Here is a 56,157-nt window from a genome sequence, read left to right as displayed (position 1 = left end):
GCGGAGGAGGCCGCGGACAACGAGGCCGGCGAGGGCGCCCGGAAGCAGGCCCTGAAGTAGGCACGAGGAACGCGGAGGGACGGTGACCCCATGGGTCTCCTGGATACGTTGAAGGCCAAGCTCGCCCCGGCCAAGGACAAGGTCTCCCACCTCGCCCAGGAGCACGGGGGGAAGGTCGAGCACGGCCTGGAGAAGGCCGCCAGGAAGGTCGACGAGAAGACCAAGGGCAAGTACAGCGACAAGATCGAGTCCGGCACCGGGAAGGCGAAGCACGCCATCGACCGCCTCGCCCACAAGGACGAGGGCCCGGCCGGCCCCGCCGGTCCGACCCCACCGCCGGCCGCCTGACCCGGTTCACCCTCCTCCACGCGACGGCGGACGGCCGCGGAGCTCGAGCGCCGCGGCCGTCCGCCGTCGTGCGCCGCTGGGGCGTGTCTTCCGGACCTTGCCGGCGTCCCGACGCCCGGCCCGATCCGAAAACAGGCCCTAGCTCCAGGCCGCGACGAAGTAACCGACTCCGTAGGGCGCGTTCTCGTAGAGCAGTCGCCCCGCGAGACCGGCACCCTCGGCGGCGCCCGCGAGCACCTGCCAGGGCGCCCGTCCGGCGGCCTTCAGCTCGTACGCGAGCTCCGCGTCCAGGGCCAGCAGCGCGGCCGGGTCGGCCTCGCCCAGGGCCCGGGCGACGGCCGCGTCGAAGGCCTCGGCGCGCTCGTCCAGGTAGCCGGGTGCCTTGACCGTGCGGCAGGCACTGCCGTCGCCCATCACCAGCAGGGCGACGCGGTCCGCCGACCCGGCGATCTCACGGCCGGCCGCGGCGCAGCGCTCGGCCTCCGACGACTCGCCGACGCCCAGTCCCTCGATCGGTGCGTCCGCCCAGTCGGTGTGCTCCAGGAGCGAGGCCGCGACGGCCAGCGAGGCGGGCAGCGGCCGGTCACCGCCGGGCCCGACGCCGAGCCGTACGGTCAGGTCGACGCCGAACCCCGCGAAGGAGCCGGCCGAACCCGCCGGGTGGACGCCCCGGCCGTCCTCGGCCGCGGGCCCCACGACGACCAGCCGGTCGGGCCGGGACGCGGCGAGCACGCCGAGCGCGTCGGAACACGCCGTGCGCGCGTCGTCGAGCTCGGACGCGGCCCCGGCCGCGACGGCGGGCACGAGGAGCGGAGGGCAGGGACAGACGGCGGCGGCGACAAGCATGATCCGCAGCCTACTGCGGCGGCGCACCGGACGGGCCGGAGGCGCGTCACCGGTGGACCGCCCGCCCCAGGGCGCGGCGCTCCCCCGGATCCAGACCTGCGGCCCGGTCCTACGGCCCCGGTACGGCGACCTCAGCCCTGCGAGCTCACATTCCGGCGGGCCCAGCGGCACCGTGGTCCGGTGGTCCAGGAGTCCGTCGGTCCAGAGTCCGGTGGCTGCGGGATCCGGCGGTGCGCAGTCCGTGGTCCCGGAGTCCGCTGGTCCACCAGTCGGGAGCTCCAGCAGTCCGGGCTCCCGCAGTCCGGTGTTCCAGCAGTCCGAAGCTCCACCAGTCCGAAGCTCCAGCAGTCAGGAGCTCCACCAGTTCGGAGCTCCACCAGCCGGGAGCTCCATCAGTCCGAAGCTCCACCAGTCCGAAGCTCCACCAGTCCGAAGCTCCACCAGTCCGGAGCTCCACCAGCCGGGAGCTCCGCCAGTCCGAAGCTCCAGCAGTCCGGCGGCCCCGTAGGGCCGCCGGGCCGTCAGTGGCTGCCGCAGGCCGGCGCGTCCGCGACCGGGAGGGGCGCCGGGACGCCGATCTTGGGCAGGCCCAGCAGGACGCCCGCAGGCTTCGCTGCCGCGGCGGCGGTGCGCTTCTCCCAGGCGTCGCCCGCGCGAGTGCGGCGGACGGCGGTGGTCGGGCCCTCGGCGAGGAGGTGGTGCGGGGCGGCGTAGGTGATCTCGACGGTCACGACGTCACCCGGGCGCACGTGCTCGTCCGGCTTGGTGAAGTGGACGAGACGGTTGTCGGGGGCGCGGCCGGACAGACGGTGGGTCTCGCCGTCCTTGCGGCCCTCGCCCTCCGCGACCATGACCTCCAGGGTGCGGCCGACCTGCTTCTTGTTCTCCTCCCACGAGATCTCCTCCTGGAGGGCGACCAGACGCTCGTAGCGCGCCTGCACGACCTCCTTCGGGATCTGGCCCTCCATCGTGGCCGCGGGAGTGCCGGGGCGCTTGGAGTACTGGAAGGTGAAGGCGTTCGCGAAGCGGGCCTCGCGCACCACGTGCATGGTCTGCTCGAAGTCCTCCTCGGTCTCGCCGGGGAAGCCCACGATGATGTCGGTGGAGATGGCGGCGTGCGGGATCGCGGCGCGCACCTTCTCGATGATCCCGAGGAAGCGCTCCTGCCGGTACGAGCGGCGCATCGCCTTCAGGACCGTGTCCGAGCCGGACTGCAGCGGCATGTGCAGCTGCGGCATCACGTTCGGAGTCTCGGCCATCGCGGCGATCACGTCGTCCGTGAAGTCGCGCGGGTGCGGCGAAGTGAAGCGGACCCGCTCCAGGCCCTCGATCTCGCCGCAGGCGCGCAGCAGCTTGCTGAAGGCCTCGCGGTCGCCGAGGTCGGAGCCGTACGCGTTGACGTTCTGGCCGAGCAGCGTGATCTCGGAGACGCCCTCGCCGACCAGCGCCTCGATCTCGGCGAGGATGTCGCCGGGACGGCGGTCCTCCTCCTTGCCGCGCAGCGCCGGGACGATGCAGAAGGTACAGGTGTTGTTGCAGCCGACGGAGATCGAGACCCAGGCGGCGTACGCGGACTCGCGTCGGGTCGGCAGCGTCGACGGGAAGGCCTCCAGGGACTCCGCGATCTCGACCTGCGCCTCCTCCTGGACGCGGGCGCGCTCCAGCAGCACCGGCAGCTTGCCGATGTTGTGGGTGCCGAAGACCACGTCGACCCAGGGGGCCCTCTTGACGATGGTGTCGCGGTCCTTCTGCGCCAGACAGCCGCCGACGGCGATCTGCATGCCGGGCCGGGCGGCCTTCTTCGGCGCGAGGTGGCCGAGGTTGCCGTACAGCTTGTTGTCGGCGTTCTCGCGGACCGCGCAGGTGTTGAAGACCACGACGTCGGCCTCGCCGTCGGAGCCCTCGGGGGCACGGACGTAGCCGGCGTCCTCCAGGAGACCGGACAGCCGCTCGGAGTCGTGGACGTTCATCTGGCACCCGTAGGTGCGTACTTCGTAGGTTCGCGTCACGCCCTGCTCGGCCACGGCTCCGGTCCCGTCTTTGCTGCTGGTCACCTGACAAGGGTAAGGGGGGTTGGGGGCTGCCCCGCTACGGCCGACGGCCGCTCGCCTCCAGCACGGCCGTGAGCTGGGCGGCGAGGCCGCCGGCGGCAGGGCGGACGGCTCCCGCGAACGCCGCCGAGCCGACCGTGAAGGCGTCGGCTCCGGCCTCGGCCAGGGCGTGGATCTGGGCGGGAGTGGTCAGCGAGCCCGCGACGACGAGCCGGCCCGTGGTCGCCGCACGGGCGGCGCGGACCAGGTCGAGCGGGTCGGCCTCGGTGGCGCGGTGGGCGAGCAGGTCGACGCCCGCGCAGCCGGCGGCCTCCGCGTGGCGGCAGTCCGCCGCGATACGAGCCGGGGAGCCGGCCAGCCGGGTCGGATGGCCCTGGGGCTCGCCGACGAAGGGCAGGTAGCGGACGGGCGTGCCGGCGAGCAGGGCCAGTGTCTCCTCGATCCAGGTGCCGCCCATCAGCCAGTCGACGCCGAGGTCGACGGCCGCCCGTACGGAGTCGAGGGCCTCGTCGCGACCGGTGGCGACGACCTCCAGGTGGCTGGTGGCGCCGAGCTCCCTGATCTGCTCGTGGAGCCTGCGCAGGGTGGCGCCGTCGACGCCGACGTCTTTGAAGCCGATGTGCGTGATGCCGAGCTCGCGGACGGAGTCGAGGACGTGCAGGCAGTCCGTGACGGTCCGGTCGTCCCGGGTGAGCATGAAGACGAAGTCCATGGGAGTTCCCCTAGGCGTGGGCGGCCAGCTCGGCGGCGTGGCGCAGGGCGGTGAGCAGGCTGGTGTGGTCGGCGGTGCCGGTGCCCGCGAGGTCGAAGGCGGTGCCGTGGTCGACGCTGGTGCGGACGAAGGGCAGGCCGAGCGTGATGTTCACGCCGTGCTCGAGGCCCAGGTACTTCACCGGGATGAGTCCCTGGTCGTGGTACTGGGCGACGACGGCGTCGAACTCGCCCGCCCGGGCCCGCATGAAGACGGTGTCGGCGGGCCAGGGCCCGCTCGCGTCGATGCCCTCGGCCCGTGCGGCGCGCACGGCGGGCGCGATGACGTCGAGGTCCTCGCGGCCGAAGAGGCCGTTCTCGCCGGCGTGCGGGTTGAGGCCGGCGACGGCGATCCGGGGCGGGGTGGCGCCGCCGCTCCGGCGCAGGGCGTGGTCGGTGAGCCGGATGACGTCGAGCTCGCGGGCGACGGTGAGCGCGTCGACGGCGTCGCGCAGCGACTGGTGGACGGTGACGAGGGTGACCCGCAGCTCGTCGTTGGCCATCATCATCGCGTAGCGCTCGGTGCCGGACAGCTCGGCCAGGATCTCGGTGTGCCCGGGGTGCGGGACCCCGGCGAGGCGCAGCGCCTCCTTGTTGACGGGTGCGGTGGTCAGCGCCCGTACGTCTCCCGCGAGGGCGAGCTCGATGCCCTTGCGCACGTACGCGAAGGAGGCGGCCCCCGCGGTCGCGGCGACGGTGCCCAGGGCGAGGTCCTCCGGCAGGGCGGGGCCGACCGGGAGCACGTCCAGGACTCCGGGCGTCCGCCCGGCGCCGAGCGCGGCCGACACGGGGCGCACGCGCAGGGCCGCGCCGGTGGTGCGGCAGGCGCGGCGGAGGGCGCCGGGGTCGCCGATGACGAGGACGGGCGGGATGGCGGAGGCGGAGGCGGGAGTGGGGGAAGAGGCGGAGGCCGCGGCGGGAGCTGGGGCCGGGGCGGAGAGGCGCGGGTCGGCGCAGGCCTTGACCGTGATCTCGGGGCCGATGCCGTGCGGATCGCCCATGGTGACGGCGATCGGGCGGTCGGGCGAGACGCTGTCGGGCAAGGGGCGGTCGGGCCCGTCCCCGGGCCGGGGTGCGGCCCCGCGGCCGGTCACCGCGTGCCTCCCGCCGTGAGCAGGGTGTGGAGGCGTACGAGGGCCTCGTCGTCGCCGAAGCCGCCCGCCTTGACGAGGACGGGGAGCCGGGGCAGAGCCGGGGGCACGGACAGCGGCCCGGCTGGCGGCCCGGACAGCAGCCCGTCCGGCGGTCCGGACAGCGGCCCGGCTGGCGGCCCGGACTCGCCCGCGCTCACCACGTGTGGCGCGGCGGGCGCGTGGAGGGTGCCGCGGGCGATGCCGGGTTCGGGTTCGTCGTAGAGCTCGATGCCGTCGGCACCGAGCGCACCGAGGACGGCCGCGGCGGTCTCGCCTCCGGTGAGGACGAGTCCGTCGGCGCGGCCCTCGGCGACCGTGCGCCGCACCTCCTCGACGAGTCGGGCGAGCAGCGCGGCGGGATCGGTTCCGCGTTCCTCGGGGGTGTGGAGGACGGCGACGGGGCCGGTGGACCGCGCGCGCAGGGCGGTGAGTTGGCGGCGGCTCGCGGGGTTGGCGCTGCCGACGACGACCAAGGGGAGCCGCACCGGGGGGAGTTCGGGCGGTGCGGCGGCCGGGTCACGAGGGTGGCGGCGGGCCAGGGCGTCGGCGAGGCCCGGCGAGCCGACCCAGAGGACCTCCTCGGGGCGGGGCACGGCGGTCACGATCGCGTCCAGGTCGGCGTCGGTGACCGCCGAGCAGACCAGTACCCCGCCCTTCTCGACCGCCTCCGGCAGCCCTTCGGGTCCTACGAGGACGGCCTCCGGGAGGATCCGGGCGAGGTCGGCCGTGCGCACCGGGTGCGCCGGGTCGCGCGCGAACTCGCTTTCGTCGACCCGTACGCCCCGCACGTACTGGACGCCTCCGACCGTCGTACGGCCCTCGACGGGGAAGGCGGGCGCGACGATCGCGGCGCGGCGGCCCGATCCGGCGAGCGCGGCGCGCAGTTCGGCGGCCACGTGGCCGCGCAGGGTCGAGTCGACGGTCTTGATCAACAGGTCGGCGCCCGCGAAGGCGACGGCCGCCCTGCGCGTACGGGCGGCCGCCTCGGTCGCGTCGACGAGCCGGGTGCCGAGGTCGACGGCGGTGACGCCCTCCCCCGGCGGCGAGGCCGGCGCAGCGGCCGGCCGGTCGATGGGCAGGTCGGCCGGCGAGCCGGCGGCCGGACCGACGGACGAGCCGACAGGCCGGGCGGCGGACGGGTCGGCAGGCGAGTCGCAGAGGACCACGGCGCTGTGGCCGGTCCTGCGGAACGGGGCGGCGCCGTCGGCGGCGCTGGTGAGGTCGTCGGCGAGGACGGCGACGGTGGCGGGCGGCATGGGCGGCTGGTCCCTCGGGTCGCGGAGCGGGTCGGTGCGGATCGGCGGGTCGGTGCGGATCGGCGGGTCGGTGCGGATCGGCGGGTCGGTGCGGATCGGCGCGTGGACGCGTCCGGGCACGGACGCGGCACATCGGCGCTCAGCGCGCCTCCGTGCCACGCGCCTCCGCACCTCCGGTGACGCGATCAACACTGGCGCAGTCCGAAGCCCCAGGACAAACGATTCTTTCTCACTCCACCCGTGAGTAGATTTCACACATGACCCGGCCGGACCTGCCCCCGCTGAACACCCTGCTGCCCTTCGAGGCGACCGTGCGCCACGCGAGCATGACCCGGGCCGCGCGGGAACTCCACGTCACGCACGGTGCCGTGAGCCGGCAGGTGCAGAACCTGGAGAAGGCCCTCGGTACGCCGCTCTTCGAGCGTGGGCCGCGCTCTCTGCGGCCCACGCCGCAGGCCCGTCGGCTCGCCGCCGCCGTCCGGGAGGCCCTCGACGCGATCGAGCAGGCCGCCCGGGAGGTGTCCGGGCGGGAGCGGGGCGGCCCACTCGCCCTGTCCTGCGAACCGACGCTGCTGATGCGCTGGCTCATCCCGCGCCTGCCCGACCTCGCGGCACGGCACCCGGAGCTGACCGTCCACCTGTCCGCAGGCGGCGGGCCGCCCGCCTTCGCCCGTGACACCCTCGACGCGGCCGTTCGCCGGGACGACTTCCCGGTGCCGGAGGGCGTGAGCCGGGTGCCGCTCTTCGAGGAGTGGATCGGACCGGTGTGCCACCCTCAGCTCGCGGAGCAACTACTGGACGGCGGACCCGTCACCCGGCTGCACACCGCCACCCGGCCTTCCGCGTGGGACGACTGGCGCCGCCTGACGGGACGCGCCCCCACCGGGACCCCGAGGCCCTCGGAGACCGCGGGGCCCTCGGAGTCGTCGCATTCCTCCGAGCCCTCGCAGACCTCGGAGCCCTCGGAGCCCTCGCAGACGCCGGAGTCCCCGGAGTCCCCAGAGTTCCCGGAGTCCCCGGAGTCCCCGGAGCAGACCTTCGAGCACTTCTACCTCGCTCTGCAGGCGGCCGTGGCGGGCGTGGGCGTGGCCGTCGGTCCGTACGCGATGGTCCATGACGACCTCGTACGGGGCCAGTTGGCGGCCCCGTACGGGTTCGTCGCGGACGGGACGGGCTACGGGCTGCTCAGCCCGCGCCCGCCGGAGCGGGATCCGCGGGTCGCCGCGCTGCTCGGCTGGCTGCGGGAGCAGACGGCTTCCCTGACGCCGCCCGCGGGGAGCCGGTCCGGGCTCAGCTGAGCGGGACGGTGCGGATCTCCCGTACCGACCGGGACGCGGCGGGCGCGGCGGGCGCGGCCACCTTCAGGAGCCCCTTGTCGGAGGAGTAGGCGGCCGATCCGGCGTCGACCGGGGTGGTCGTCATGGGCCGGGCCGCGGCGCACCGCTGCTTCTCCGCCTCGGACATGGGGCCTGTGCGCTGGAGCAGCCGGTCGGGCACCCCGCGCGAGGGTCCGTCGATCACGGCGTGCAGCCGGTAGTCGTCCTTCTTGCTCAGGAACCAGCCCTCGACCCGCTCGCGGCTCGGCTGGAGCTCCACCCAGCTGACCTCACCCGGCTGGATCCGCTCGACGACCGTGCGCTGGTCGCTGCTGAACCACTGCCACGCGCGCTGCCAGCTCTTCTCGTACGCGAGGGAGAACTGACCGGCCGTCGGCCGCTCCTTGATCCGCTTCTCGTCCTCCGTGCGGTCGCCGGACGTGGGCAGTTTGGCCACGTCGTTGAGGGGGAGGCCGTCGGCGGCATAGGTCTGGGAGATGCTGTCGTGGCTCCGTTCCGAGAAGGAGACGACCCGGGTGTGCTCGAGGGAGTTGCGGGTGCAGTTGACGAAGGCCTCGCCCACGACCCGGGCGCGGTCGTAGTAGCGGAACGACATCCGCATGTCGGGGCGGAAGACACAGGCGTTCTCGCCGTTGCAGGCGGCGGCCGCGTTGTGCAGGGTCTTCTCGCGCTCGTTGCCCTTGTACGCCTCCGCCCGCCCGAGGTCGGTCTTGTCCACGGTCCTGTCGAGCGGAACCGGCACCTCGGTCGCGCGGATGCGGGCGAGCATCGGGGTGCAGGTCACATGGGTCTTGGAGTCGGTGACCTTGGAGGCGAAGGTGAGCAGCGGCTCGTTCTCGCCGGCCGTGAAGGTGTAGGTGCGCTTGGTCCAACGGCCGGGCCCGGGTTTGCCCTTGACGCGGTCGGGATCGCCGGCGGTGGTCACGAGCCGCGCGACACCGCCGGAGCCCTCGACGGTGTAGAGCTGGCCGTCGACGACGTCGGCGCCGTTGCACTCCTTCGAGACGGCCGGGCTGTCCTCGTAGCTCACCGTCACCTCGGCGCCCTTGCGGACCCCTCGCAGGCGCTGCCTGAGGGAGTTGCCCTCCTTTTCGAGGGCGACGCCGTGGGCGGTGTCGGTGCGGCCGGAGGCGGACGGGGAGTAGCGCTGGTTCCGGCCGTCCCAGAAGTCGAGGCCGACGGTGGTGGGGCCGTCGCCCTTCATGACGGGGTCGGCGAAGTCGCCGTTGAGGACGTCGACGGCCTGTGGGGCGGGAGCCTGGGCGGCGGGGGCCGTGGCAGGCACTTCGGCGGGGGCCGCGGCACCGGCCGCCGGCCAGGCCGCGAGGGCGGGGAGCAGGAGGCCTGTCGCGCCGACGGCGGCCAGGGTGCGCAGGGAGCGGGTCGGAGAGGAAGACATGGGGACGGACTCCTCGGTGGGGGGTGGTGCGTGCCAGGGGCGGGACGTCGTGGGGAGGTTGCTTCAGGAACCGGCGGGGCGCAGGACCTCGACCCGCTTGGGCGCGGCACCGGGGACGAGGGCGTCGCGGGCGGGCAGGGAGCGGGCACCCAGGGACCGGTGGGCCAGGGACCGGTCGGCCGCGGACCGGTCGGTCGGCGGCGGCCCCGGCTGCGGGTTGTTGCCGCCGCCCGTGTTGCCGGTGGGGCGGGTGCGGCCGCAGAGATTGGCTGGTGCGGCGTAGGTCTGGGCGACGAAGGTGCTGGAGTTGACCATGGAGGGACTGTCCACGGCGATTCCGGTGATCTGGGCACCCGTGTTGGCGATGAGACTGCCGACGACCCGCCGCATGGACGCGCTCGCCCCGAACACCAGCATGTCGTAGGCCTTGACCGTGGTCTTGTAGGTCGTCGCCTCGGTGTTGTCGACCGTCCACGACTTGGAGTACGTGGCCTTGAAGGCGGCCTCGAAGGCGAGTTTGGCCGCCATCGAGCCGGCCACCTTGCCACCGGCCGCGACGCTGGTCTTGGTGCCGTTCGTGGAGGTCGGGCCGTCCTTGAGGTTGGGCGTCTTGTGCTCGCTGGTGATGTCGTTGGTGAGGTTGGTGGTGACCTCGCCGGAGGCGGTGATGGTGCCTTCGGCGGTGATCTTGCCGGAGATCTCGCCGCCGATGTTGTCGGTGCTGGACGTGCGCAGGGTGACCGTGCGGTCGACGCTCATGTCGCTGTCCGTGCAGTTGACGACCGCGTTGCCGAGGGACCGCACGGCGGTCGCGAACTCACGCCCCTGCTTGGGGTCGATGGCGAAGCGGCAGGCATCGGCCTTGGTCTCGCAGTACTTCAGGATGTCGGCGATCTTCGCCGGACGGCCGTCGGCGGTGACGGCACGCGGGGTGGGCGGCTCCCCGGGGCCCTCCTCGGCGCCGACGGCGGGCGGGGCGAGGGGTACGGCGAGGCCGAGAGCCAGGAGGGGCAGGAACGCGAGCGCAGGACGGCGCGAGGGCATGGGGACATCCCTTCGGGACGGGAGCGGGGAGGAGGGAGACAGGAGGGACGGAAACCGCGGGGACGGAGACCGGGAGGGGGACGGAAACCGCGGGGACGGAAACCGCGGGGACGGAAACCGGGGGGGAGGAAAACCGGGGGAACCGGGAGGGAAGCAGAGGAGAGGAAGCAGGGGGCAGAGGGAGACAGCAGGGGGCAGAGGACGGCAGCAGCGCGGCGCGGCAGAGGCCCGGCAGCGACGGGGAGACGGGAGACCGCGAGGTCAGGAGCCGAGCAGCGAGCAGAGCTGGGACACCGGGAACGGGGACTGGCCCGGGTCGATCGATCCCTCGGGGAGCGAGGCCGGGAAGCCGGCGCAGGTGCTGGTGACGGCGGACTGGGCGTTGTCGCTCGGGTCCGGCTTGAAGCCGCCGATCGTGGTCGTCATGCCGGCCAGGCCCTCCTTCTCGCCGTTGCCCTGGGCGAGCTTGCCCATGCAGGTGCCGGAGTCCGCCGCGTCGGGCCTGCACTCCTCCAGGTCCTTGCCGACCTTCTTGATGTCCTTGTCGGCCTGGGCCGCCGACTCCTTGGTCTTCTTCTGCTGCTCGTCGATCTCCTTGGCCTCGTTGGCGTTGGCCTCGTTGTCCTTGCACTCCTGGTCGTCGGGCTTGCACTCCTCGGCGGGTACGGACGGGGCCGCGGCCCAGACGGCCGGCGCTCCGGTCAGGGTGAGCGCGGCGGCGAGTGCGGCGGCGGCGAGCACCCGCCGTACGGAGGCGGCTGCGGGCAGGGCGGATGGCATGACAACTCCCTGGGGACGGGGGTGAATTGAAGGTCGGGTGAAGGGCGCGGCAATCGCGGCGGGGACTCGTCACCAAGATCGCCGAGCGCATGCCGAAGCTAACCGGACCGGTCTCGACGCCCCGGCGCGACACACGGCGCGGCGCGGGCCCGGCACCCGGCTCACCACATCGGCGGAGCGCACCCGCGGTCGGCCGAACGGCCCGCCCGGCTGCCGGGCGGAGGCCGGGCGGCGGGCACCCTCTCGACACTCGTCCGGATGGTTCCGGGACCCCCGCGCGGGGCCCGCGCGCCGCCCCGGGCGGGGGCGCTCACCCTCCCGGGCGCCTCCGATCGGCGGCCTTGCGCCCCGGGGCGGCGGGCCCGGCGCACTCGACCCCGTTCCGGTGAAACCGGCACCCCGGTCTGTTTCCCGAACGGCCGTCGGGCATACGGGTGTTTCGGCCGTTCCGGCTCGCGCCCATGATCATTGTCGGTCAGTCTGCTCATGTGTCCGGCGGCCCGTTCCAGGCCGTCGGACCAGGTCCCGGGCACCCCATGCCCGTGGTCCGCCCTCCCGTACGTCCCCCACGAAGGAGAGCAGACCCATGTCCCGATCACGACGCGTTCCCCTGCGTCGCAGGCTCCGCTGGAGCCTCGCCGCCGTCACCGGGATCGCCGCCCTCGCCGCGCTCCCGGCGCTCGCTCCCGCCGCCCTCGCCAACGAGGGCAACCCGACGGTGCTGAGCTGGGGCGCCGGCCGCACCGGCCAGCTCGGCAACGGCACCCTCAACGACAGCCTGTCCCCCAGCTCGGTCACCAGCCTCTTCCGCGGTGACGTCGACCAGATGTCGGCGGGGGGCACCTCCTCTGCGGACTCGTTCACCCTCGCCCGTACCGACAAGACCGTGAAGTCCTGGGGCCACAACTCCTCGGGCCAGCTCGGCAACGGCGGCAACGACAACCAGACCGTCCCGACGACCGTGCCGCGCCTGACCAACGTCAAGGACGTCGCCGCGGGCGGCAAGCACGCCCTCGCCCTCGACACCAGCGGCCAGGTCTACTCCTGGGGCGACAACTCCTACGGCCAGCTCGGCAACAACCGCACCGGCGACAGCCGTACCGTCCCCGACCGCGTCCAGGGCATGCCGAAGGTCAAGCAGATCTCGGCGGGCTGCGACTTCAGCCTCGCACTCCTGGAGAACGGCAAGGTGTACGCCTGGGGCCGCGGCATCCACGGCCAGCTCGGCAACGGCAGCCGTGCCACCAGCTCCGTGCCCCGGCAGGTCAAGGACCTCACGGACGTCGTCGCGATCGACGCCGGCTGCCACCACGCGCTCGCGCTGACCGCCGACGACACGGTCAGGTCCTGGGGCTACAACCTCTACGGCCAGCTGGGCAACTCCAGCACCAAGTCGTCCACCGTACCGGTCGACGTCGACTGGCTGGAGGGCGTCTCCGAGATCGAGGCGGGAGCCTTCCACAACTACGTGAAGACCAGCGACAGTCACGTCTGGGGCTGGGGCAACAACCAGTACGGCCAGCTCCTGGAAGGCGACGAGGCCTTCGGCGACAACGTCTCGCGCACCAACCGCACGGCCCCCGTCGAGATCCCGCGCCTGGAGGGCGTCCAGCACCTCGCGGCGGGCGCGCGGCACGGCGTCGCGGTCACCGCGGACGAGGTGTTCGCGTGGGGCCACAACGGCGAGGGCCAGCTCGGCAACGGCACGACCGTGTCCCGGTTCGAGTCGGTGAAGATCCTCGACGAGGGATCGAAGGTGAAGGACGTGGCGGTCTCGCTGGGCGGCAACTCGACGTACGCGTACTGAGCGGGGTGCGTACCCGATGACGCACCTCCGCAGCGCGTACGGGCTCGGCGCCGCGGTCCTCGTCCTGCTGGGCCTCGCCGCCGCGCCCGCCGGTGCCGAGCCGAGCGATCCGTGGGTACGGGCCTGGGGCCTCAACAGCGCCGGCCAGCTCGGCAACGGCTCCACGCTCGACCAGCAGACGCCGTCGGCGGTCTCGGGCCTGTCCCGGGACGACGTGCGCGAGCTGGCCACCGGCGGCGGCAGCAACGACCGGAACAATGCCGTCGCCCTCCTCCAGGACGGCACCGGCCAGTCCTGGGGCGGCAACAACAAGGGCCAGCTCGGCGACGGCAGCACCGTCAAACGCACCACGCCCGTCCCGGTCCCGGCACTGACCGGCGTCTCCTCCCTCGCCGGCGGTTACGCCCTCTCCTTCGCCGTCCTCGACGACCAGTCCGTCCTCGCCTGGGGCGACAACGCGTCCGGTCAGCTCGGCGACGGCACCACCACCGCGTCCTCGTCCCCGGTCGTGGCACTCCCCCCGGGCAGCGGCACCGGCCGCGTACCCGCGCTCCTCCCCTGGAAGAGCAGTTACGCCTACTGAAACGAAAGGCACGCAGATGACCCCACCCCTGCGTCTCACCCTCCTCGCCGCCCTGTCCCTGGCGGCGCTCCCCCTGACCGCACCGCCCGCCCACGCCGGCACCGACCCGTGGGTCCGGGCCTGGGGCGACAACGCACAGGGCCAGCTCGGCAACGGCTCCACGCTCGCCCAGCAGACCCCGGCGGCCGTCATCGGCATCGCCCGTGACGACGTCCGCAGGCTCTCGGGCGGCGGGGGCGGCGCCGGCACCGCCGCCAACTCCTTCGCCGTCGCCCTGCTCAAGGACGGCACCGTGAAGGCCTGGGGCAGCAACGCCACCGGCCAGCTCGGCAACGGGACCACCACCGCCCAGAGCTTCCCGGCCACCGTCACCGGCCTGTCCGGCGTCAGCGCGGTCTCGGCCGGACTCAACCACGTCCTCGCGGTCAGGGGCGGCCGGATCCTCGCCTGGGGCAGCAACGCCTCGAAGCAGCTCGGCACCGGCCAGGACACCACCAATCCGTACAAGGCACCGATCCCCGTGCAGAGCCTGGACAAGGTGAAGGACGTCGGCGCGGGCTGCGACTTCAGCGTGGCGCTGCGCCAGGACGGCACCGTCTGGACCTGGGGCAAGGGTGACAACGGGCGGCTGGGCACCGGCAACAACACCACCCGCGAGACCCCGCAGAAGGTCCCGGACCTGGAGAACGTCGAGGCCATCTCCGTCGGCTGCGAACACGTCCTCGCGCTGACCGCCGACAACACCGTCAAGGCCTGGGGCAAGGGCGGTGAGGGCCAGCTCGGCGACGATCTGAAGGCCGACAGCAACAAGCCCGTGGACGTCGCCTACCTCGACGCCGTCGCCAAGGTCTTCACCGCCAACGCCACCAGCTTCGCCGTCCTCGACGACGGCAGCGTGGCGGGCTGGGGCAGGAACACCGAGCGGCAGCTCGGTGACGGCACGGCCTCCCACCGCACCACGCCGGTCGTCCTCGACCACCTCAAGGGCGTGCAGGACATCTCCGGGGGCGTCGACTTCACCCTCGCCGCGCTCGACGACGGTTCGGTGATCGGCTGGGGCGCCAACGCGGCGGCCCAGCTCGGTGACGGCACCACGACCGGGACGACCGGGACCGCGACGGTGACGGCGCTGCCGCCGGGCAGCGGGGTCTCGCACGTCTCGGCCACCACGACCGGAAAGTCCGGTTTCGCCTACTGACCGTAGCGACGCCGTGGCGACTCCGTAGCGATACGGGTCCTGGCCGGGGTCAGCCTGGCCAGGACCCTCCGCGAGCTGGCAGGATCGCGCCATGTTCGCCGCGATGTCCCGTTCTGCCCGCCGCCGCCTGCTCCAGGTCTCGGCGGCGCTCCTGGTGCTGGCCGGGGTTCTCGTCTGGTGGCTGGTTCCTTTCGGCACGAAGACGCCGAGCGGGCACATCACCTTCAGCACCGGCGTGCCCACGGGCGTCTACCAGCGGTACGGCGAGCTGCTCCAGGAGGCCCTGGCCCGCGATCTTCCCGAGGTCTCCATAACGCTGAAGAACAGCGAGGGCTCCCAGCAGAACCTGGCCAGGCTCGCGTCCGGCGAGGCCGATTTCACCGTGGCGACGGCGGATGCCGTGGCCCAGTACCAGCGGGACCGCAAGCCCGGCTTCGAGAAGCTGCGCGGCTGCGCCCGGCTCTACGACGACTACGTCCAGCTGATCGTCCCCAAAGGCTCGCCGGTGGAGACGGTGGCCGACCTCCGCGGGCGGCGCGTCGGCGTGGGCCAGCCCGGCTCGGGCGTGCGGCTGATCGCCGACCGGGTGCTCGCGGCGGCCGGCCTCACGCCGGACGTCGACATCGTCCCGGTCTCGGCCGGCATCGACACGATGCCGGGCCTCATGGAGCGGCGACAGCTCGACGCGTTCTTCTGGTCGGGCGGACTGCCCACACAGGCCGTGCAGGCCCTGTCCGAGCGGCTGCCGATCCGGCTGGTGCCGCTGGACGCCGCCCTGGTGGACAGCCTGCACGATGTCGGCGAGTCGACCCGTCACTACCGCTCGGCGACCATCCCGGGCGACGCGTACAGCCTCGCCCAGAGCGGCAACCCGGTGGACACCCTGGCGGTGGCGAACATCCTGGTCACCACGGACGAGGCCGATCCGGACCTGGTGGAGGGCTTCACCCGTACGGTGATCGCCAGCAGGGACGGGATCGGCAGCCAGGTGCACCCGGCACAGCTCGTGGACCTGCGGACGGCGATCTACACCGAGCCGGTGCCCCTGCACGAGGGCGCCCGGCGCTACTACCGCTCCGTGAAGCCGTAGGCGCGAGCCCGAACCGCAAGGCGGAGGGCGAAGGAAGAAGCCGCGCGCCCGGGGCCCGAGCCCCCAGGCAGCCTGCGGTCTCAAGCCTCAGGCCCGCAGACCTCAGGCCTCCTCAGGCCTCGGACCTCAGGCTTCAGGCCCCAGACCTCACGCCCGACGGGCAACGCCTCAGACCTCCGGCTCCAGGCCTCGCCGGCCGGCTCCGCCGCGACCGGTGGCGCATGCCGGGTGGCCGGAGCGGCGGCCCGCTCGGCCTCGCAGCCTCAGGCCTCGTCACCCGGCTCGCCGCCGGGTCCGCGGCCGGCCCTCGGGTCGTTGCGCGGCACGGCAACCGTCACCCGCAGGCCGTGGGGGGCGTTGCGGGTGAACGCGATGGTGCCGCCGCCCGCCGCGAGCAGGACGCGCGAGATGGACAGGCCGAGGCCGGAGCCCTTGACGTTCTGGTGCCGGTTGGAGCGCCAGAAGCGGTCGCCCACCCGCTCCAGCTCCTCGTCGGTGAGCCCGGGCCCGTGGTCGGCGACCGCTATCTCGACGGTCCGGCCGTCGGCGGCGAGCCGGACCGTGACGTCGACGTCCTCGCCTGCCGGGGTGAACTTCAGGGCGTTGTCGATCACCGCGTCGAGCGCGCTGGACAGTGCCACCGGGTCGGCCCAGGCCGTGACGGCCGCGGTGTCGGCGACCAGCGCCACGCCCTTGTCGTCGGCGACCGGCCGCCAGGAGGCGACCCGCTCGTCGGCCAGCGCGCCGATGTCGGTGAGCCGCAGGTCGGCGGCGGTGTGCTCGGCGAGCGCCAGGTCGAGCAGGTCGTCGAGGACCTGGGCGAGCCGCTTGCCCTCGGTGCGCACGGACGCGATCTCCTCGTTCCCCTCGGGAAGTTCGAGGGCGAGCAGCTCGATCCGCAGCAACAGCGCGGCGAGCGGGTTGCGCAGCTGGTGGGAGGCGTCGGCGACGAAGGCCCGCTGCTGGTCGAGGACGTCCTCGACGTGGTCGGCCATCTCGTTGAACGAGCGGGCCAGGCGGCGCAGTTCGGGCGGGCCGCCGGTGGCGGCGACCCGGGAGTTCATCCGTCCGGTGGCGATGTCGTGGGTGACGGCGTCGAGCACGCGGACGGGCCGCAGTACCCAGCCGGTGAGCCGGAAGGCGGCGCCGACGGCGAGCAGCATGGCGGCGGCCTCGCCGGCGAAGATCAGCAGCCAGTCGCGCAGGATGCGGGAGCGGAGCTGCCCGGTGGGCGAGTCGGTGACGACGACGGCGACGACGTCCCCGTCCCGGACGACCGGGGAGGCGATGGTGAGCCGGGCGTCGCCCTGCCAGGGCCAGACCTGCGGCGGGTCGTGGCTGCGGCGGCCGAGCAGGGCCTCGTTGAACGCGCGCCTGCCCTCGCCCTCGTACGGTACGACCCAGTCCTCGGGCGCGGTGGCCATGGCCCGGTTGTCGCGGTAGAAGATGCCGGCCCTGATCCCGTACACCTCGTGGTAGCTGGCGAGTTCGCCGCTGAGCGTGGAGCGGCGCTCGTCGGGGCCGAAGCGGCTCTCGCTGACGAACTGGGCGAGCGCCGCGAACCGGGCGGCGTCGTCGAGCCGGTCGACGACCACGCGCTGCTGCTCCGACGCGGCGGTGCTGGCGGCGAGCGGGAAGCCGAGGGCGAGCAGGACGCCGGCCATCAGGACGATGAGGAGCGGGAGGAGTCGGGTGCGCACGAGCGGGCGGGGTGGGGGTTACGCGGCGGGCGGGACCAGGCGGTAGCCGACTCCCCGCACGGTCTCGATCAGGGCGGGCATGCGCAACTTCGAGCGCAGGGAGGCGACATGGACCTCCAGGGTGCGGCCGGTGCCCTCCCAGTTGGTCTGCCAGACCTCGCTGATGATCTGCTCGCGGCGGAAGACCACGCCGGGGCGCTGGGCGAGCAGGGCGAGCAGGTCGAACTCCTTGCGGGTGAGCGGGACGGCGTCGCCGTCGACGCTGACCCGGCGGGTGGGCAGCTCGACGGTGACGGAGCCGAGCCGCAGGGTGCTGCCCTCGGCCGCGGTGCCCTGGTCCTCGCCGCCGGAGCTGCGCCGGCTGACCGCGTGGATCCGGGCGAGCAGCTCGCCGGTGTCGTAGGGCTTGACCACGTAGTCGTCGGCGCCGAGGTTGAGGCCGTGGATCCGGGAGCGCACGTCGGCGCGCGCGGTCACCATGATCACGGGAGTGCTGGTGAGCTTCCGGATGCGTCCGCAGACCTGGTAGCCGTCCTGGTCGGGCAGGCCGAGGTCGAGCAGGATCACCCCGTACGAGGGACGCTCGCCGTGGGCGGCGGGCAGCACGGCCTGCAGCGCCTCCTCGCCGTTGCGGGCGTGGGTGACGGTGAAGCCGTGCCGGGCGAGGATCGCGGAGAGCGCGGCGGCGACGTGGTCGTCGTCCTCGACGAGCAGCAGTCTCATGGGGCCCTCCTTCGTGATCTCGTACGGGCTCGTGGGGGTGGGGGTGCGGCGCGTGATGACTATCTGTGTACCAGGGCGTGAACAACGGGGCCATCCCGTTCACGCAGAGTGTCCGGATGCGACCGTATCGTTATGCTCAAACTTCGCTCAGATGTGGTGACGCCCCTCCGCCCCGATCTCTAGTGTCCTCCCCAACCGAGCAGGACGGAGCAAGAAGCCGATGAGCGGAGTGTCAGTGACCAAGGGTTCGGAGGACGCCGCGCAGGCCACGGACGACCTGGTCGTGCTGTCCGACGTGAACAAGCACTTCGGCGCGCTGCACGTGCTGCAGGACATCGACCTGACGATCCGCCGTGGCGAGGTCGTGGTGGTCATCGGGCCCTCCGGGTCCGGCAAGTCCACGCTGTGCCGCACCATCAACCGGCTGGAGACCATCGACTCCGGCAGCATCACGATCGACGGGAAGCCGCTGCCCCAGGAGGGCAGGGAGCTGGCGCGGCTGCGGTCCGACGTCGGCATGGTCTTCCAGTCCTTCAACCTCTTCGCGCACAAGACGGTGCTCGAGAACGTGATGCTGGGGCAGATCAAGGTCCGCCGGACGGACAAGAAGGCGGCGGAGTCCAGGGCCCGCGCGCTGCTGGACCGGGTCGGGGTGGGCACGCAGGCCGACAAGTACCCGGCGCAGCTCTCCGGCGGTCAGCAGCAGCGCGTCGCCATCGCCCGCGCCCTCGCGATGGACCCGAAGGTCATCCTGTTCGACGAGCCGACCTCGGCCCTCGACCCGGAGATGATCAACGAGGTCCTGGAGGTCATGCAGCAGCTGGCCAGGGACGGCATGACGATGGTGGTCGTCACGCACGAGATGGGCTTCGCCCGCTCGGCCGCGAACCGCGTCGTCTTCATGGCCGACGGGAAGATCGTCGAACAGGCCTCCCCCGACGAGTTCTTCAGCAACCCGCGCAGCGACCGCGCCAAGGACTTCCTGTCGAAGATCCTGCACCACTGAGGCGCCGCGCCCGGAACTCCGTAGTGACAGCGTGCGACTTGCTGCACACTGACGATCAACCAACCACGACCTGAGGGATGTTCACGATGAAGCTCCGCAAGACCGCGGCCGTGGCCGTCGCCGTGCTCGCACTGACCGCGACCGCCTGTGGTGGCAAGGAGGGCTCGGCCGGCGACAAGCCCGCCACGAAGCCCGGTGACGCCGCCGCCCCCAAGCTCCCCACGTACACCGTCGCGAGCGGCGTGTCCCTCGACTCGCCGACCTTCAAGAAGGCCAAGGAGCGCGGCAAGCTGGTCATCGGCTCCAAGGCCGACCAGCCGTACCTCGGCTTCGAGGACCAGGCGACGAAGAAGCGCTCCGGCTTCGACATCGAGATCGCCAAGATGATCGCCGCCGACCTGGGCTTCTCCGAGGACCAGATCGAGTGGAAGACGGTCGACTCCAAGCTCCGTGAGACCGCCATCTCCACCGGCCAGGTCGACTACTACGTGGGCACCTACACGATCAACGACAAGCGCAAGGCCCAGGTCGGCTTCGCGGGCCCGTACTACAAGGCCGGCGCCGACCTCCTGGTCCGCAAGGACGAGACCTCCATCACCGGCCCGCAGTCGGTGAAGGGCAAGAAGGTCTGCTCGATCACGGGCTCGACCCCGCTGCAGGAGATCAAGAAGCCGGAGTACGGCGCGGAGACCGTCGAGCTCGGCAAGTACTCCGACTGCGTCCAGCAGCTGCTCACCAAGCAGGTCGACGCCGTCACCACCGACGACTCCATCCTCAAGGGCTACGCCGCCGCCAACGCCGGCAAGCTCAAGGTCGTCGGCAAGCCGTTCACCGAGGAGCCGTACGGCGTCGGCATGAACAAGGACGACAAGGTCCTGCGCGACAAGGTGAACGACATCCTCGCCAAGTACGAGGGCGACGGCACCTACAAGAAGATCTACGAGGCCACCCTCGGCCTCTCGGGCTCCGGGTACGTCGCGCCGCCGGCGATCGTCCGCTACTGACGCCGCCCGAGCCCCCAGTCGTGAGCGCCCCGCACGCCCCGTGCGCCGCGGGGCGCCGCGCCCCCTGCCCGTACGCCTGCCGCACGTAAGCCTGCCGCACGCTCGCCCGCCGCCGACTGCCGACGCGGAGTCCTCATGAACGTACTGCTCGACCATTTCGCGGAGTTCCGCAACGGCTTCATAGGAACCGTGGAGATCACCGCCGTCAGCTCGGTCATCGCGCTGCTCCTCGGCATCGTCATCGCCGGCTTCCGGGTCTCCCCCGTCCCTCCGCTGCGGGCCTTCGGCACCGCGTGGGTGACGCTGCTGCGCAACACCCCGCTGACGCTGCTCTTCCTGGTCTTCGTCTTCGTCGTGCCGGAGATCCTCTTCCCGGGCATGAGCCCCTTCGTGCTCGCGTCGCTCGCGCTCGGCTTCTACACGTCCTCGTTCGTGTGCGAGGCCGTCCGTTCCGGCATCAGCACCGTGCCGCTGGGCCAGGCCGAGGCCGCCCGCTCGCTCGGTCTGACGTTCTCCCAGACGCTGCGCCTGATCGTGCTGCCGCAGGCGACCAGGACCGTGCTGCCGCCGCTGAGCTCGATCTTCATCGCCCTGACGAAGAACTCGGCCATCGCCGGTGCCTTCAGCGTCACCGAACTCTTCGGCTGGCAGACGCTGATGAGCGAGCAGGGCTACGCGATCATCCCGATCTTCCTCTGGGTCGCCGCCGCCTACCTGGTCATCACCTTCGCCATCAGCGGACTCTTCCGTCTCCTTGAGCGCAACCTGGAGGTCGCCCGATGAGCGCCAGCGTTCTCTTCGACGCCCCCGGCCCCAAGGCACGGATCCGCAACCGGATCTACGCCGTCGTCGGCACCCTCGTCATCCTCGCGCTGGTCGCGGTCAGCCTGATGCGGCTGGCCGACAAGGGCCATCTCGCGCCCGCGATGTGGGACATCTTCAACTACGCGGGCATCCGGCAGAACATCGCCGACGCGCTGCTCGCCACCCTGAAGGCCTTCGCCCTCGCGGCCGTCGGCTCCCTCGTGCTCGGTGTGCTGCTCGCCGTGGGCCGGCTCTCCGACCACAAGCCGGTCCGCTGGTTCGCCACCGCCTTCATCGAGGTCTTCCGTTCGATCCCGCTGCTCATCACGATCTTCGCGGTGTGGGTCGCCTTCCTGACCGACTACTCGATGTGGGCGCTCGCGCTCGGCCTGTCCGTCTACAACGGCTGCGTCCAGGCCGAGGTGCTGCGCGCCGGTGTCAACGCGGTGCCGCGCGGCCAGCGCGAGGCCGCCTACGCGCTCGGCATGACCAAGACCCAGGTGATGACCTCCGTCCTGCTGCCGCAGGCGGTCCGGGCGATGCTGCCGACGATCATCAGCCAGCTGGTGGTCACGCTCAAGGACACCTCGCTCGGCTTCGTGATCCTCTACCCCGAGCTGCTCTACTCGGCCCGGCTGATCGCCTCCAACACGCTGGTCAACGGCCAGTACCCGTACGTCTCCGTGATCGTGGTCTTCGGCGCCATCTACATCGCGCTGTGCCTCGCGCTCTCCGCCCTCGCCACCTGGATCGAGAAGCGGGGCCGCCGGGCGAAGACGGGCGTCAAGGTCGCCGACCCGAACGCGACGGTCGTCGTGCCCGCCCAGGCGGCCGCGGACTCCTCCGAAGGAGCGGTGGGCGGCCCGGTCGGCGGACCCGCGGACGGCCCTGGCATCACGAAGAACTGACGGCATGTGACATCATCCGGGGGCAGTGGCGACGCCGCTGCCCCCGTCACTTGACGCACGCACCCCCAGTGGGTTGCATACGTTCTGTGATCAAGCTCCGGGCCCGCGCCACACTCTGCTGTGCTTCCCGCATGACCGTACGGCCTTGCCCGCCTTCAGGAGTCGCGCCGTGGACCCGGTGATCATCGTGGGCGCGGGGCCGGTCGGCCTCGCGCTCTCCCTCGCCCTGGCCGCCCAGGACGTGCCCAGCGTCGTCCTCGACGAGGGCCCCGGCAAGGAGGAGCCGCGCCCCGCCCGCACCGCGGTGCTGCGGGCCGACATGGCCGCCCTCCTCGAACGGCTCGGCTGCGCCACGCTCCGTGACGAGGGGGTGCGCTGGGTCGGCTGGCGGTCGATGCGCCGCCGGCAGCAGACCCGGCACGTGCGGCTCGACCTCGGCCTCGGCGGCGCGCACGGCGAGGCGGACGGCGAGCCCGCCGGGCCCCCCGCCCCGCTGCACGTTCCGCAGCACGCCCTGGCCCGCGGGCTGCGCGACGCCATCGCCCGGCAGGACCTCGTCACCCTGGTCACCGAGTCCCGGGTCGACACCGTCGAGCAGGACGAGCACGGCGTCAGCGCCCACACCCGGGGCCCCGACGGCACCTGGTGGCGCGGCAGCCATCTGGTCGGCTGCGACGGCGCCCGCTCCACCGTCCGCAAGCTGCTCGGCGTCCGCTTCCCCGGCCGTACGGCGGTGGAACGGCACGCGGTCGCCGCACTGCGCACCGAACTGCCCTGGGCCGGCGAGGCCCTGCTGCACCGTCAGCCGGCGTGGCGGGGCGCGGGCGACGAGATCACGGCCCGGCCGCTGCCCGACGGGGTGTGGCGGATCGACTGGCTGCTGCCGCCGCGCGGCGATCTGGTCACGCCCGACGCGCTCGTCACCCGCATCCGCGACACCCTGGCCGGCTGGTGCGAGGGCACCACCCCGCCGTACGACCTCATCGACACCGGCGTCCACACCGTCCACCACCGGCTGGCCCGCCGCTGGCGGGTGGACCGGGTCTTCCTCGCGGGCGACGCGGCGCACCTGCTGGGCGCGGTGGGCACCCAGGGGCTCGACGAGGGGCTGCGGGACGTCGACAACCTGGCCTGGAAGCTGGCCCACGCCTGGCACCACCGCGATGTCTCACCGGCGCTGCTCGACAGCTACCAGAGCGAGCGGCGCTCGGCCGTCGCCTCACGGCTGCGCGCCGCCGACCAGTCGCTGCCCGTGCTGCGCGGCGGCGGAGGACTGCGGACCTATCTGCGGGGCGGCGGGCGCGGCCATGACGCCCTGCTCAGCGACGGGCACCTCGGCCGCGGCCCGCTGGGCGCGCCGCCCGCGTACCCGCACTCGCCACTGGCACCCGAGCCCGCCGAGGGCCGGATCCCGGTGGGCACGCCGGACGGCGCGCCGGTCGAGGACGTCCGGGTGACGGCGCCCGACGGCACGACCGTACGGCTGCGCGACCGGCTCGGGCAGGGCCGGCTGCTCGTACTGCTCGTGGCCCCCGGCACCGGGGTCTGGGACCGGCGGCACTGGGTGAGCGCGGGTGTGATGCCGCGGCTCGCCGAGGCCGTGGACGCCCTGCCGGCCCCTGCCGAACTCCTCGTGACGGAGGCCTATCCGGGCGCTCCCGCCCACGCGGTCCTCCTGGTCCGCCCCGACGGCCACCTGGCGGCCGCTTTCGCCGGGGTACGGCCGGAGGAGCTCTACGCGGCGGCGGACGCGGTACGGGGCGGAGCCCCGGCCGAGGAGGAGACGCCGGGGGCGGAGACGTCCGGCGGCGCCAGGAGCGGCGACCGCACGGCGGACGTCAACTGAGGTCGAGGAACCGGACGTCGAGGGCTTGACGTCGGGTGGAGTCCGATTGACCGCCGCAGACGCACGTGGTGTACTCCGGAGCGTGACCGACACCGACGTGCGCCTGTGGCGGAGGGTCCACATGGACCTGCTCCGCTACGCGGGCTGCATGTGTCGCCCGTCCTGCTGAATTCGCATCCCCTTTTCCTCTGCTGCGCGCGCCCGCCCGGTCGTGCGCGCTTTCGCGAACCTCAGGACGGTCCCTCGTGTCCCAGACACAGCACGCCCCCGCGCCCGTTTCCGGCTCTTCCGCTCCCACCGAGGCCGAGTTGCTGGACTTCGTCCGGCGCGCGGCCGCCGACGCGGCTCTCGTCCTCTCGCTCCCCCTCGATCCCGAGGGCCGCACCTGGGTGCGGCTCGACGGCCCGGGCGGCAGCGAGGCCTGGCTCATCGGCTGGCCGCCCGGTACCGGCACCGGCTGGCACGACCACGCCGAATCCCTGGGCGCCTTCGCCACAGCGCGCGGCACCCTGCGGGAGAACTCCCTCGCGGTACGGCTCCCCGCGGGTGGCTGGAAGAACCTGGAGCTGGCCGACGGAGTCGACCGCGGCCGCGAGCTCCCGGCCGGCAAGGGCCGCGCCTTCGGCCGCCACCACGTACACGAGGTGCTCAACGAGTCCCGCTCCGAGCACGCGATCTCGGTGCACGCCTACTATCCGCCGCTCCCGCTGATCCGGCGCTTCAGCCGCACGGGCGCGGTGCTCCGTCTCGAGCAGGTCGAGCGCCCGGAGGACTGGCAGTGAGCGACGCACCCATCGACGCGTCCCCCGACGCACCCGTCGACGCGCCCCTCGGTATCGACGAGCTGCTGGAGCGGGTGCGGGCCGGTATCGACCGGATCGACGCCCCCACCGCGTACGAGGCGTACGAGGCCGGCGACGCCCTCCTGGTCGACACGCGCTACGCGGCCCTGCGCGACCGGGACGGCCTGGTCCCGGGTGCGCTGGTCGTCGAGCGCAACGAGCTGGAGTGGCGGCTCGACCCGCTGGGCAGTCACCGGGTGCCCGAGGCCGACAGCCACGACCTGCGGATCGTCGTCTTCTGCAACGAGGGCTACGCGTCCTCCCTCGCGGTCGCGTCCCTGCGCCGGCTGGGCCTGCACCGCGCGACGGACCTGGTCGGCGGTTTCCAGGCGTGGAAGGCGGCGGGCCTTCCGGTCCTGCCGCCGACGGAGGCGGGCTCGGCAGGCACGACGGGCGAGGGCACGACGGGCAAGGGCCCGTCCGGCGCGTCGGGGCCCCCTGGGCCGCGATGGGACAGGCCTTAGAAGGGCTCCTCCAGGCCCTCGGTGTCCTCGCCCTCCTCCTCCAGGGCCCGGCGGACCACCCGCAGGGCCATGCCCTCCGGGTATCCCTTGCGGGCGAGCATGCCGGCGAGTCTGCGCAGCCGCCGGTCCCGCTCCAGGCCGCGGGTCGCGCGCAGCTTGCGGTCGACGAGCTCGCGGGCCCTGGCCTCCTCCTGGTCGGAGTCGAGCCGGTCGACCGCCTCCTGGATCAGGCCGGGCTCGACGCCCTTGGTCCGGAGCTCGCGGGCGAGGGCGCGGCGGGCGAGGCCCCGCCCGTGGTGGCGGGACTCGACCCAGGCCCCGGCGAAGGCGGCGTCGTCGATGAGTCCGACGTCCTCGAACCTCGACAGCACCTCGTCGGCGATCTCGTCGGGGATCTCCCGCTTGCGCAGGGCGTCGGCGAGCTGCTTGCGGGTGCGGGGGGTTCCGGTGAGCAGGCGCAGACAGATCGCCCGCGCCCGCTCAGCCGGATCCTGGGACGACAGCTCCTTCTCGGCCCTCGACGAGTCGGGGCTGTCGTCCGGCCATTCGGTGCGACCGGTCACCGGGTCAGCTCTTGGCCGTGGTGGCCTTGGTCGCCTTGGCGGCCTTGGCCGGGGCCGGGACGGACTTGCCCGCCTCGTCCGCGCCCGCCGCGTCCGTGCCGCTCGCCGCGTCCGCACCCGGCTCGGCCGAGGGCTCCTCGGGCCGGACGCCGACGCCCAGCTTCTCCTTGATCTTCTTCTCGATCTCGTTGGCGAGGTCGGGGTTGTCCTTCAGGAAGTTGCGGGCGTTCTCCTTGCCCTGGCCGAGCTGGTCGCCCTCGTAGGTGTACCAGGCACCGGCCTTGCGCACGAAGCCGTGCTCCACGCCCATGTCGATCAGGCCGCCCTCGCGGCTGATGCCCTGGCCGTAGAGGATGTCGAACTCGGCCTGCTTGAACGGGGGCGCGACCTTGTTCTTGACGACCTTGCAGCGGGTGCGGTTGCCGACCGCCTCGGTGCCGTCCTTCAGGGTCTCGATGCGGCGGATGTCGATGCGCACCGAGGCGTAGAACTTCAGGGCGCGGCCACCGGTCGTGGTCTCCGGCGAGCCGAACATGACGCCGATCTTCTCGCGGAGCTGGTTGATGAAGATCGCGGTGGTCTTGGACTGGTTCAGCGCGCTGGTGATCTTCCGCAGGGCCTGGCTCATCAGGCGGGCCTGGAGACCGACGTGGGAGTCACCCATCTCGCCCTCGATCTCCGCGCGCGGGACGAGCGCGGCGACGGAGTCGATGACGATGAGGTCGAGGGCGCCGGAGCGGACCAGCATGTCGACGATCTCGAGGGCCTGCTCACCGTTGTCCGGCTGGGACAGGATGAGGTTGTCGACGTCGACGCCCAGCTTGCGGGCGTACTCGGGGTCGAGGGCGTGCTCGGCGTCCACGAAGGCGACCTGGCCGCCGGCCTTCTGCGCGTTGGCCACGGCGTGCAGGGTCAGGGTCGTCTTGCCGGAGGACTCCGGTCCGTAGATCTCGACGACACGGCCGCGCGGCAGGCCGCCGACGCCGAGGGCGACGTCGAGGGCGGTCGACCCGGTCGGGATGACCTCGATCGGCTCCTTCGAGCGCTCTCCCATGCGCATGACGGCACCCTTGCCGAATTGCCGTTCAATCTGTGCGAGCGCGGCGTCGAGCGCCTTCTCGCGGTCGGTTCCTGCCATGGGTTCCACCCGGTTTGCTTGAGTCGATCGCTTCATGGGAAAGACGCTAACCCCTGCCACTGACAATGGGCCCCGACGTCCCCTCCAGCCTGTGGATAACTCGGCGACAAGCCCGTGTTCCCAAGGCCCTGGACTTCCATGAGAATGGATGTTCGATTTTCGTGTCAAGCGCACCACGCCGGTGCCGGGCGGGACGGCTCACCCCGGGCGACGGGCCCGTGCCTATCCTTCCGGCATGGCCCTCACCCTCCGTCCACGGGACGTGCGCGACGGCGTCGTGGCTCTGGTCGTGCTGCTCGTCGTGGCGGTCTGGACGCTGGTCGCGGCGCACTACGAGCCGGAGCCGGCCGGGCGCACGGCGATCGGCTGGGCGCTGATCCTGGTCGGGTGCGGGGCGCTGTGGTTCCGGCGCAGGCAGCCCGTGGCGGTGGCCGTCGTGACCCTCCTCGCCTGCGCCGTCTATTACCCGCTGTCCGCCCAGGACGGCCCGCTCCTGATCGCCTTCGCGCTCGCGCTGTACACCACCGCCGCCGAGGGGCGGTTCGCCGCCGCCGTCGCGCTGGCGGCCGTGACGCTGCTCGCCGTCGCCCTCGGCGAGATCCGTCAGCAGCCCGGGCACCGGCAGATCGACGACACCTCGCTCGCGATGATGGCCGGCTGGCTGATCAGCCTGGTCGCGGTCGGCCGCGCCCAGCGCAACCGGGTCGCCTATCTGCACGAGGTGGAGCAGCGCGCCCTCGCCGCCGAGCGGGAGCAGGAGGCGAGGGCCCGGCAGAGCGCCACCGAGGAGCGGCTGCGGATCGCCCGCGAGCTGCACGACATCCTCGGGCACAGCATCTCGCTGATCAACGTCCAGTCGGGCGCCGCGCTGCACCGGCTCGGCAAGAGGCCCGCCCCGGAGGCCGCCCTGGCCACGGCCGAGGAGGCGCTGCGGGCCGTACGCGACACCAGCAAGGAGGCGCTGCGCGAGCTGCGCGCCACGCTCGGGGTGCTGCGCCGGGCCGACGAGGCCGCCCCGACCGCACCGGCCTCCGGTCTCGCGCTGCTGCCCGAGCTGGTGGCGCGGGCCGGGAGCGCCGGCCTCGACGTCCGTACCCGGGTCGACGGCAGTCCCGTACCGCTGGCCCCGCCGGTCGACCTCGCGGCGTACCGGATCGTGCAGGAGTCGCTCACCAACGTGACCCGGCACGCCGGCGCGCGCTCGGTGCTCGTGACGCTCGACTGGGGCGCGGAGGAGCTGCGGCTGCGGATCGAGGACGACGGCCGGGGCACGCCGGACGACCGGCCTTCGGGCAGCGGCATCCGGGGCATGGCCGAGCGCGCCCGGGCCTTCGGCGGGGAGCTGACGGCCCGTAACATCCCCGGTGGATTCCGGGTCGACGCCCGGCTCCCGTTCACCCCCCTCGCCGACAAGGGAGATCCCGCATGATCCGCGTCGTGCTCGCCGACGACCAGACCCTGGTCCGGGCCGGCTTCCGGTCGATCCTGGCCGACGAGGACGACATCGAGGTGGTCGGCGAGGCGGCGGACGGCGAGCAGGCCGTGGCGCTCGCCCGCGAGCTGCGCCCGGACGTCGTCCTGATGGACATCCGGATGCCGGTGGTCGACGGCCTGGAGGCCACCCGCCGCATCACGGAGGACGACCGCCTCGAAGGGGTGCGGGTGGTCATCCTCACCACCTTCGACGTCGACGACTACGTGTACGGGGCGCTGCGCGCCGGCGCCAGCGGCTTCCTGGTGAAGGACACCGAGCCGACGGAACTGCTGCACGGGGTACGGGTGGTGGCCCGCGGCGACGCCCTGATCGCCCCGGCCGTCACCCGCCGGCTGATCGCCGAGTTCGCGGGCCGGGCGCGCCGCCCCGACCCGAGCCCCCGGCTCAACGCCCTCACCGAGCGGGAGCGCGAGGTCATGGGCCTGGTGGGCGCGGGGCTCTCCAACGACGAGATCGCCACCCGTCTGGTGCTCTCGCCCGCGACGGCGAAGACCCACGTGAGCCGGATCATGACCAAGCTGGACGTCCGGGACCGGGCGCAGCTGGTGATCCTCGCGTACGAGTCGGGGATGATCACCCCGGGCTGGCTGGCCTGACCCTTAGGGGTCAGGGAGCGGCGGGACGCAACCGTGGGGGTACGCGGACGGGGGCGGGCGCAACCGGGGCGTCAGGCCCGGTGTCCACCAGGGGCCGATGCCGCGGCCCTGACCGTACGCCGACGCTGACGGCGTGAATCCCGACGTACTCGATCTCGCGCGGCTCCAGTTCGCCCTCACCGCAGGCGGACACTTCCTCTTCGTCGCCCTCACGCTCGGTCTCGCGACGGTCGTTGCCGTGCTCCAGACGAAGGCCACCGTCTCCCGGAAGCCGCTGGACGCCCGCCTGGTCCGATTCTGGGGCCAGCTGTACGTGATCAATTACGCGGTGGGCATCGTCACCGGCATCGTGATGGAGTTCCAGTTCGGCATGAGCTGGAGCGGGCTCACCCACTACGCCGGGAACGTCTTCGGCGCCTCGCTCGCCGTCGAGACGATCGTGGCCTTCTTCGTGGAGTCGACCTTCCTGGGTCTGTGGATCTTCGGCTGGCACCGGCTGAACCGCTGGGCGCATCTCGCCGCGATCTGGGTCGTCACCCTCACCGCGTACCTCTCCGCCTACTGGATCCTGGTCTCCAACGGCTTCCTCAACCACCCCGTGGGACACCGCACCGAGAACGGGATCCTGGTCCTGGACGATCCCGTCGCCGTGCTCACCAACCCCTCCGCGCTGCTCGCGTTCGGGCACGTCGTGGCCGGGGCGCTGCTGACGGCCGGGTTCTTCATGGCGGGAGTGAGCGCCTACCACCTGTTCCGGCGAAGCCCGGAGTGGCGGCTCTTCGGGCGCAGCCTGCGGATCGGGGTCTTCGTCTCGTTCCCCGCGCTGGCGCTGGCGGCGGTCTTCGGCGGGCTGCAGTTCTCCACGCTGAGCACCTTCCAGCCGATGAAGTCGGCCGTGTTCGGCCAGAAGACCGCCGAGATCGCGCGGATCCAGGCCGACATGGTCGCCCGCTTCGGCCCCGGTGACTACGTGCCCTCGATCGGCTGGACCCGCGGCGCGGGGCTGGTGATGCTCATCTGCTTCGCCCTGATGATGTACCTCACCTTCGCCGGCCTGGTCCTCGCCTGCTTCAAGACCGTCGTCTTCCGCTTCCGGCTCTGGCACCTCGTCCTCATGGCCGCCGTGCCGCTGCCCTACCTCGCGATGATCAGCGGCTGGGTGTTCCGCGAGGCCGGCCGCCAGCCGTGGGTCGTGTACGGGCTCCTGAAGACCGAGGACGCGGTCTCCGGCCTCTCCCCCGGCCAGATGCGGCTCTCGCTGGCCGTGTTCACCACGCTCTTCGCCCTGCTCGCCGTCCTCAACGCCTGGCTGCTCGCCCGGCACGCGCGGCGCGGGCCCGTCGAATCCGGCGGTCTCGGCCACGACGACCGCGGGAGCGGACCCGGCGAGCCGGACCCGGCCGACGCCCTGCCCGCAGCCCGCTACTGACCCGCCACGCCACCGACCCGCGCCGTCCGGAGGAGCCGACCCACCGTGGACACCCTCGCCCTCGCCCTGCTCGCCCTCCTCGCCTCCGGCTGGTTCGTGCTCGCCGGCGCGGACGTCGGCACCGGCATGCTCCTCCCGTACCTCGGCCGCGGCCCCGGCGAGCGGCGGCTGGTGATCGCCTCCTTCGCGCCCTTCTTCCTGGGCAACGAGGTCTGGCTGATCGCCACCGCGGGCGTGCTCGCCGGCTGCTTCCCCGAGCTCGAAGGCACGCTGCTCACCGGCCAGTTCCCGGTGCTCGTCCCGCTCCTGGCGGGCTGGATCGTGCGGGACCTCGGGCTGTGGACGCGCGGCCGCGGGCCGGGGCGGCGCTGGCGGGCGCTGTGCGACGTGGCCGTGACGGCGGGCAGCTGGAGCCTGGCCCTCGCCGCCGGCTGGCTGCTCGCGGCCCTGCTGACCGGCCGCCCGTACGAACCGGCCGACGGGCCCGTCGCCGTCCTCACCGCCCTCGCGGTGGCCGCCCTGTTCGCCGCGCACGGGCTCGGCTTCGCCACCCTGCGCCTGACGGGAGTGCCGTACGAGCGCGCCCGGCGGCTCGTGGGGCGGGCCGGCCGCCCCTGGCACTCCTTCGCGCTCACCGCGGTGCTGCTCGGCGGACTCCCGCTCGCCGCCGGGAGCACCCTGACTCCCGGGTCCCACGCCGCCGACCCGGCGACGCTGCGGCTGCTCGTCCCTGTCCTGCTCGCCGTCACGGCGGGGATGGTCGCCGTGCAGGCGTGGATCTGGCGGCTGTTCCGCCACCGGGTGACGGGACCCTCCTACTTCTGACCGCCGCCGGCGGTCCCGTCCGGCTCCCCGGGCTCCTTCTTGTGGTGCAGCGCCTTCTGGAGGCGGGCGACGACGGCCTCTCCGTACCGCCGGTGGCCGTGCACGCGCGGGTCGTCGGTCACGTCGTAGCGCTTCACGTAGGCGCCCAGGAAGGCCTGGAGCGTGGCGACGGCGGGGATGGCGATCAGCGCGCCGACCGCACCGAGCAGCGCGGTGCCCGCGATGACCGAGCCGAAGGCCACGGCCGGGTGGATGTCGACGGTCTTGGAGGTCAGCTTGGGCTGCAGCACGTAGTTCTCGAACTGCTGGTAGACCACGACGAAGATCAGCACCCACAGCGCGTACCAGGGGTCCACGGTGAAGGCGATCAGCATCGGCAGGGCGCCCGCCAGATAGGTGCCGATGGTCGGGATGAACTGGGAGACCAGACCGACCCAGACGGCCAGCGCGGGCGCGTACGGCACGCCCAGGATCTCGAAGAGCACGAAGTGCGCCACTCCCGAGATCAGTGCCATCAGACCGCGCGAGTACAGGTAGCCGCCGGTCTTGTCGACGGCGATCTCCCAGGCCCGCAGCACCTCGGTCTGCTTCGCCGGCGGGAGGACCGAGCACAGCGAGCGGCGCAGGCGCGGGCCGTCGGCGGCGAAGTAGAACGAGAACAGGAAGATCGTCAGGAGCTTGAAGAGCCCGCCGAGGAGGGTGGCGGACACGTCCAGGACGCCGGCCGCGCTGTTCTGCACGTACTTCCGCAGCCAGCCGGAGCGCAGCACGCTGTCCTGCACCTCGACCCGGGACAGCTCGGTGTGGAAGTGCTGGTTGGCCCAGTTGATCAGCGAGTCGAGGTACTTGGGGAAGTTCTCGACCATGTCGACGATCTGGCCGGCGAGCATCGATCCGAGGAGGACGACGAAGCCGACGCCGGTGACGAGTACGGCGAAGAAGACGATGAAGGTGGCCAGGCCGCGGCGCATCCCGCGCGCCGCCATGCGCCCCACCGCCGGCTCGATGGCGAGGGCCAGGAAGAAGGCGAGCAGGATGTTGACGAGCAGCCCGACGAGCTGGTGGAAGGCCCAGCTGCCCAGCTGGAAACAGGCGTAGAGGGCGAGGGCCAGCACCAGGGCGCGGGGCAGCCACCGCGGCATCCGCGCCGCCGCGGCGGGGCCTGCGGCCGGAGCCGGGCCGGCGGGAGCGGGACCGGAGGCTCCCGGGTCGGCCGGAGCGGGGGTCGGCGTGGAGGACGTCTCGACGGTCGGCTGTGCGGACGGGGAGGTCACCAGGGCGCCGTTCGGCGCGGCCGGGGCCGCCGGGACGTCCGGCCCGGAGGGCGCCGTCCCACGGTCGTCCTTTTTGCCGCCGGTCTCACCGGCCGCACCGGTCTCACCGGCCTCATCCGTCTTGCCGGCCTCATCCGCCGTGGCCGCGTCGGCCGTCTTGCCGGCGTCGGCCGCCTTGCCCGCCTCATCCGTCCTGGCGGTCTCGTCGGTCTCGTGTGTCTCGTCGGACTCGTGTGTCTCGTCGGACTCGTGTGTCTCGTCGGTCTCGTCGTCGTGCGCGTCAGTCGGGGCCACCCCGCCAGTCTCGCGCACCGCGCGGACATTCCGACCAGGGCCCGTCACATCATCGTTTCTCGTCGGGCACGCCGACTGCCGTGCAGACCGCCCGCCACACGTCCTTGGCCTCCCAGCCCGCGTCGAGCGCCTGGTGCACCGTCCGCCCGCCGAGTTCCGTCATGACGTGGTCCCGGGCGAAGGACTCGACGTAGGACGTTCCGAAGTGCTCGGTCATCCGTTCCCAGAAAGTCGTCAACCGCATGACCCCAGTATCCCGCCCTCAAGGGTGCAGCCCGGTCCGTAGACCTTGTCAGACGCGCTGTCCGGCCTACGGTCGGACCATGGCCGGAAATCCTCCAGAAAACCCCGCTCCGCCCGCGTCGCCCCTCGCGCGGGCCGAGCACTTCGTCTGGCTGACTGCCCGCGTGCTCGAACAGCGCCGGTTCGCCTACCACTTCCTGCGCGGCGGCGCGGATCCCGTCGAGGCCGCGCTCACCGCGTACCTCAACGAGGACGGCGGCTACGGGCACGCCCTCGAACCCGATCTGCGCGGACCGGTCAGTCAGCCGCTGCACACCGCGCACGCGCTGCGCGTGCTCGACTCCATCGGCCGGTGCGGCGGCCTACGAGTCGAGCGGATCTGCCGCTATCTGACCGAGGTGTCGACCCACGACGGCGCGCTGCCCGCCGTCCACCCCTCGCAACGCGGCTACCCGGCGGCCCCGTTCGTCCCGGTCGTCGACGAGCCGCCGAGCGAGCTGCTCACCACCGGCCCGGTGGTCGGCCTGCTGCACCGCAACCAGGTCTGGCACGCCTGGCTGTTCCGGGCCACCGAGTTCTGCTGGGCGGCCGTGGACGCGCTGGAGAAGACCCATCCGTACGAGGTGCAGGCCGCCGTCGCCTTCCTCGACGGGGTCCCGGACCGCGCCCGTGCGCAGGCGGCGAGCGACCGGCTCGGGCGGCTCGTGCGCGAGCGGCGGCTCGTCGTGCTGGACCCGGACCGGGCGGCGGACCACCCGGTGCCCGACGGCTACGCGCCGGGCGAGCACCACTATCCGTACGACTACGCGCGCGTGCCGGACTCGCTGGCCCGCCGCTGGTTCACGGACGAGGAGATGAACCGCTCCCTGGACCACCTCGCGGCGACGCAGGAGGAGGACGGCGGCTGGCCCGTCACCTGGCGCCAGTGGGCGCCCGGCGCCGTGCTGGAGGCACGTCCGATCGTCACCGTGGAGGCCCTGCGGACGCTGCGCGCGCACGGCCGCCCGATCGGCTAGGGCCAGGACGTACGGGAAGCGGGCGCCGGTCCGCCGGACCGGGCGGGACCGGCGCCGAGGCTAAGCGGGATCCGGGCCGCGCGCGGCGCTGGCGCCTGGGCAAGGCGGCGTCAGCCGCCGAGGGCCCGGGCTGCGGCCGTGACCAGGACCGCCGCGCCCACGACCACCAGGAACGGGGCGCGCAGCAGCAGCGCGAGGGCCGCGGCGGCGAGCCCGGCGGCGCGGGCGTCGACAGTGAGGGCGCCCTGGCTGCTGAAGGTCTGCTGGGCGGTGAGGGCGGCGAGCAGGGCGACCGGGACGAGCGCGGCGAGCCGCCGGACGACGGGCCGCTCCAGGGTGTCGGCGGGGACGAGCAGGCCGAGCAGCTTCACCAGGTAGCACCCGGCGGCGGTCAGCGCGACGGCGATCCAGACGTTCATCGGGAGTCCTCCTCCGGGCGGCCGTCCGTCCGACGGCCGCCCGTGCGACGGCCGACCGTGCGACGGCCGCGGAACCAGAGCACGGCGGGCGCGGCGAGGGCCGCGGCGAGCACCGGTACGCCGGCCGGCAGCACGGGCAGGAGACCGAGGCCGAGCAGGACGGCGAGGGCGGCGGTGGCGCGCTCGGTGGTGCTCCTGAGCATGGGCGCGAGCAGCGCGAGGAAGACCGCGGGTCCCGCGGCGTCCAGGCCCCAGGCGGCGGTGTCGCCGATGGCCTCCGCGCCGAGGGCGCCGAGCAGGGTGGTGACGTTCCACAGCACGTACAGGGTCAGTCCGGTCACCGTGAAGCCGATGCGCGCGGACCGGCGGTCCGGCTGGGCGAGGGCGACGGCCGTGGTCTCGTCGATCACCCACTGCGCCGCGAACGGCCGGGCGAGCGGGCGCAGCGCGAGCAGCTGGGAAAGACGCAGTCCGTAGAAGGCGTTGCGGGTGCCGACGAAGAACGCCCCGGCGGCGGCCGTGAACGGGTTCCCGCCCGCGGCGAGGGCGCCCACCAGTGCGAACTGCGAGGCGCCGGTGAACACCAGCAGGCTCAGCGCGCAGGTCTGGAGCAGGCTGAGGCCGGAGCCCGCCGAGGTCACGCCGAAGGCGAAGCCGGAGAGTCCGACGGCGATGCCGACGCCGAGGGCGTCGCGCACGACGGAGGCGTCGCTCTTGGAGGCGGTTCCGTCACGGCGTACGTCCGGAGGTGCTGTCTGTTCTGCCACGTCAGGGACGGTACGGACGGAGGGCGGGCCCGGTCTTGTACGTTCTTGCGGCGGCCGCGCCGACGGCGGCCGCGTTGCCGGCCGCCGCCTTGCCGCGTTCCCAGCCGCTTCCCGGCCGCTTCCTAGCCGTCTTCCCGTGCGCGCAGGCCGCGCGCCCGCTGGTAGGCGCCCGGGGGCACGCCGACGCTGCGGGTGAAGTGCCGGTTGAGGTGCGGCTGGTCCGTGAAACCGACGGTGACCGCGGCCTCCGCCGGAGGCGTCCCCGCGCCCAGGAGGCGCCGGGCCCGCCGTACCCGGGCGTCGGTCAGCCAGGTGTGCGGCGGCATGCCGTACGCGGCGCGGAAGGCCCGCAGGAGGGCGAAGGGGCTGGTGCCGAGCTCGGCGGCGAGCCGTTCCAGGGTCGGCGGGTCGGCCATCCGCTCCTCGAGGACGGCACGCGCGCGTGCCGCGTTCCGCGCGCCGGCCGACAGCGGCGACAGCGGCCGGACCCGGCCGCCGTGGCTGCGCAGCATCCGCGCGGTGACCAGCCGCAGCAGGCTGTCGGCGGCGAGCGCGTTGCCCTCCTCGGCGGCCCGGTGCACGTCCACGACGAGCCGGGCCGCGTACGCGTCGTCGACGACGGGCTGGGTGAATCCGATGTCGCCGCGCAGCGCGATGGTGTCGTCCGCGATGTCCCGGATCAGGCCGGCGTCGGGGTAGATCGTCCGGTACGTCCAGCCCTCGGGCACCCCGGCCTGCCCGGTGTGCGGGGTGTCGGGGTTGACCAGCGCGATCTGGCCGGGCCCCGCCTGGACGAGGTCGCCGCCGTAGTGGAAGGCCTCGACGCCCTCGGTGATGGCGGCGAGGACGAAGCTCTCGTGGGTGTGCCGGGAGAAGGACTTACGGACGTAGTGGGCGTGCAGCAGGTCGACGCCCGGCAGCTCGGCCGGCCGCCAGTACCGCGCCCGCTCTCCGCGCACGGCCCGGCCCGCCCGCCCGGGGGCGTCGGCGGGCGCGCCGCTGCGGTCGCCGTCTGCGACGGCGTGCCCGCGCGGCGCAGCGGACGGGCGGGGCGGGCCGCCGGCCGTCCGGCCGTCGCGCGCCGGGGCCGGGGCGGTCCCGGCCTGGGGCGGATGCGGCGCGTCGGCACTCGTCATGTCCCCATTCTGCGCCTGGGGCGCGAGCGACCACGAGCGGATTTCCCCAGGTCCGGGCGGTTGTCAGTGGCGGGGTGCACGATGGAGGGCATGGTCAGGTCCGCGCTCGACGACTTCTCCCCCGCGACCCGCAGCTGGTTCACCGGGGCCTTCACCGCGCCCACCGCGGCGCAGGAGGGCGCCTGGCGGGCCATCGGCGAGGGCTCGGACGTGCTCGTGGTGGCGCCGACCGGCTCCGGCAAGACGCTCGCCGCCTTCCTCGCCGCCCTCGACCGGCTGGCGGCGACCCCGCCGCCCGCCGACGCCAAGAAGCGCTGCCGCGTGCTGTACGTGTCGCCGCTGAAGGCGCTGGCCGTCGACGTCGAGCGCAATCTGCGCTCCCCGCTGACCGGCATCCGCCAGGAGTCGGTCCGGCTCGGCCTGCTCGAGCCGGACGTGAAGGTGGGCATCCGCTCGGGCGACACCCCGGCCGCCGAGCGGCGGGCGCTCGCGACCCGGCCGCCGGACATCCTGATCACGACGCCCGAGTCGCTGTTCCTGATGCTGACCTCGGCCACGCGCGACGCGCTCGCGGGCGTGGAGACGGTCATCCTCGACGAGGTGCACGCGGTCGCGGGCACCAAGCGGGGCGCGCACCTGGCGCTCTCCCTGGAGCGGCTCGACGAGCTGCTGCCGCGGCCCGCCCGCCGGATCGGCCTGTCGGCGACGGTGCGGCCGGTGGAGGAGGTGGCGCGCTACCTCTCGCCGCAGCGGAAGGTGGAGATCGTCCAGCCGCGGTCGGGCAAGGAGTTCGACCTCTCCGTGGTCGTGCCCGTGGAGGACATGGGCGAGCTGGGCGGTTCGCCCGCCTCGGAGGCCTCCGAGGGCGGCGACAAGCCCTCGATCTGGCCGCACGTCGAGGAGCGGATCGCCGACCTGGTGCAGGCGCACCGCTCGACCATCGTCTTCGCCAACTCCCGCCGCCTCGCGGAGCGGCTGTGCAACCGGCTGAACGAGATCGCCTACGAGCGGGCCACCGGCGAGGCCCTGCCCGACGGCGCGCCGCCCGCCGAGATCATGGCCCAGTCGGGCGCGGCCCAGGGCGCGCCGCCGCTGCTCGCCCGCGCGCACCACGGCTCGGTCTCGAAGGAGCAGCGGGCCCTGGTCGAGGAGGACCTGAAGGCGGGCCGGCTTCCTGCGGTGGTGGCCACGTCCAGCCTGGAGCTGGGCATCGACATGGGCGCGGTGGACCTGGTGGTCCAGGTGGAGTCGCCGCCCTCGGTGGCTTCCGGACTCCAGCGCGTGGGCCGCGCGGGGCACCAGGTCGGGGCCGTGTCCACGGGTGTGGTCTTCCCGAAGTACCGGGGTGACCTGGTGCAGTCGGCGGTGGTGACCGAGCGGATGCGCTCGGGTTCCATCGAGTCGCTGCGGATCCCGGCGAATCCGCTGGACGTGCTCGCCCAGCAGCTGGTGGCGATGGTCGCCCTGGACTCCTGGCAGGTCGACGACCTGCTCGCGACGGTCCGCCGGGCGGCGCCGTTCGCGGCGCTGCCGGAGTCGGCGTTCACGGCGGTCCTGGACATGCTGGCCGGACGCTATCCGTCGGACGCCTTCGCCGAGCTGCGCCCGCGCGTGGTGTGGGACCGGGTGGCGGGCACGGTGACGGGCCGGCCCGGCGCGCAGCGGCTCGCGGTCACCTCGGGCGGCACGATCCCCGACCGTGGCCTGTTCGGGGTGTTCCTGGCGGGCGCCGACCCCAAGAAGGGCGGCGGCCGGGTCGGTGAGCTCGACGAGGAGATGGTGTACGAGTCGCGGGTCGGCGACGTCTTCACGCTGGGCACCACGTCCTGGCGGATCGAGGACATCACCCGTGACCGGGTCCTGGTGTCGCCCGCGCCGGGCGTGCCGGGGCGGCTGCCGTTCTGGAAGGGCGACCAGCTGGGCCGCCCGCTCGAACTGGGCCGCGCGGTGGGCGCGTTCCTGCGCGAGGTGGGTGCCCTGGCGCCCGACGACGCCCGGCTGCGGCTGCTCGCCGCCGGGCTCGACGCCTGGGCGGCGGAGAACGTGATCGCGTACCTCGCCGAGCAGCGCGAGGCCTGCGGCCATGTGCCGGACGACCGGACGATCCTGGTGGAGCGCTTCCGGGACGAGCTGGGCGACTGGCGGGTGGTCGTCCACTCCCCGTTCGGCGCGCAGGTGCACGCCCCGTGGGCGCTGGCGCTGGGCGCCCGGCTCGCCGAGCGGTACGGGATGGACGCCCAGGTGATGCACGCCGACGACGGCATCGTGCTGCGGCTGCCGGACGCGGACCTGATGGGCCTCGACCTGCTGGACAGCGAGCCGGTGGACCCGGGCCGGTTCGCCGACACCACGTACGACAGCGAGCAGGCGCCCGTCGGTGCCGCCGATGTCGCCTTCGACAAGGGCGAGGTCGAGCAGATCGTCACCGACCAGGTCGGCGGCTCCGCCCTGTTCGCCTCCCGGTTCCGCGAGTGCGCGGCGCGCGCCCTGCTGCTGCCCAAACGCAACCCCGGCAAGCGCACGCCGCTGTGGCAGCAGCGGCAGCGGGCGGCGCAGCTGCTGCAGGTGGCGAGCGAGTTCGGCTCCTTCCCGATCGTCCTGGAGGCGGTTCGCGAGTGCCTCCAGGACGTCTTCGACGTCCCGGGGCTCCGGGAGCTGATGGGGGACATCGAGTCCCGCCGGGTGCGCCTGGTGGAGGTCACGACGCCGGAGCCGTCGCCGTTCGCCCGCTCCCTGCTCTTCGGCTACGTGGCCCAGTTCCTGTACGAGGGCGACTCGCCGCTCGCCGAGCGGCGGGCGGCGGCGCTCTCGCTGGACTCCCGGCTGCTCGCCGAGCTGCTCGGGCAGGCGGAGCTGCGGGAGCTGCTGGACGCGGACGTGCTCGCCGAGCTCGAGCGCGAGCTGCAGTGGCTGACCGAGGACCGGCGGATCAAGGACGTGGAGGGCGTCGCCGACCTGCTTCGCGTGCTCGGGCCGCTGACCGACGCGGAGCTCGCCGAGCGTGGCGCGGAGGCCGGCTGGGCGCAGGATCTGTCCCGGGCGCGGCGGGCGATCCGGGTGCGGATCGCGGGCGCCGACCACTGGGCGGCGATCGAGGACGCCGGCAGGCTGCGGGACGCGTTGGGGACGGCGCTGCCGGTGGGTGTGCCGGAGGCGTTCACGGAGCCGGTGAAGGACCCGCTGGGCGACCTCCTCGCCCGTTTCGCCCGTACGCACGGCCCGTTCACGTCCTCGCAGGCCGCGACCCGCTTCGGGCTCGGTCCGGCGGTCACGGACGGCGCCCTCCAGCGCCTCGCCGCCGCGGGCCGGGTCGTCCAGGGCGAGTTCCATCCCTCGGGCATCGGCCAGGAGTGGTGCGACGCCTCCGTGCTGCGCCGGCTGCGCCGCCGGTCGCTCGCGGCCCTGCGGCACGAGCTGGAGCCGGTGCCGCCGGCCGCGCTCGCCACCTTCCTGCCCCAGTGGCAGCACCTGGGGAGCAGCAGCCTGCGCGGCATCGACGGCCTGGCCCGCGCGATCGAGCAGCTCCAGGGCGCGCCCGTGCCGGCCTCGGCGCTGGAGAAGCTGATCCTGCCGTCGCGGGTGCGGGACTACTCGCCCGCGCTCCTCGACGAGCTGACCACGACCGGCGAGGTGGTCTGGGCGGGTGCCGGGGCGCTGCCCGGCAAGGACGGCTGGGTCTCGCTCTATCTGGCCGACGCGGCGCCGCTGCTCCTGCCGCCGCCGCACCCGCTGGAGCTCACCGGCCTGCACGAGTCCGTCCTGACGACGCTCTCCGGGGGCTACGGGCTGTTCTTCCGCCAGATCGCCGACCAGGTGCGGGCCACCACCCACCCGGACGCGACGGATCCGCAGCTCGCGGACGTCCTGTGGGACCTGGCCTGGTCGGGGCGGCTCACCAACGACACCCTGGCCCCGCTGCGCTCGCTCCTCGGCTCGGGCCGCACGGCCGGTTCCACGGCGCACCGCGCCCGCCGCACCGTCCCGCGCGGCCGGTACGGGACGCTGAGCGCCGCCGCCCGCCCGGCCTCCCGCACGGGTCCGCCCACGGTCAGCGGCCGCTGGTCGCTGCTGCCGCCGCTCGAGCCCGAGCCGACCCACCGCGCGCACGCCCTGGCCCGCACGCTGCTCGACCGGCACGGGGTGGTCACCCGGGGCGCGGTGGCCGCCGAGGGCGTGGAGGGCGGCTTCTCCGCGACGTACCGGATCCTGTCGGCCTTCGAAGACAGCGGTCAGGCCCGCCGGGGTTACGTGGTGGAGGGGCTGGGCGCCGCCCAGTTCGCCATGGACGGGGCCGTGGACCGGCTGCGCGCGGCCGCGAACGCCCGGGACCGGGGCGCCGAGGAGGGCACCGGCCCGAAGGCGGTGGTGCTGGCGGCGGCCGATCCGGCGAACGCGTACGGGGCGGCCCTGTCCTGGCCGGAGCCGCCGACCGGTGCCGGGCACAAGCCGGGCCGCAAGGCGGGCGCGATGGTCGTCCTGGTCGACGGCGAGCTCACGCTCTACATGGAGCGCGGCGGCAAGACGCTGCTCTCCTGGCCCGCGGAGCCAGACTCGCCGGCGCTGCGGGCGGCGGCCGAGGCGCTGGCGGCCGCGGCGACGGCGGGCTCGCTCGGCACGGTGACGGTGGAGCGGATCAACGGGGCGACCGCCCTGACCTCTCCGCTCTCCCGCCCCCTGGAGGCCGCCGGCTTCCACGCCACGCCCCGCGGCCTGCGCCTGCGCGCCTGACGCGCGACGCCGGCTCAGGGCGGCGCGAGCCCCGCTCCGCCCGCGCGAGGCGGCCGCCGGCCGGTGGGGGTGGCGGAGTGGTCCGGGGTCTCGCGGCGCGGCCCCCTTGCCGCCGTCGTCGCTCCCAGCCCGCCACAAAGCGCGGGGCGCGGCATCATGGCCCCATGCCCGAAGGAGACACCGTCTGGTACGCGGCGCACCGGTTGGACTCGGCGCTCGCCGGGCGGGTGCTCACGCGCTCCGACCTGCGTGTGCCCCGCTTCGCGACGGCCGATCTCACCGGACGCCGCGTCCTCGACGTCACCCCGCGCGGCAAGCACTTCCTGACCCGGATCGAGGGCGGCCTCACCCTCCACTCGCACCTGCGGATGGACGGTTCGTGGCAGGTCTACGCGGCCGGCGAGCGCCCGCGCGGCGGGCCGGCCCACCAGATCCGGGCGATCCTCGGGAACGCGGAGTTCACGGCGTACGGCTACCGCCTGCCGGTCCTGGAGCTGATCCGTACGGCGGAGGAGTCCAAGGCCGTCGGGCATCTCGGCCCGGATCTGCTCGGGCCCGACTGGGACCCGGCGGAGGCGGTGCGCCGGCTGGCCGCCGATCCCGCGCGCCCGCTCGGCGAGGCCCTGCTCGACCAGCGCAATCTCGCCGGGATCGGCAACGTGTACAAGTCGGAGCTGGCCTTCCTGGCCGGCGTCACTCCCTGGCTGCCGTTCGGCGAGCTCGCCGACGGCGTCCCGGAGCGCCTGGTGGCCACCGCGCACCGGCTCCTGGAGGCGAACAAGGACCGCCCGGACCGGCGGACGACGACGACCCGGCGCGGGGGCGAGCGCCTCTACGTCTACGGCCGCGAGGGCCGCCCCTGCCCGCGCTGCGGCGTCCCGGTCCGCAAGGCGGAGCTGGCCGACCGGGTGACGTACTGGTGCCCGGGCTGCCAGAAGGGACCGCAACAGGAGCCGCCCCACTAATTGACGGACCGTCAGATCCGGTCGTACGGTCCGGACATGGCCCTCACCGCGTACGACCTCACCGGCCGCACCGCGTTCGTCACGGGCGCGGCGAGCGGCATCGGCCGCGCGACCGCGACGCTCCTCGCCGAGGCGGGCGCGACCGTCCACTGCGCGGACCGCGACGAGTCCGGCCTGAAGGAGACCGCGGCCCTGATCGCCCGCCAGGGCGGCACCGCGCACGTCCACCCGCTCGACGTCACCGACCGGGCCGCCCTCGCCGCCGCCGTGCGCGCCGCGGGTCCGCTGCACGCGATGGCGGCGGTCGCCGGGATCATGCACACGAGCACCGTCCTGGAGACCCGCGACGAGGACCTCGACCGGATCCTCTCGGTGAACTTCAAGGGCGTGCTGTACGCCTGCCAGGAGGCGACCCGCTCGATGATCGAGCACGGCATAGCCGGCTCCGTCGTCACCATGGCCTCGGGCGCGATGGACACCGCGAGCCCGGGCCTGCTCTGCTACAGCGTCACCAAGGCGGCCGTCGTCCAGCTGACGAAGACGCTGGCCGCCGAGGCCGGCCGGTACGGCATCCGCGTGAACGCGGTCGCGCCGGGCTGGGTCCGCACGCCCATGACGGACCGCCACGAACCGGCCGCCCAGGAGCAGGCCGAGGCGGCGATGGTGCGCGTGTCACCGCTCGGCCGGGTGGGTGAGCCGGCGGACATCGCCCACGCGGTCCTCCATCTCGCCTCCGACGCCTCGTCGTTCACGACGGGTCAGATCCTCCGCCCCAACGGCGGCGTCGCGATGCCTTGGTGAGCAAGGATCCGACGACCGAGGGCTTGGTGACCGACGGCCGGCCGTCCGGCCGACCACCGGGTCCACCCGGTCCGCCGCGCCTGCCCGGCCCGCCGGACCTCCCCGTAGAGGCGGCCACGTGCACCGGCAACAGGCTCAGCCCCCAGCCGCCCGCGGCCACCGCCCCCTCGACCGGCCCCGTCTCCCCCGGCACCAGCAGCAGGCGCACCACCGCCCACCACCAGAGCCCACCGGCCACCAGTCCGGCCGCGACCAGCGCGAGCGTCACCAGCGGAACCCGTCGCCGTACCATGGCCGCCTCCTCCGGTTGACGCTAGTCCCGCAGGATCACCCGGCGGGAGGGCGCACAAGAGGCAACCCCGGCGCACGGGACGCGTATGGCCATGTGCGACGCCACGATCAGGCGCTCTCCGCCTGGAACATCCACGAATGCTTCTCAAGGTCGGCCGTGAGCCCGATCAGGATGTCCTGGCTCACCGGGTCCGGATCCCCCGTCGCCTCGATCCGCTCGCGCATCCGCGTCACCACCGCCTCCAGGGCGGCCACGAGGATCTCCACGGCCTCCGCGTCCTTGATCCAGCCTTCCGGAACGGTGCCGATCGCACTCGCGGACGCCACGGTCGCGGCGCGCCCGTCCGGGGTCACGCCGATCGCCGAGGCACGCTCGGCCACCGTGTCGGAGTGCAGCCGGGCCGTGGTGACGACCTCGTCGAGCTGGAGATGGACGGAGCGGAAGCGAGGGCCGATGACGTTCCAGTGGACCTGCTTGGCCACCAGGGCGAGGTCGACCAGGTCGACCAGTGCTCCCTGCAGCGCGTTGCCGACCGTCTTCAGGGCGGTCTCGGACAGGGAGCTCTTCACGACGGACATGCGAAATCTCCAAACAGTCGTACGTTCCCCCACCATGGCACGCATCACCCGAATCCGGCATCTCAAACCAAACCGGTCGCCACCCGTGTGCGGGACGAGGAACGAGGCAAGGAAAAAGCCCCGGCGTGCGCCCGTCAGGGCACACACCGGGGCTTCGCCCCACTTCGTTCGTGCTGCTCGGTCAGGCGGCGACGACGTCCACGGCCTCCGCGGGCGCCTTGATGGTCACCCGCTCGGTGGGCACACCGGCCACCGACGTCACCGACACCGAATTGAGCATCGGTCGCACCGGCGCCGGCACCGGTTCGCTCGCCGCTGCCGACTCGGCCAGTTCGGCCAGCGACAGCTCGTCGCTCACTTCACGCATGAGCTCGGACATCCGTACGTCCAGCGCGTCGCAGATCGCGGAGAGCAGCTCGGAGGAAGCCTCCTTCTGCCCCCGCTCCACCTCGGAGAGATAGCCGAGCGAAACTCGGGCGGACGAGGAGACTTCGCGCAGAGTACGGCCCTGGCGCTGGCGCTGCCGACGCAGCACGTCACCCAACAGGCGACGGAGCAGAATCATCGGTGGCTCCCTCCTCGGACCGCGTAGCCTTCACGCCCCACCGTACCGCCTCGCGCCGCGGCCGTGCGGGGAGCGATGTCGTGTTCACTCATGGCTGCAAACATCAATCTCCCCCGTTCTGTTCCGTATCCTGTGCCCGCGCATTTTCCGAGTGTTCGTCGCCGAGCAGTTCACTGAGCAATTCGAGCACGCTCCGTACGCTCTCTCTACGGATTTCCGCTCGATCGCCGTTCAACCGCAACGAGGCCACCTTCCCCGCCCCGGCCGCTCCGGCGGATCCGCCCGCGGGCCCGGCGACGGCCACGTACACCGTCCCGACCGGCTGCCCGTCCTGCGGTTCCGGACCGGCGACACCGGTCGTCGCGATGCCCCAGTCGGCGCCGAGCCCGGCCCGCACACCGGCCGCCATCTGCAGCGCCACCTCCGGGTCGACCGCCCCGCGCTCCGCCAGAAGAGCCCCGTCCACGCCGAGGAGCTGCTCCTTCAGAGGCGTGGCGTAGGCCGTGACGGAGCCGCGGAAGCTCTTGGAGGCGCCGGGCACGGCAGTGAGCTCCGCGGCCACGAGACCGCCCGTCAGGGACTCGGCGACCGCCAGCGTGTGACCACGCAGCGCGAGCAGCCGGAGCACCCTGGCGGCCTCGTTCATCGTCCGTCCGCCTCCGTGCGGTCCGTCCCGGCCGCCGCCGCCCGCTCCTCCGCGAGTCCCTTGCGGCGCAGGACGACCGCCTGTCGCACATAGTCCAGACCGGTGACGACCGTCAGCACGACGGCCACCGCCATCACCCACCAGCGCAGGGTGGCGAGTGGACCGGTGAGCATCAGGACGTACATGCCCACGGCCGTGCCCTGGGCGAGCGTCTTCATCTTGCCGCCGCGGCTGGCCGGGATCACTCCGTGCCGGATCACCCAGAAGCGCATCAGCGTGATGCCGAGCTCACGGGCCAGGATCACGCCCGTCACCCACCACGGCAGGTCGCCCAGCGCGGACAGGCTGATCAGTCCGGCCGCCATGATCGCCTTGTCGGCGATCGGGTCGGCGATCTTCCCGAAGTCCGTGACCAGGTTGTACGTCCTGGCCAGGTGCCCGTCGAAGACGTCCGTGATCATGGCGACGGCGAACGCCGCCCACGCCCAGGCGCGCCAGGCGGGGTCGTGTCCGCCGTCCTGGAGCAGCAGCACCACGAAGGCGGGCACGAGCACCAGCCGGACCATGGTGAGGATGTTCGCGATGTTCCACAGGCTGGCCTGGTTGACGGCCGCAGCGCCCAGCTTGCCGCGCGGCGCCGGCCTACCGGTCCCGCCCGTCGCGGATGCCGGGACTCCGGTCATCTGCCCGCCTCCTCATCAAGACACTCGGCAACGAGGTCGACGCCCTCGGTGGCGACGACCTCGGCCCTGACCATACGGCCCGGGGCCAGGCCGAGGCCCTCGGCCGAGTCCGCGGGGAGGAGCACCTGGCCGTCGGTCTCGGGCGCCTGGTGGGCGGCCCGGCCGATCCAGCCGTCCTCCTCCTCGTCGAAGGACTCGACCAGTACTTCCAGGGTCTCGCCGATCCGCTCCTCCGCGCGCTGGGCGGTGAGCTCCTCGGCGAGCCGGGACAGGTGGGCGAGGCGCTCGTCGACGACGTCCTGGCCGAGCTTGTGCTCGTAGCCGGCCGCCTCGGTGCCGTCCTCGTCGGAGTAGCCGAAGACGCCGATGGCGTCGAGGCGGGCGTGCGTGACGAAGCGTTCCAGCTCGGCGAAGTCCGCCTCGGTCTCGCCGGGGAAGCCGACGATGAAGTTGGAGCGGGCACCGGCGGTCGGGGCCTTGGAGCGGATGGTGTCCAGGAGCTCCAGGAAGCGGTCGGTGTCGCCGAAGCGGCGCATCGCCCGCAGCACGTCGGGCGCGCTGTGCTGGAAGGACAGGTCGAAGTACGGCACGACCTTCTCGGTGGAGGTGAGCACGTCGATCAGGCCGGGGCGCATCTCGGCGGGCTGCAGGTAGCTGACGCGGACCCGCTCGATGCCGTCGACGGCGGCGAGCTCGGGCAGCAGGCTCTCCAGGAGACGGATGTCGCCGAGGTCCTTGCCGTACGAGGTGTTGTTCTCGGAGACCAGCATGACCTCCTTCACGCCCTGCTCGGCGAGCCAGCGGGTCTCGTTCAGCACGTCCGAGGGGCGGCGCGAGACGAAGGAGCCGCGGAAGGACGGGATGGCGCAGAAGGAGCAGCGCCGGTCGCAGCCGGAGGCCAGCTTCACGGAGGCGACGGGGCTGGTGTCCAGACGGCGGCGCAGGGGCGCGCGCGGCCCGGAGGCGGGCGCGAGGCCGTCGGGGAGGTCGGCCGGCACGTTCTCGGGCGCCTCAGGGGCCTCCGTGACGGCCACGGAGCCGTGCCCGGGCAGTGCCACCGACGCGGCGGCCTGCTGGCGCTCCACGGGCGACAGCGGCAGCAGCTTGCGCCGGTCACGCGGGGCGTGCGCCTCGACGCTGCCGCCGCTGAGGATGGTCTGGAGGCGGCCGGAGATGTCGGCGTAGTCGTCGAAGCCGAGCACGCCGTCGGCTTCGGGCAGGGCGTCGGCCAGCTCCTTGCCGTAGCGCTCGGCCATGCAGCCGACGGCCACGACGGCCTGGGTGCGGCCGTGATCCTTCAGATCGTTGGCCTCGAGGAGGGCGTCGACGGAGTCCTTCTTGGCGGCTTCGACGAATCCGCAGGTGTTGACGACGGCGACGTCTGCGTCCTCGGCGTTCTCGACGAGCTCCCAGCCGTCCGCTGCCAAGCGGCCTGCGAGCTCCTCCGAGTCCACCTCATTACGGGCGCAGCCGAGAGTGACAAGGGCGACGGTACGGCGTTCGGGCATGGACTCAAGACTACTTCGTCCCGGCCGTACCTCCGTCGCGCAGGGTTCACCTGCGCGACGGGCGTCACATGGGGGGCGGGACTCAGCCGGCCTGCGGGTCGCCCTTGGTGTAGGACAGGCGCTCGACCTGGCCGGACTCGAACGAGTCCTCGATCTTCTTGCCGTTGACGTAGAGCTCGATCGGTCCGGCGTTGCCGAGGATCAGATCGACGCGCTCGTCGTCCTGGAAGGTCTTGGACTCGCCCTTCAGGAGGAGCCCGTCGAAGAGCAGCTTGCCGTCGGCGCCCTTGGCCGAGATCCAGCTCTTGTCGTCGGTCGCGGTGAGCCTGACCGTGACCTTGTCCTGCGGGACCGCTGCGATGGCGCTCTCGGAGGGCACGGGCTTGGGCGGGGCCGGCTTGACCGGCTTGGGCTTGGCGGGGGCGGTGGTGGTCTTGGTCGCCGGGGCGGGGCCCTCGGCGGACGCGCCGGCGCCGCCGGTGCTGTCGGTCCCGTTGAACATCGTGAAGCCGACGAAGCCGACCACGGCGACGATCGCCGCGACCATGGCGGCGGTCCAGTTGGGACGGCGGGGTTCGGGACGGATCCGCTCCGCCTCGAACAGCGGGGCGGCGGGGGTCGGCGCGGGACGGCCGCCGTGCCCGGCGTCGTACTGCTCGATCAGCGGTGCCGGATCGAGCCCCACGGCGCGCGCGAGCGTGCGGATGTGCCCGCGGGCGTAGACGTCGCCGCCGCAGCGCGAGAAGTCGTCCTCCTCGATCGCGTGCACGATCGGGACGCGCACCCGGGTGGAGGCGCTGACCTCTTCGACGGTGAGACCGGCGGCGACACGGGCCTGCTGGAGGGCACGACCGATCGAATCCCGGTCATCTGCCGGGAAGTTCCGGTCGTCCTCGGGGGATTCGGGGGAGTTGCCGATGGACACGAGAGCGCCTTTCGAGCGTGTAGCCACCTGCTGGATGTTCAGTCTATGGGTGGTACGAAAGGGTGGGGCAACCGGGCGGGCGTCGTTTGTACGCCATGAGGCTGGGACAAGGTTCCGTCCCTCCCTCCAACTTGACGTACGCCCAAGGGAAACGGTTGCCCACCTTCCCTTACGAGTGAGTCTCGGCCCGGTCTCGTTACGGCCGCTCCGTCACTCCGGCCCGGTCAGGCCCCACCGTCCCCGCGGATCACGGCGAGCACCGCGTCCAGCTCGTCCGGCTTGACCAGCACGTCACGCGCCTTGGAGCCCTCGCTCGGCCCGACGATGTTCCGCGACTCCATCAGGTCCATGAGCCGGCCGGCCTTGGCGAAGCCCACGCGCAGCTTGCGCTGGAGCATCGAGGTGGAGCCGAACTGGGTCGAGACGACCAGCTCGGCGGCCTGGCACAGCAGGTCGAGGTCGTCGCCGATCTCCTCGTCGATCTCCTTCTTCTGCTTGGTGCCCACGGTGACGTCGTCCCGGAAGACGGGCGCCATCTGGTCCTTGCAGTGCTGGACGACGCTGGCGACCTCGTGCTCGGTGACGAAGGCGCCCTGCATGCGGACCGGCTTGTTCGCGCCCATCGGCAGGAACAGCCCGTCACCCTTGCCGATCAGCTTCTCGGCGCCGGGCTGGTCGAGGATGACGCGGCTGTCGGCGAGCGAGGAGGTGGCGAAGGCGAGCCGGGACGGCACGTTCGCCTTGATCAGACCGGTGACGACGTCCACGGAGGGCCGCTGGGTGGCGAGCACCAGGTGGATGCCGGCGGCGCGGGCCAACTGGGTGATGCGCACGATCGCGTCCTCGACGTCCCTCGGCGCGACCATCATCAGGTCGGCGAGCTCGTCGACGATCACCAGCAGGTACGGGTAGGTCTTGAGCTCGCGCTCGCTGCCCGGCGGCAGCTGCACCTTGCCGTCCCGGATCGCCTGGTTGAAGTCGTCGATGTGCCGGAAGCCGAACGCCGCGAGGTCGTCGTAGCGCAGGTCCATCTCGCGCACCACCCACTGCAGGGCTTCGGCGGCCCTCTTGGGGTTGGTGATGATCGGGGTGATCAGGTGCGGGATGCCCTCGTATGCGGTGAGCTCGACCCGCTTGGGGTCGACGAGCACCATCCGGACGTCCTCCGGGGTCGCTCTTATCATCACCGAGGTGATCAGGCAGTTGATGCAGGACGACTTGCCGGAGCCGGTGGCCCCGGCGACGAGGATGTGCGGCATCTTCGCGAGGTTGGCCATCACGTAGCCGCCCTCGACGTCCTTGCCGAGCGCCACCAGCATCGGATGGTCGTCCTCCGCCGCCTCCGCGAGGCGCAGCACGTCGCCGAGGTTGACCATCTCGCGGTCGGTGTTCGGGATCTCGATGCCGACCGCGGACTTGCCCGGGATCGGCGAGATGATCCGCACGTCGGGGCTGGCCACGGCGTACGCGATGTTCTTGGTGAGCGTGGTGATCTTCTCGACCTTGACGGCCGGACCGAGCTCGACCTCGTACCGGGTGACCGTCGGGCCGCGGGTGAAGCCGGTGACGGCCGCGTCGACCTTGAACTCGGCGAAGACGTTGGTGAGCGACTCCACGATGGCGTCGTTGGCGGCGCTGCGGGTCTTGCCGGGGCCGCCGCGCTCCAGGAGGTCCATGGAGGGCAGGGAGTACGTGATGTCGCCGGCGAGCTGGAGCTGCTCGGCCCGGGCCGGCAGGTCGGTCGGCTCGGGCGCCGGCTTCGTCAGGTCGGGCACCGTCCCGCCCGTCCGGTCCTTCGCGGCGCCCCGCGCGGTCGGCACGGGAGCGGCGGACCTCGCTTCCTCGACGTCGCCCTCGGCGGCCGTGGCGGCGTCCGCGGCGTACGCCGCCACGGCGGCGGCCCGCTCGGCGGTGACGTCTCGCGTCAGATCGGCGACCAGCGGGGACGGCGGCATCCCGTTGAGGACGGCGCCGTCCAGCGCGGCGGCCGCGGCCGCGGCCACGTCGACCGGGTCGAGGCCCGTGGTGTCGAAGGCGGACACGGGCGGCGTACGGCGCCGGCCGCGCCGCTCCAGTGCCACGGCCTCCGCGCGGTCGGGGTCGTACTCGCCGGAACCGGGCGCGCGCCGGCGCGCGGGCCGGGCGGCCCGGGGCGCGTCGTCACGCCAGTCGTCGCCGTACTCCCCGTGCCCGCCGGTCTCCTCCGCCGGGTACTCCGGCTCGACGAGACCGAGGCGGGCACCGAGGGCGCGCAGCCGCTGCGGAATGGCGTTGACCGGCGTGGCGGTGACCACGAGCAGACCGAAGACCGTGAGCAGCACCAGCAGGGGCACCGCCAGGACCTCGCCCATCATGAAGACCAGCGGCTTGGACGCGGCCCAGCCGATGAGCCCGCCGGCGTCCTGCATGGCCTCGGTGCCGTCGCCGCGACCGGGTGAGCCGCACGCGATGTGGACCTGCCCGAGCACGCCGATGACCAGGGCGGACAGACCGATGACGATACGGCCGTTGGCCTCCGGCTTCTCCGGGTAGAGGATCAGCCGCACGCCGATCGCGCCGAGCAGCAGCGGGACCAGCAGGTCGAGCCGCCCGAAGGCGCCGGTGACCAGCATCTCCACCAGGTCGCCGACGGGACCGCGCAGATGGGACCAGGTGCCGGCGGCGACGATCAGGGCGACGCCGAGCAGCAGCAGCGCGAGGCCGTCCTTGCGGTGCGCCGGGTCGAGGCCCTTGGCGCCCCGCCCTATCCCCCGGAACATCGCGCCCACGGCGTGCGCGAGCCCGAGCCAGACCCCGCGCACCAGCCGGTACACGCCACCGGTCGGCGACGGTGCCGGGCGCGGCGGGGCCTTCTTCGCGGCCGTCTTGCGCGCGGGCGCGCGCTTGGCGGGCGCGGCCTTCTTCGCGGGCGCCTTCTTCGCGGGGGGCTTGGCGGGCGACTTGGCGGCCACCGCCTTCTTCGCGGTACCGCTCGTACGGCCGGCGGCTCGCGGCTTCGCGGTGCCCGCCGTGCCCTGGGAACCCTTGCCGGACGTACGTGAGGCCATGGTGCTGAGGTTACCTGCGCAACCGGCCGGGGAAACAGCGCTCCCTGCGCTCACCCGTTCGTGTCGTTCCTGTCAGCGCGGGAAACTGACGCCCGCTCACGGCGGGCGCCGATCCGATGACGGTGCGTCAGCTCTGCGAGGGCAGGGTGGGCGCGCTGCCCGTACCCGGCTCGAGCGCGTCGAGCGCGCGGCGCAGGCCGGTGAGCTTGCGCTCCAGGTGCGCGGCCGTGGCGACGGCCGCGGCGTCCGCGGAGTCGTCGTCGAGCTGCTTGGAGAGCGCCTCGGCCTGCTCCTCGACCGCGGCGAGCCGGGCCGACAGCTCGGCGAGCAGGCCCGCCGACTCCTTGGTCTGGCCGTTCGGGCCGCCGCCCTCCAGCTGGAGCCGGAGCAGCGCGGCCTGCTCGCGGAGCTGGCAGTTCTTCATGTACAGCTCGACGAACACGGAGACCTTGGCGCGCAGCACCCACGGGTCGAAGGGCTTGGAGATGTAGTCGACCGCGCCCGCCGCGTACCCGCGGAAGGTGTGGTGCGGGCCGTGGTTGATGGCGGTGAGGAAGATGATCGGGATGTCCCGGGTCCGCTCGCGCCGCTTGATGTGCGCGGCCGTCTCGAAGCCGTCCATGCCGGGCATCTGGACGTCCAGCAGAATGACCGCGAAGTCGTCGGTCAGCAGCGCCTTGAGCGCTTCCTCCCCGGACGATGCCCGCACCAGTGTCTGATCGAGCGCGGAGAGAATGGCCTCCAGCGCCAGCAGATTCTCCGGCCGGTCATCGACCAGGAGGATCTTGGCCTTCTGCACCATGCCCCGTCCTCCTCGCCCCGGCACTGGCTCCATCCGGCTCTGCGTGCCGGGGGAAGCACCGGGCGCCGCCCCAGAAGACGACTCCCATGCGCCGTCCGTCCTTGTGCCGGTCATCGTAGCCGCACCCCGCCCGTCGCCACACCCTGTCACCGCATTGTCACGGAGCACGTAAGGGAGTGCCCGTACACCGAACGCGGTGGGAGACCAGAAGGTTCCCCGTCCGGCGGGCGCTCACACCCGTGTGGCGACGGCCGGTCAGGGGCCCGGCCCGAGGGCCGGACCCCGGGGCTCTAGCGCCCCTCCCCCCGCATCCACTGCTCCATCACCGTCAGCAGGTAGTCCGGGTCGACCGGCTTGGTCACGTAGTCCGAAGCTCCGGACTCGATGGCCTTCTCCCGGTCCCCCTTCATCGCCTTGGCCGTCAGCGCGATGATCGGCAGCCCCGCGAACTGCGGCATCCGCCGGATCGCGGTGGTCGTCGCGTATCCGTCCATCTCGGGCATCATGATGTCCATCAGCACCACCGAGACGTCCTCGTGCTGCTCCAGGACCTCGATGCCCTCGCGGCCGTTCTCCGCGTACAGCACCGCTAGACCGTGCTGCTCCAGGACGCTGGTGAGCGCGAACACGTTGCGGATGTCGTCGTCGACGATGAGCACCTTCTCACCCGCGAACGTGAACACCGGCCGCGGCTCGGGCTCCGGACGCTCCTCCTCCGCCGCCTGGTCGTCCTTGCCGGGCTGCCCCGGCACCTGCGGCCACTGCTCCACCGTCTTGCGCCGGTGCCGGAACAGCGCCCCGGCCCCCGACCTGGCCTCGGTGTGCGCCGGTGCGGGCGCGAAGTGCACCAGGCCCTCGGCGGTCCCCGGCTCGACGCCGAGCCGGCCCTCCGGGTCCAGCTGGTCAGGCCCCTGCCCGGCCGACGCCGGCTCGACCGGGCTCAGCGGCAGGTACAGGGTGAAGGTCGAGCCGCGGCCCGGCTCGCTCGCCGCGTAGATCTCGCCGCCGAGCAGCCGCGCGATCTCCCGGCTGATCGACAGCCCCAGGCCCGTACCGCCGTACTTCCGGCTGGTCGTGCCGTCGGCCTGCTTGAACGCCTCGAAGATCACCCGCATCTTCCCGGCCGCGATGCCGATGCCCGTGTCCGTCACGGAGAACGCGATCATGTCGGCCTCCGGGTCGCGCAGCGTCCCCGCCTCGAGGAGCTGCTCCCGGATCGACTGCGGAACGTCCGCGCCGGCCGGGCGGATCACCAGCTCCACGGCCCCGGTGTCGGTGAACTTCACCGCGTTCGACAGCAGGTTGCGCAGCACCTGCAGGAGCCGCTGCTCGTCCGTGTGCAGCGTGGCGGGCAGCTCCGGCGAGACCCGCACCGAGAAGTCGAGGCCCTTCTCCGCGGTCAGCGGCCGGAAGGTGGCCTCCACGTAGTCCACGAGCTGAACCAGCGCGATCCGCGTCGGCGAGACGTCCATCTTGCCCGCCTCGACCTTCGACAGGTCGAGGATGTCGTTGATCAGCTGGAGCAGGTCGGAGCCCGCGCCGTGGATGGTCTCGGCGAACTCGACCTGCTTCGGCGTCAGGTTCGCGTCCGCGTTGTCCGCGAGCAGCTTCGCCAGGATCAGCAGCGAGTTGAGCGGCGTGCGCAGCTCGTGCGACATGTTCGCCAGGAACTCGGACTTGTAGCGCATGGAGACCGCGAGCTGTTCGGCACGCTCCTCCAGGACCTGCCGGGCCTCCTCGATCTCGGTGTTCTTCACCTCGATGTCCCGGTTCTGCCGGGCAAGGAGTTCGGCCTTGTCCTCCAGCTCCGCGTTGGAGTTCTGCAGCTCCTTCTGCCGGTGCTCCAGCTCCGCCGACCGCTCCCGCAGCTGCTCGGTGAGCTCCTGCGACTGCTGGAGCAGCACCTCGGTACGGGTGTTGACGCTGATGGTGTTGACCGTCGTCGCGATCAGCTCGGCGATCTGGTTGAGGAAGTCCCGCTGGATCTGGGTGAACGGCTGGAAGGAGGCCAGTTCGATCACGCCGAGCACCCGGCCCTCGAACAGCACCGGCAGCACGATCACATGGGCCGGGGCGGCCTCGCCCAGACCCGACGAGATCTTCAGATAGCCCGGCGGCACGTTGACCTGGATGGTCCGCTTCTCCTCGGCCGCCGTCCCGATCAGGGTCTCGCCCGGCCGGAAGGAGGTCGGCATGGAGCCGGCGGAGTAGCCGTAACTGCCGCGCATCCGCAGCTCGTACGAGCCCTCGCCCTCCCCGACCGACTCGGCGTCGTTGGCGCTCGCGCCGGTCGGCATCGCCACGAAGAACGCGCCGTGCTGCGCCGACACCACCGGCGTCAGCTCGCTCATGATGAGCGAGGCGACGTCCTCCAGGTCCCGGCGGCCCTGCATCAGACCGGAGATACGGGCCAGGTTGCCCTTCAGCCAGTCCTGCTCCTCGTTGGCGAGGGTGGTGTCGCGCAGGTTGGCGATCATCGTGTTGATGTTGTCCTGGAGCGCCTGGATCTCGCCGGCCGCGTCCACGCCGTCGATCTTCAGGTTGAGGTCGCCGCGGGTCACCGCGGTGGCGACGGCCGCGATGGCGCGCACCTGCCGGGTCAGGTTCCCGGCCATCTCGTTCACCGACTCCGTCAGGTCCCGCCAGGTGCCGTCCACGTCACGCACCCGGGCCTGACCGCCCAGCTGCCCGTCGGTGCCCACCTCGCGGGCCACTCGCGTGACCTCCTCCGCGAAGTTCGACAGCTGGTCGACCATCGTGTTGATGGTGTTCTTCAGCTCCAGGATCTCGCCCTGGGCGTCGATGTCGATCTTCTTGGTGAGGTCGCCCTTGGCGATGGCGGTGGTGACGGCGGCGATCTGGCGCACCTGACCGGTCAGGTTGGACGCCATCGAGTTCACCGACTCGGTCAGGTCCTTCCAGGTGCCCGAGACGCCCGGAACGCGGGCCTGGCCGCCCAGTTCGCCCTCGGTGCCCACCTCGCGGGCCACCCGGGTCACCTCGTCGGCGAACGAGGACAGGGTCGTCACCATGGTGTTCACGGTGTCGGCGAGCTCGGCGACCTCGCCGCGCGCCTCGACCGTGACCTTCTTCGTCAGGTCGCCGTTGGCGACGGCCGCGGACACCCGGGAGATGTTCCGCACCTGGCTGGTCAGGTTGTTGGCCATCAGGTTGACGTTGTCGCTCAGGTCCTTCCAGATGCCGGTCACGCCGCGCACCCGCGCCTGGCCGCCCAGGATGCCCTCGGTGCCCACCTCGCGGGCCACCCGGGTCACCTCGTCGGCGAAGTTCGACAGCTGGTCGACCATGGTGTTGACGGTCGTGACCAGCTCCAGGATCTCGCCCTTGGCGTCGACGGTGATCTTCTTCGACAGGTCGCCCTTGGCGACCGCGGTGGTGACCTCGGCGATGTTACGGACCTGGAAGGTCAGGTTGTTCGCCATCATGTTCACCGACTGGGTGAGGTCCTTCCAGGTGCCGGAGACACCCTGCACCTCGGCCTGGCCGCCCAGGATGCCCTCCGTGCCCACCTCGCGGGCCACCCGGGTCACCTGGTCGGCGAAGCTGGACAGCTGGTCCACCATCGTGTTGAGGGTGTTCTTCAGCTCCAGGATCTCGCCGCGCGCGTCCACGTCGATCTTCTGCGACAGGTCACCCCGCGCCACCGCCGTCGCGACCTGCGCGATGTTGCGCACCTGGGCGGTCAGGTTCCCGGCCATGCCGTTCACCGAGTCCGTCAGGTCGCGCCACACACCGGCCACGCCCGGCACCACGGCCTGACCGCCGAGGCGCCCGTCGGTGCCCACCTCGCGGGCCACCCGCGTCACCTGGTCCGCGAACGCGGACAGCTGGTCGACCATCGTGTTGATGGTGTTCTTCAGCTCCAGGATCTCGCCGCGCGCGTCCACGTCGATCTTCTGCGACAGGTCACCCCGCGCCACCGCCGTCGTCACCTGGGCGATCTGCCGCACCTGCGAGGTCAGGTTGCCGGCCATGAAGTTCACCGAGTCGGTGAGCTCCCGCCAGCGCCCCGACACACCGTCCACCCGGGCCTGGCCGCCGAGCCGGCCCTCCGTGCCCACGTCCCTGGCCATCCGCGTCACCTGGTCGGCGAACGAGGACAGCTGCGACACCATCGTGTTGACGGTGTTCTTCAGCTCCAGCATCTCGCCGGCCACGTCCACCGTGACCTTCTGCGACAGATCACCGTTGGCCACCGCCGTCGTCACCTGCGCGATGTCCCGCACCTGGCCGGTGAGGTTGCGGAACGCCGTGTTCACCGAGTCGGTGAGGTCCTTCCACGTACCCGCGGCGCCCGGCACCTGCGCCTGACCGCCGAGCCGGCCCTCGACGCCGACCTCCCGCGCCACGCGGGTCACCTCGGAACCGAACGCGGACAGCTGGTCCACCATCGTGTTGACGGTGTTCTTCAGCTCCAGCATCTCGCCGGCCACGTCCACCGTGACCTTCTGCGACAGATCACCGTTGGCCACCGCCGTCGTG

Annotated in this window: 50 protein-coding genes (1 of these 50 running past the window's edge); 23 read left to right on the top strand and 27 right to left on the bottom strand. The window is 72.8% G+C overall.

The features are described 5' to 3' along the window. Together ACFY8W_RS35720 and ACFY8W_RS35715 are read left to right on the top strand one after the other, a co-directional pair. Positions 1-60: the final stretch of a hypothetical protein gene (locus tag ACFY8W_RS35720; protein WP_391114783.1), read on the top strand. The gene continues 228 nt to the left of window position 1, outside the view; the window shows 60 of its 288 coding nt (coding positions 229-288); its start codon lies beyond the left edge, outside the window; it ends in the stop codon at positions 58-60. A gap of 30 nt (positions 61-90) precedes the next feature. Then, positions 91-348 (top strand): Rv0909 family putative TA system antitoxin, encoded by a 258-nt coding sequence (locus ACFY8W_RS35715; RefSeq protein ID WP_391114780.1) that lies wholly within the window; start codon positions 91-93, stop codon positions 346-348. Between the two features lie 138 nt (positions 349-486). Here ACFY8W_RS35715 and ACFY8W_RS35710 read toward each other — a convergent pair whose 3' ends face one another. From ACFY8W_RS35710 to ACFY8W_RS35690, 5 genes are all read right to left on the bottom strand, one after another. Continuing rightward, on the bottom strand, positions 487-1,194 hold the full coding sequence (locus ACFY8W_RS35710) for a class III extradiol dioxygenase subunit B-like domain-containing protein (RefSeq protein ID WP_391114778.1): 708 nt from the start codon (positions 1,192-1,194) through the stop codon (positions 487-489). Between the two features lie 521 nt (positions 1,195-1,715). Then, positions 1,716-3,248, bottom strand: a complete 1,533-nt coding sequence (miaB, locus tag ACFY8W_RS35705) for a tRNA (N6-isopentenyl adenosine(37)-C2)-methylthiotransferase MiaB (RefSeq protein ID WP_391114776.1) — start codon at positions 3,246-3,248, stop codon at positions 1,716-1,718. A 34-nt stretch (positions 3,249-3,282) separates the two neighbouring features. After that, the gene (locus ACFY8W_RS35700) at positions 3,283-3,957 is read right to left on the bottom strand and encodes a HisA/HisF-related TIM barrel protein (RefSeq protein ID WP_391114773.1); all 675 of its coding nucleotides are present in this window, start codon (positions 3,955-3,957) and stop codon (positions 3,283-3,285) included. Between the two features lie 10 nt (positions 3,958-3,967). Further along, positions 3,968-5,089, bottom strand: a complete 1,122-nt coding sequence (gene pdxA / locus ACFY8W_RS35695; protein WP_391114771.1) for a 4-hydroxythreonine-4-phosphate dehydrogenase PdxA — start codon at positions 5,087-5,089, stop codon at positions 3,968-3,970. Further along, entirely contained in the window at positions 5,086-6,504 is a 1,419-nt protein-coding gene (locus ACFY8W_RS35690; protein WP_391114768.1) for a four-carbon acid sugar kinase family protein, read from the bottom strand. Before ACFY8W_RS35690 ends, pdxA begins: the two co-directional genes overlap by 4 nt. 137 nt (positions 6,505-6,641) lie before the next feature. On the opposite strand from ACFY8W_RS35690, the gene ACFY8W_RS35685 reads away from it, so the two are divergent. After that, positions 6,642-7,682 (top strand): LysR family transcriptional regulator, encoded by a 1,041-nt coding sequence (locus tag ACFY8W_RS35685; RefSeq protein ID WP_391114765.1) that lies wholly within the window; start codon positions 6,642-6,644, stop codon positions 7,680-7,682. Here the strand turns inward: ACFY8W_RS35685 and ACFY8W_RS35680 are convergent. From ACFY8W_RS35680 to ACFY8W_RS35670, 3 genes are all read right to left on the bottom strand, one after another. After that, on the bottom strand, positions 7,675-9,120 hold the full coding sequence (locus ACFY8W_RS35680) for a hypothetical protein (protein WP_391114763.1): 1,446 nt from the start codon (positions 9,118-9,120) through the stop codon (positions 7,675-7,677). The genes ACFY8W_RS35685 and ACFY8W_RS35680 overlap by 8 nt on opposite strands. Before the next feature lie 63 nt (positions 9,121-9,183). Then, on the bottom strand, positions 9,184-10,164 hold the full coding sequence (locus ACFY8W_RS35675) for a hypothetical protein (protein ID WP_391114760.1): 981 nt from the start codon (positions 10,162-10,164) through the stop codon (positions 9,184-9,186). Between the two features lie 261 nt (positions 10,165-10,425). After that, positions 10,426-10,944, bottom strand: a complete 519-nt coding sequence (locus ACFY8W_RS35670) for a hypothetical protein (protein ID WP_391114758.1) — start codon at positions 10,942-10,944, stop codon at positions 10,426-10,428. A 586-nt stretch (positions 10,945-11,530) separates the two neighbouring features. Here ACFY8W_RS35670 and ACFY8W_RS35665 point away from each other — a divergent pair. The 4 genes from ACFY8W_RS35665 to ACFY8W_RS35650 all read left to right on the top strand — a co-directional run bounded on the left by ACFY8W_RS35665 (position 11,531) and on the right by ACFY8W_RS35650 (position 15,622). Then, positions 11,531-12,751, top strand: a complete 1,221-nt coding sequence (locus ACFY8W_RS35665) for an RCC1-like domain-containing protein (RefSeq protein ID WP_391114755.1) — start codon at positions 11,531-11,533, stop codon at positions 12,749-12,751. 16 nt (positions 12,752-12,767) lie between these two features. Next, positions 12,768-13,334, top strand: coding sequence for an RCC1 domain-containing protein (locus ACFY8W_RS35660; protein ID WP_391114752.1), 567 nt, complete (start codon positions 12,768-12,770; stop codon positions 13,332-13,334). Between the two features lie 16 nt (positions 13,335-13,350). Then, positions 13,351-14,532, top strand: a complete 1,182-nt coding sequence (locus tag ACFY8W_RS35655; protein WP_391114749.1) for an RCC1 domain-containing protein — start codon at positions 13,351-13,353, stop codon at positions 14,530-14,532. 91 nt (positions 14,533-14,623) lie between these two features. Next, positions 14,624-15,622 carry a TAXI family TRAP transporter solute-binding subunit gene (locus ACFY8W_RS35650; protein WP_391114746.1) on the top strand — a complete coding sequence of 333 codons (999 nt, stop codon included), beginning with the start codon at positions 14,624-14,626 and terminating at the stop codon, positions 15,620-15,622. A gap of 263 nt (positions 15,623-15,885) precedes the next feature. Here ACFY8W_RS35650 and ACFY8W_RS35645 read toward each other — a convergent pair whose 3' ends face one another. Together ACFY8W_RS35645 and ACFY8W_RS35640 are read right to left on the bottom strand one after the other, a co-directional pair. Then, positions 15,886-17,322, bottom strand: a complete 1,437-nt coding sequence (locus ACFY8W_RS35645) for an ATP-binding protein (protein ID WP_391114743.1) — start codon at positions 17,320-17,322, stop codon at positions 15,886-15,888. Positions 17,323-17,340: 18 nt separating this feature from the next. Further along, entirely contained in the window at positions 17,341-18,045 is a 705-nt protein-coding gene (locus ACFY8W_RS35640) for a response regulator (RefSeq protein ID WP_391114741.1), read from the bottom strand. A 220-nt stretch (positions 18,046-18,265) separates the two neighbouring features. Here ACFY8W_RS35640 and ACFY8W_RS35635 point away from each other — a divergent pair, with 220 nt between their 5' ends. The 8 genes from ACFY8W_RS35635 (at position 18,266) to ACFY8W_RS35600 (ending at position 24,919) form a co-directional block, all read left to right on the top strand. Further along, complete coding sequence (locus ACFY8W_RS35635; RefSeq protein ID WP_391114739.1) at positions 18,266-19,051, top strand: ATP-binding cassette domain-containing protein; 786 nt, start codon at positions 18,266-18,268, stop codon at positions 19,049-19,051. Between the two features lie 86 nt (positions 19,052-19,137). Beyond that, positions 19,138-20,055, top strand: coding sequence for a transporter substrate-binding domain-containing protein (locus tag ACFY8W_RS35630; RefSeq protein WP_391114737.1), 918 nt, complete (start codon positions 19,138-19,140; stop codon positions 20,053-20,055). Between the two features lie 135 nt (positions 20,056-20,190). After that, positions 20,191-20,838 (top strand): ABC transporter permease subunit, encoded by a 648-nt coding sequence (locus ACFY8W_RS35625; RefSeq protein ID WP_391114735.1) that lies wholly within the window; start codon positions 20,191-20,193, stop codon positions 20,836-20,838. After that, positions 20,835-21,767, top strand: a complete 933-nt coding sequence (locus tag ACFY8W_RS35620; RefSeq protein WP_391114733.1) for an ABC transporter permease subunit — start codon at positions 20,835-20,837, stop codon at positions 21,765-21,767. Before ACFY8W_RS35625 ends, ACFY8W_RS35620 begins: the two co-directional genes overlap by 4 nt. A gap of 169 nt (positions 21,768-21,936) precedes the next feature. Beyond that, positions 21,937-23,613: an FAD-dependent monooxygenase gene (locus ACFY8W_RS35615; protein WP_391114731.1), complete on the top strand. Its 1,677-nt coding sequence runs from the start codon at positions 21,937-21,939 to the stop codon at positions 23,611-23,613. Between the two features lie 121 nt (positions 23,614-23,734). Beyond that, positions 23,735-23,782, top strand: coding sequence for a hypothetical protein (locus ACFY8W_RS35610; RefSeq protein WP_391114992.1), 48 nt, complete (start codon positions 23,735-23,737; stop codon positions 23,780-23,782). 76 nt (positions 23,783-23,858) lie between these two features. Continuing rightward, positions 23,859-24,395, top strand: coding sequence for a cysteine dioxygenase (locus ACFY8W_RS35605; RefSeq protein WP_391114728.1), 537 nt, complete (start codon positions 23,859-23,861; stop codon positions 24,393-24,395). After that, positions 24,392-24,919 (top strand): rhodanese-like domain-containing protein, encoded by a 528-nt coding sequence (locus ACFY8W_RS35600; protein ID WP_391114725.1) that lies wholly within the window; start codon positions 24,392-24,394, stop codon positions 24,917-24,919. Before ACFY8W_RS35605 ends, ACFY8W_RS35600 begins: the two co-directional genes overlap by 4 nt. Here ACFY8W_RS35600 and recX read toward each other — a convergent pair. Together recX and recA are read right to left on the bottom strand one after the other, a co-directional pair. Beyond that, positions 24,916-25,599, bottom strand: coding sequence for a recombination regulator RecX (gene recX, locus ACFY8W_RS35595; RefSeq protein WP_391114722.1), 684 nt, complete (start codon positions 25,597-25,599; stop codon positions 24,916-24,918). The two genes, ACFY8W_RS35600 and recX, sit on opposite strands and share 4 nt — an antisense overlap. Further along, positions 25,487-26,620: a recombinase RecA gene (gene recA, locus ACFY8W_RS35590; RefSeq protein WP_391114719.1), complete on the bottom strand. Its 1,134-nt coding sequence runs from the start codon at positions 26,618-26,620 to the stop codon at positions 25,487-25,489. The genes recX and recA overlap by 113 nt, the downstream gene beginning before the upstream one ends. A 235-nt stretch (positions 26,621-26,855) precedes the next feature. Between recA and ACFY8W_RS35585 the strand changes: the two genes are divergently transcribed. From ACFY8W_RS35585 to ACFY8W_RS35570, 4 genes are all read left to right on the top strand, one after another. After that, entirely contained in the window at positions 26,856-28,049 is a 1,194-nt protein-coding gene (locus ACFY8W_RS35585) for a histidine kinase (RefSeq protein WP_391114716.1), read from the top strand. Further along, positions 28,046-28,711: a response regulator gene (locus tag ACFY8W_RS35580; protein WP_391114714.1), complete on the top strand. Its 666-nt coding sequence runs from the start codon at positions 28,046-28,048 to the stop codon at positions 28,709-28,711. Before ACFY8W_RS35585 ends, ACFY8W_RS35580 begins: the two co-directional genes overlap by 4 nt. A 133-nt stretch (positions 28,712-28,844) precedes the next feature. Then, positions 28,845-30,140, top strand: coding sequence for a cytochrome ubiquinol oxidase subunit I (locus ACFY8W_RS35575; protein WP_391114711.1), 1,296 nt, complete (start codon positions 28,845-28,847; stop codon positions 30,138-30,140). 45 nt (positions 30,141-30,185) lie between these two features. Further along, on the top strand, positions 30,186-30,965 hold the full coding sequence (locus tag ACFY8W_RS35570) for a cytochrome d ubiquinol oxidase subunit II (protein WP_391114708.1): 780 nt from the start codon (positions 30,186-30,188) through the stop codon (positions 30,963-30,965). Here ACFY8W_RS35570 and ACFY8W_RS35565 read toward each other — a convergent pair. Further along, complete coding sequence (locus ACFY8W_RS35565; RefSeq protein WP_391114989.1) at positions 30,956-32,107, bottom strand: AI-2E family transporter; 1,152 nt, start codon at positions 32,105-32,107, stop codon at positions 30,956-30,958. The two genes, ACFY8W_RS35570 and ACFY8W_RS35565, sit on opposite strands and share 10 nt — an antisense overlap. 475 nt (positions 32,108-32,582) lie before the next feature. Beyond that, entirely contained in the window at positions 32,583-32,777 is a 195-nt protein-coding gene (locus ACFY8W_RS35560; protein ID WP_391114705.1) for a DUF3046 domain-containing protein, read from the bottom strand. A gap of 79 nt (positions 32,778-32,856) precedes the next feature. Here ACFY8W_RS35560 and ACFY8W_RS35555 point away from each other — a divergent pair, with 79 nt between their 5' ends. Then, on the top strand, positions 32,857-33,792 hold the full coding sequence (locus ACFY8W_RS35555; RefSeq protein ID WP_391114702.1) for a hypothetical protein: 936 nt from the start codon (positions 32,857-32,859) through the stop codon (positions 33,790-33,792). Between the two features lie 110 nt (positions 33,793-33,902). On the opposite strand, the gene ACFY8W_RS35550 is transcribed toward ACFY8W_RS35555, so the two are convergent. From ACFY8W_RS35550 to ACFY8W_RS35540, 3 genes are all read right to left on the bottom strand, one after another. Then, positions 33,903-34,211 carry an AzlD domain-containing protein gene (locus tag ACFY8W_RS35550; protein WP_391114699.1) on the bottom strand — a complete coding sequence of 103 codons (309 nt, stop codon included), beginning with the start codon at positions 34,209-34,211 and terminating at the stop codon, positions 33,903-33,905. After that, entirely contained in the window at positions 34,208-34,978 is a 771-nt protein-coding gene (locus ACFY8W_RS35545) for an AzlC family ABC transporter permease (RefSeq protein WP_391114696.1), read from the bottom strand. Before ACFY8W_RS35545 ends, ACFY8W_RS35550 begins: the two co-directional genes overlap by 4 nt. Before the next feature lie 122 nt (positions 34,979-35,100). After that, positions 35,101-36,114 (bottom strand): AraC family ligand binding domain-containing protein, encoded by a 1,014-nt coding sequence (locus ACFY8W_RS35540; RefSeq protein WP_391114694.1) that lies wholly within the window; start codon positions 36,112-36,114, stop codon positions 35,101-35,103. A gap of 90 nt (positions 36,115-36,204) precedes the next feature. On the opposite strand from ACFY8W_RS35540, the gene ACFY8W_RS35535 reads away from it, so the two are divergent. The 3 genes from ACFY8W_RS35535 (at position 36,205) to ACFY8W_RS35525 (ending at position 42,608) form a co-directional block, all read left to right on the top strand. Next, entirely contained in the window at positions 36,205-40,842 is a 4,638-nt protein-coding gene (locus ACFY8W_RS35535; RefSeq protein WP_391114691.1) for an ATP-dependent helicase, read from the top strand. 164 nt (positions 40,843-41,006) lie between these two features. Beyond that, positions 41,007-41,807, top strand: coding sequence for a DNA-formamidopyrimidine glycosylase family protein (locus ACFY8W_RS35530; RefSeq protein ID WP_391114688.1), 801 nt, complete (start codon positions 41,007-41,009; stop codon positions 41,805-41,807). A 36-nt stretch (positions 41,808-41,843) separates the two neighbouring features. Then, positions 41,844-42,608: an SDR family oxidoreductase gene (locus ACFY8W_RS35525; RefSeq protein WP_391114685.1), complete on the top strand. Its 765-nt coding sequence runs from the start codon at positions 41,844-41,846 to the stop codon at positions 42,606-42,608. Here ACFY8W_RS35525 and ACFY8W_RS35520 read toward each other — a convergent pair. From ACFY8W_RS35520 to ACFY8W_RS35475, 10 genes are all read right to left on the bottom strand, one after another. Further along, entirely contained in the window at positions 42,556-42,900 is a 345-nt protein-coding gene (locus tag ACFY8W_RS35520; protein ID WP_391114682.1) for a hypothetical protein, read from the bottom strand. The genes ACFY8W_RS35525 and ACFY8W_RS35520 overlap by 53 nt on opposite strands. Positions 42,901-43,007: 107 nt before the next feature. Next, positions 43,008-43,478 carry a ferritin-like domain-containing protein gene (locus ACFY8W_RS35515; protein WP_391114679.1) on the bottom strand — a complete coding sequence of 157 codons (471 nt, stop codon included), beginning with the start codon at positions 43,476-43,478 and terminating at the stop codon, positions 43,008-43,010. A gap of 181 nt (positions 43,479-43,659) precedes the next feature. Further along, on the bottom strand, positions 43,660-44,043 hold the full coding sequence (locus ACFY8W_RS35510) for a helix-turn-helix domain-containing protein (protein WP_019889909.1): 384 nt from the start codon (positions 44,041-44,043) through the stop codon (positions 43,660-43,662). Between the two features lie 103 nt (positions 44,044-44,146). Further along, complete coding sequence (locus ACFY8W_RS35505; RefSeq protein WP_391114676.1) at positions 44,147-44,689, bottom strand: nicotinamide-nucleotide amidohydrolase family protein; 543 nt, start codon at positions 44,687-44,689, stop codon at positions 44,147-44,149. Further along, positions 44,686-45,372, bottom strand: coding sequence for a CDP-diacylglycerol--glycerol-3-phosphate 3-phosphatidyltransferase (pgsA, locus tag ACFY8W_RS35500; protein ID WP_391114673.1), 687 nt, complete (start codon positions 45,370-45,372; stop codon positions 44,686-44,688). The genes ACFY8W_RS35505 and pgsA overlap by 4 nt, the downstream gene beginning before the upstream one ends. Then, the gene (gene rimO, locus ACFY8W_RS35495) at positions 45,369-46,880 is read right to left on the bottom strand and encodes a 30S ribosomal protein S12 methylthiotransferase RimO (RefSeq protein WP_391114670.1); all 1,512 of its coding nucleotides are present in this window, start codon (positions 46,878-46,880) and stop codon (positions 45,369-45,371) included. The genes pgsA and rimO overlap by 4 nt, the downstream gene beginning before the upstream one ends. An 82-nt stretch (positions 46,881-46,962) precedes the next feature. Continuing rightward, positions 46,963-47,805 carry a RodZ domain-containing protein gene (locus tag ACFY8W_RS35490; protein WP_391114667.1) on the bottom strand — a complete coding sequence of 281 codons (843 nt, stop codon included), beginning with the start codon at positions 47,803-47,805 and terminating at the stop codon, positions 46,963-46,965. 224 nt (positions 47,806-48,029) lie between these two features. Further along, on the bottom strand, positions 48,030-50,852 hold the full coding sequence (locus ACFY8W_RS35485) for a DNA translocase FtsK (RefSeq protein ID WP_391114664.1): 2,823 nt from the start codon (positions 50,850-50,852) through the stop codon (positions 48,030-48,032). A gap of 127 nt (positions 50,853-50,979) precedes the next feature. Beyond that, the gene (locus ACFY8W_RS35480; protein ID WP_391114661.1) at positions 50,980-51,654 is read right to left on the bottom strand and encodes a response regulator; all 675 of its coding nucleotides are present in this window, start codon (positions 51,652-51,654) and stop codon (positions 50,980-50,982) included. Between the two features lie 290 nt (positions 51,655-51,944). Further along, on the bottom strand, positions 51,945-56,157 hold a 4,213-nt coding region (locus tag ACFY8W_RS35475), incomplete at its 5' end, for a HAMP domain-containing protein (protein WP_391114659.1).

This window comes from Streptomyces sp. NPDC012637 (genome assembly GCF_042954805.1).
Taxonomy (GTDB): domain Bacteria; phylum Actinomycetota; class Actinomycetes; order Streptomycetales; family Streptomycetaceae; genus Streptomyces.
Note: the sequence above shows the minus strand (reverse complement) of the source record. Positions and strands in the feature narration are given on the sequence as shown.

Bases quoted from the DNA above. Each gene is read 5' to 3' on its own strand.
- ACFY8W_RS35715 (WP_391114780.1), top strand. From the start codon at position 91: ATGGGTCTCCTGGATACGTTGAAGGCCAAGCTCGCCCCGGCCAAGGAC.
- ACFY8W_RS35710 (WP_391114778.1), bottom strand. From the start codon at position 1,194: ATGCTTGTCGCCGCCGCCGTCTGTCCCTGCCCTCCGCTCCTCGTGCCC.
- ACFY8W_RS35700 (WP_391114773.1), bottom strand. From the start codon at position 3,957: ATGGACTTCGTCTTCATGCTCACCCGGGACGACCGGACCGTCACGGAC.
- ACFY8W_RS35685 (WP_391114765.1), top strand. From the start codon at position 6,642: ATGACCCGGCCGGACCTGCCCCCGCTGAACACCCTGCTGCCCTTCGAG.
- ACFY8W_RS35680 (WP_391114763.1), bottom strand. From the start codon at position 9,120: ATGTCTTCCTCTCCGACCCGCTCCCTGCGCACCCTGGCCGCCGTCGGC.
- ACFY8W_RS35675 (WP_391114760.1), bottom strand. From the start codon at position 10,164: ATGCCCTCGCGCCGTCCTGCGCTCGCGTTCCTGCCCCTCCTGGCTCTC.
- ACFY8W_RS35670 (WP_391114758.1), bottom strand. From the start codon at position 10,944: ATGCCATCCGCCCTGCCCGCAGCCGCCTCCGTACGGCGGGTGCTCGCC.
- ACFY8W_RS35665 (WP_391114755.1), top strand. From the start codon at position 11,531: ATGTCCCGATCACGACGCGTTCCCCTGCGTCGCAGGCTCCGCTGGAGC.
- ACFY8W_RS35660 (WP_391114752.1), top strand. From the start codon at position 12,768: ATGACGCACCTCCGCAGCGCGTACGGGCTCGGCGCCGCGGTCCTCGTC.
- ACFY8W_RS35655 (WP_391114749.1), top strand. From the start codon at position 13,351: ATGACCCCACCCCTGCGTCTCACCCTCCTCGCCGCCCTGTCCCTGGCG.
- ACFY8W_RS35650 (WP_391114746.1), top strand. From the start codon at position 14,624: ATGTTCGCCGCGATGTCCCGTTCTGCCCGCCGCCGCCTGCTCCAGGTC.
- ACFY8W_RS35640 (WP_391114741.1), bottom strand. From the start codon at position 18,045: ATGAGACTGCTGCTCGTCGAGGACGACGACCACGTCGCCGCCGCGCTC.
- ACFY8W_RS35635 (WP_391114739.1), top strand. From the start codon at position 18,266: ATGAGCGGAGTGTCAGTGACCAAGGGTTCGGAGGACGCCGCGCAGGCC.
- ACFY8W_RS35630 (WP_391114737.1), top strand. From the start codon at position 19,138: ATGAAGCTCCGCAAGACCGCGGCCGTGGCCGTCGCCGTGCTCGCACTG.
- ACFY8W_RS35625 (WP_391114735.1), top strand. From the start codon at position 20,191: ATGAACGTACTGCTCGACCATTTCGCGGAGTTCCGCAACGGCTTCATA.
- ACFY8W_RS35620 (WP_391114733.1), top strand. From the start codon at position 20,835: ATGAGCGCCAGCGTTCTCTTCGACGCCCCCGGCCCCAAGGCACGGATC.
- recA (WP_391114719.1), bottom strand. From the start codon at position 26,620: ATGGCAGGAACCGACCGCGAGAAGGCGCTCGACGCCGCGCTCGCACAG.
- ACFY8W_RS35585 (WP_391114716.1), top strand. From the start codon at position 26,856: ATGGCCCTCACCCTCCGTCCACGGGACGTGCGCGACGGCGTCGTGGCT.
- ACFY8W_RS35580 (WP_391114714.1), top strand. From the start codon at position 28,046: ATGATCCGCGTCGTGCTCGCCGACGACCAGACCCTGGTCCGGGCCGGC.
- ACFY8W_RS35565 (WP_391114989.1), bottom strand. From the start codon at position 32,107: ATGCCGCGGTGGCTGCCCCGCGCCCTGGTGCTGGCCCTCGCCCTCTAC.
- ACFY8W_RS35560 (WP_391114705.1), bottom strand. From the start codon at position 32,777: ATGCGGTTGACGACTTTCTGGGAACGGATGACCGAGCACTTCGGAACG.
- ACFY8W_RS35555 (WP_391114702.1), top strand. From the start codon at position 32,857: ATGGCCGGAAATCCTCCAGAAAACCCCGCTCCGCCCGCGTCGCCCCTC.
- ACFY8W_RS35550 (WP_391114699.1), bottom strand. From the start codon at position 34,211: ATGAACGTCTGGATCGCCGTCGCGCTGACCGCCGCCGGGTGCTACCTG.
- ACFY8W_RS35540 (WP_391114694.1), bottom strand. From the start codon at position 36,114: ATGACGAGTGCCGACGCGCCGCATCCGCCCCAGGCCGGGACCGCCCCG.
- ACFY8W_RS35535 (WP_391114691.1), top strand. From the start codon at position 36,205: ATGGTCAGGTCCGCGCTCGACGACTTCTCCCCCGCGACCCGCAGCTGG.
- ACFY8W_RS35530 (WP_391114688.1), top strand. From the start codon at position 41,007: ATGCCCGAAGGAGACACCGTCTGGTACGCGGCGCACCGGTTGGACTCG.
- ACFY8W_RS35525 (WP_391114685.1), top strand. From the start codon at position 41,844: ATGGCCCTCACCGCGTACGACCTCACCGGCCGCACCGCGTTCGTCACG.
- ACFY8W_RS35520 (WP_391114682.1), bottom strand. From the start codon at position 42,900: ATGGTACGGCGACGGGTTCCGCTGGTGACGCTCGCGCTGGTCGCGGCC.
- ACFY8W_RS35515 (WP_391114679.1), bottom strand. From the start codon at position 43,478: ATGTCCGTCGTGAAGAGCTCCCTGTCCGAGACCGCCCTGAAGACGGTC.
- ACFY8W_RS35510 (WP_019889909.1), bottom strand. From the start codon at position 44,043: ATGATTCTGCTCCGTCGCCTGTTGGGTGACGTGCTGCGTCGGCAGCGC.
- ACFY8W_RS35505 (WP_391114676.1), bottom strand. From the start codon at position 44,689: ATGAACGAGGCCGCCAGGGTGCTCCGGCTGCTCGCGCTGCGTGGTCAC.
- pgsA (WP_391114673.1), bottom strand. From the start codon at position 45,372: ATGACCGGAGTCCCGGCATCCGCGACGGGCGGGACCGGTAGGCCGGCG.
- rimO (WP_391114670.1), bottom strand. From the start codon at position 46,880: ATGCCCGAACGCCGTACCGTCGCCCTTGTCACTCTCGGCTGCGCCCGT.
- ACFY8W_RS35485 (WP_391114664.1), bottom strand. From the start codon at position 50,852: ATGGCCTCACGTACGTCCGGCAAGGGTTCCCAGGGCACGGCGGGCACC.
- ACFY8W_RS35480 (WP_391114661.1), bottom strand. From the start codon at position 51,654: ATGGTGCAGAAGGCCAAGATCCTCCTGGTCGATGACCGGCCGGAGAAT.